This is a genomic window from Neorhizobium phenanthreniclasticum (assembly GCF_040066075.1).
GTDB lineage: Bacteria > Pseudomonadota > Alphaproteobacteria > Rhizobiales > Rhizobiaceae > Neorhizobium > Neorhizobium petrolearium.
In genome coordinates this window covers 1-55,363 of the sequence record NZ_JBEAAL010000033.1, presented here as the reverse complement: position 1 = coordinate 55,363, position 55,363 = coordinate 1, and the positions used below count along the sequence as shown (strand labels likewise).

Below are 55,363 nucleotides of genomic sequence, written 5' to 3'. Positions count from 1 at the left end.
CTCCGGTCCCAACTTGGCTTCGAGCGTACCGACGTCGCGGGCTCCGAGGCTGAGGCGGTAGCCATGTTCGGCAAGCTCGTTAGCGATCGCGAGGCCGATGCCGCGGCCCGCGCCGGAGATCAGCACCACGCGTGAGAGATTTTCGGACGTCATTGTCATCCCCTTGGCGCGGCCGGCAGGTCGCGCATTCGTTTGCATGAACGGTAAGGTGGCTTTTCATTTCTGGCAAGGCTGAATTTGGTAGAAACTCCAGAAAAGCTTCAAAAACTATCATATTTGAAGGCGATCTGGCAAAATACAAACGTATGCTTGACGTAGTTTGGCGCTTTATGCCTTAATGATGAAAATATGCGCCAGAAGCGCTCAAAAAAATACGGGAACGCGCTCTCCGGTGTGGGGAGCTCATCGCAAAATCGGATCGCGGTATGCCGGGTAGGGAAATACTGAAAATCGACAATCTTTCCGTCGCTTTCAGGACGGAGGCCGGGCTTCGTCCCGCAGTGAATGGCGTGTCCCTGTCACTTGTCTCCGGCGAGATATTGGGACTTGTCGGGGAAAGCGGCAGCGGCAAGACAATCCTGTCGCTGGCCGCCATGGGACTGTTGCCGCAAAACGCGGTCGTAACCAGTGGTCGTGTGGAATTTGCCGGCGCAGATCTGCTCACAGTGCGGCCGGACGTCTTGCGCAAGCTGCGCGGCAAGCGGATTTCCATGATTTTCCAGGATCCGATGGCGTCGCTTGACCCGGTCTTTAGGTGCGGCGATCAGATCGTCGAAGCGATCTTGCTGCATGAGCGGATGACGAGGCGCCAAGCCAGGGAACGGGCGCTGGAACTGTTGCAGAAAGTGGGGATCGCGGATCCGGCGCGCTGCCTGCGCTCCTATCCTCATGAGCTGTCCGGTGGCCAATGCCAACGTGTGATGATCGCCATGGCGGTGGCCTGCAAGCCGGATGTCATCATTGCCGACGAGCCGACGACGGCACTGGACGTCACGGTCCAGAAACAGGTTCTCAACCTGCTGCGCGGCCTCAATCGGGAAATCGGCGCGGCAATTCTCCTCATCACGCACGATCTCGGCGTCATTTACGAGGTCGCCGACCGTGTTGCTGTGATCTACCACGGCGATCTTATGGAGGAGGCTGCCACGGCTGACCTCTTCGCTGCGCCTTGCAGCGACTACACCAAGGCGCTGATCGCCTCCATGCCGTCCGCGTCCGCGCCGCAAAGCCGTCTTCCGGTTATAACAAGAGATGGAAGTGGCATGATTTCCAGCTTGGCAGAGGCTCGGCCGGCAGCGAAACCGAAGCCTGCCATAGATGGGGCGTCCGAACCGCTGCTGCATATCCGGGACCTGACCAAGAGTTACTGGGTCCGCGACAATGCTCTTGCGACACCGCGGGCGTTTCGCGCCGTGGACAATGTCAGCCTTGCCATCCCGTCCCGTTCGACGCTCGGTCTCGTTGGTGAGTCTGGTTGTGGAAAATCGACGCTGTCCCGGCTCGTCATGCGGTTGATAGAACCAGATGACGGCGCCATCGAATTCGACGGTCGCAACCTCGTTTCGCTCGGCCGCGAGGAGATGCGCGCTGCTCGCCGCGACATGGCACTGGTGTTCCAGAACCCCTACGGATCGCTCAATCCCCGCCAGACGGTGACCGATCTCGTCGCAGCGCCGATCGATATTCATCAGGGCGGACGCGGTCGGGAGGCGGCGGTTGCCAAGCTCATGGATGCCGTCGGCCTGCCGCGAAATGCCATGAAACGCTATCCTCACGAATTCTCCGGCGGTCAACGCCAACGCATCGTGATCGCCCGTGCGCTTGCACTCAAGCCGCGCCTTCTGATTTGCGACGAGGCCGTTTCGGCACTCGATGTGTCCGTTCAGGCGCAAGTCCTGAACCTGTTGCAGGATCTGCAGGACGAATTCGACCTGACCTACCTCTTCATTTCTCACGACATGTCAGTCGTTCGCCATGTCAGCGATATGATCGCGGTGATGCAGAAAGGGCGGATCGTCGAAGCAGGCCCCGCGGGCGAGGTCTTCGACAACCCGAAAGCGGAATACACACGGACGCTTCTCAGCGCGGTGCCGAAGATCGGCAACGCAGATCCGATAGCCCTGGAGGCGCGTTGATGCAGACCCTTTCGACATTCGTCATCGTCGTGGGAGCAAGGCTGGCGACCGCGCTGGTGCAGCTCTGGGTCATCGCGACACTTGTGTTCTCCATCATGTACATCATGCCGGGCGATCCGGTTCTCCTGCTGCTCGGTCCTGAGAGCCATCCGTCGCCAGAGGCGGTCGCGGCCCTGCGGCAGCAGCTCGGTCTCGATCAGCCGGTATTGTCGCAATATCTCAAATGGCTCGGCAATGCCGCCGTCGGTGATCTCGGTAAATCCCTCGACGGTTATCCGGTGATCGAATATGTGACGGCGAGCCTTCCGAAGACCATGGAACTCGCCAGTGCGGCGATCCTGGTCGCGGCCATCATGGGTGTGCCGGTCGGTATTGCCGCGGCCCTGAGGCGAGGGCGATTTCTCGATGGTCTGCTGACGTCGCTTTCGACGCTCGGTATCTCCGTGCCGGTCTATATTCTCGGATCGCTGCTGATCCTGCTGGTCAGCCTTAAGCTCGGGTGGCTTCCTTCCAGTGGCTACACCGATATTTCCCGAAACGCCTTTCTGCACTTCCAGAAGCTGACGCTGCCGGCGGTGACCCTCGGGCTGGGGCTGGCCGCCTCGATTGCCCGCATGACACGCTCGTCCATGCTGGAAATCCTGAGCCGCGACTTCGTGCGGTCCCTGCGGGCCAGGGGCATGCGCGAGCGTCGCGTCATCTGGTTACACGTCCTGCGCAATGCGGCAATTCCGATCGTGACGATCGTTGGCCTGCAGCTTGGCAACCTGATGGGTGGGACGGTGCTGGTCGAGGCCCTCTTCAACTGGCCGGGGCTGAGTACGCTGCTCGTCACCGCCGTCTCAAACCGCAACTACCCTCTGGTTCAGGGCAGTATTGTGACGATTGCGGCGCTGTTCATCCTCATCAATCTGTGCGTCGACATCCTCTACAGCCTGCTCGATCCACGCATCCGCCGGAAACGCGCATGAAGACGTTCCTTCCTTTCCGCCATCCGCTCGTTCTCGTCAGCCTGCTCGTGGTGACGACGGTTCTCGGCATCGCGCTGGTGGGGCCGGTCATTGCTCCGCATGATCCGCTTGCGATCAACCAGAACGCTGTCAATCAGGCGAGTTCGACGAAGTATCTGCTCGGCACCGACGAATTTGGCCGAGACATCCTTTCTCGCCTCCTGGTGGGAATCCGCCCGACCATCCTGGTGGCGGTCATTTCTACCCTCATCGCCGCAGTCGGCGGTACGGCTTTTGGTATCATCGGTGCCTACAGCCGGCCGGTCCTGGCGTTCTTCGTCATGCGCGCCGTCGATATCATGCTGAGCTTCCCGGCGATCCTGCTGGCACTTCTCGCCGTCGGCTTCTGGCGGAGCGGGATCGCGAGCCTCAGCGTCGTCATCGGCATCATCTTTATCCCGCAATTTGCGCGCGTCGCTCAGTCGGCCACCCTGCAGGTCATTCGGCAGGAATTCGTCGAGGCGGAGCATGCTATGGGCGCGCGCTATCTGCGGGTCGTTTTCAAGGCCATCTTGCCGAATATCCTTTCTCCACTGGTCGTCCAGGGAACCTTGACGATCGCCGCGGCGATCCTGCTCGAATCCGGCCTGAGCTTTCTCGGTCTCGGGATCGTGCCTCCGGAGCCCTCCTGGGGGCAAATGATCGGAACAGCGCGCGGTTATCTCAACCAGAACCCAATGTACGTGGTCTGGCCCTCCGTGTGCCTCGCATTCACGGTTCTCGCCATCAACATCCTCGGAGATGCGCTTCGCGATCATCTCGATCCGAGGCTGCGTGAAAACTGACAATCTTCAACAAGGAAAGGGAACAGCATGAAGAGAATTCTCCAAATGGCTCTTGCTGCAGGTCTTCTCGGCCTGATGACCACGACGGCCCTGGCGGGCGGCACCCTCTATTTTGGGCTTTCGGCAGAACCGTCGACGCTCGACACGATCATCCAGCCAGGCACGGCGGGCCGTACGGTCAAACTCGCCATGCATCGCGGTCTCGTCAACTATGGGATCGATGGCAAGATATCGCCCGAGCTTGCCGAGAACTACGAGATCAGCCCTGACGCCAAGGAATATACCTTCCACCTGCGTGACGCGAAGTTCCATGACGGTTCTCCGGTCACGGCTGCGGACGTCAAGGCCTCGTTGGAGCGGATTCTCGATCCCAAGGGCAAAGGAGCTTTCCGCAACGAGCTTTCGATCATCTCCGGCATCGATACGCCGGACGTCAAGACGGTGAAGCTGAAGCTGTCCCAGCCCTCCGTGTCACTGATGGGCTATCTGGCACTGCCGGAATCCGTGATCGTTCCGGCCGCGTGGCTTGCCAAGAACGCGGACAATGCCACGGCTTCGCCAATAGGCGCGGGGCCGTTCCAATTCGTCAACTGGACCCGAGGCCGCGAAATCGTGGTCAAGAAGTTTCCCGGCTACTACAAGCAGGGCAAGCCTGATCTCGACGAAGTCCACTACGTCTTTTACGGCGACGAGAACACGCGTGTAAACGCGCTGAAATCGGGGGACGTCGATATCATCGAATATGTGCCGGCCAAGGACGCCACAGCCTTGGAGAAAGGGCCTGACACCGAGCTCCTGACCATGAACGGCCCCTTCATGGGGCTCCAATTCAACACCAAGTTTGAGCCGTTCTCCAAGCCCGAGGTGCGTCAGGCTATCGCCTATGCCGTCGATCGCAGCGTCATCATCAACACGGCTTTCAACGGGCTGGGCACACCGATCTACGGTATCGCTATTCCGGAAGGCTATATGGGCTATTCCGCCGAGAAGGCCAACTACTTCTCCCATGATATCGACAAGGCCAAGGCACTGCTGAAGAAGGCGGGCTATCCGAACGGCTTCGAAGCACGGCTTCTCGCTTCGTCCCAATACAGCTTCCATCAGAACACTGCGATCGCGATCCAGTCGGAACTCGCCAAGGTCGGTATCAAGCTGACGCTCGACCTGCCCGACTGGGCAAGCCGCATGGCGAAGGCAAATGCCGGCGATTACGATTTTGCCGTGCTCGGCAGCCTGGGGGAAATCACCGACGCCGACTGGCTCAGCAACTACTATTATGGCGGGGACAAGCTGGTGCGCACCAATAACTCGCCGTATTTCGACGATCCGCAGATCAACGAAATTCTCGACAAGGGCAGGGCCACAGTCGACTCTGCGGAACGAGAGAAGATCTATGGTGCTTTTGTCGATCGCGCATTGGAACTTTCGCCGCTCGTGTTCTTCATGTGGCGGCACCAAGACTATGCTGTCCGCAAGGGTGTGACCGGCTTCACCAATATGCCTGGCTTCCTGACCTTCCAGTCCGGCTTCAGCATCGAGAATACCAAGATCGAGTGAGCATGCCGGTATGGCGCTTGCGTAAAGTGAGGCTGGGATGCCGGCCTCACTACGTAGGCGCTTGCCGGAACAACGATCCTCTACGATTTAGATGCCGTTGGGCCGGCGTCTCATGAGTAGCCAGTTTGATGGCTGTCCCTCAGAATGATGATGTTTGGGAACGAGGTCCGAGCGATCGGCGTCAAGCATCACGAGAGGAACAGCCATGGAGTATTATGCAGGAATCGATGTTTCGCTGAAAGCGAGCAGCGCGTGCGTGGTCGAGGCGACAGGCAAGTTGGTTTGCGAGGTCAAGGGTAGGCAGCGAGCCTGAATGCCTGGTCGGGTATTTTGATCAACTGGACTTTCCGGTAGAGCGCATCGGCCTTGAAGCGGGCCCGTTGTCCCAACGGCTACACGCGGCTCTGGTTGCTGCGGGTGATGAGGTGGTGTTGGAGACGGGTACGGTTCTGGCTGGTCGTCTCACTGGGTCGAGGCGGTCGAAGGCTATTGGAATTTTGGACGAGTTTCTCACCACGCTCGGCATCGACATCGCCCCGGTCGATGATCGTCTGGCCCGCGCGGCGATGAAGGCGAGGATCGAATACAGCCAGGGATTCGGCATGCGCGGCGGACTGAACTTTGCCTATTGCTTCGCCTACGCGCTGGCAAAACAGCATTCGGCCCCGTTGCTCTATATCGGCAACGATTTCGGCCTGACTGATATTCGCTCGGCGCTGGACGCTCCTAGCCCAAAGAACCGGAAGAAGTAGATGGCCGGGAAAGGGAGCGCAAAACCCGACATCCCGCGGCTCATGCGTGACGCTCAGCATGGTGAGTTCAGCGTCCTGCTGCCGAGGCGCTGGACCGGATCAGCCGCGATCAGGCCGATGTCGCCACGCTCTACAAGCAGTTGAAGTTCGCGGGCGTCACCATTCCGACTTTTCGATTGATTCAAGTGTTTGCGGCCGGACTCCAAAGAAGACAATAGGTTAATACGCCGCTGCCGATAAATCGCGATTTACCTGGATACCTTTCAGGGGTGTTGGGTTTCCTTCTCATCTGCGGCAAGAAGATGGGCTTGTCGCATTCCTATTTACGCGGAAGGAGGCTACCGGGTGAGCGGTCCATATCTTTTGAAGGCGCGATATCTGAACAAATAGGGTTTCGTCCTCGTTAATGAACCTCTTGAAAATTGCTGTCATTCTACATATTTTGATATCAAAGCCATCATTTCTATGGAGGTGATATCAATGCCGGCAGTCACCATTCGAAACCTTTCTGACGAAACACATCGTGCTCTGCGGCTGCGAGCGGCTCATCATGGCCGAAGCACCGAGGCCGAGATCCGTGACATTATTGAAGCCGCTGTTCGTCCCCCCGAACGTGTTAAGCTTGGCTCTTTACTGGCGGCTATTGGTCGTGATGCCGAGCTTTCCGACAGCGACGTTGAGGCCCTGCAGAAAAGTCGCGACAAAACGCCTGCTGAACCGATGACCTTCGAATGATCTTGCTGGACACCAACGTTATATCCGAGCCTTGGAAACCGGTTCCTGACGCGGCAGTGATCGACTGGTTGGACGCCCAAGCTATCGAAACGCTGTTCCTCTCCGCAATAACGATTGCTGAACTTCGCTTCGGGATTGCTGCTATGCCTTCAGGGAGACGGCAAACTATCCTCCGCGACCGCCTTGAGGGCGAAGTGCTGCCCCACTTTTCCGAGCGCATCCTGCCCTTCGATCTGGCGACTTCTCAGTTTTATTCGGAACTGATGGCATGCGCTCGAGTATCTGGGAAGGCGATCGGCACAGCTGATGGCTACATTGCAGCCTCAGCGGCAGCAAACGGCCTCGCGGTCGCAACTCGCGACACAAGCCCGTTCGCGGCTGCTGGGTTGAAGGTGATCAATCCCTGGTCCAGATAACGACAGTGCCCATGTAGATATCGTAGATCCGTATCCCAAGGCGAAGGCGCCAGTCACAACAGATCGGAAGTTCGTAACCTGGTTCATCTGGTGGTATATCCCATTGGGATATCCCATTCGATGCACTACGTGAGGTCGTGGTTGTTACATCCCGGAGGAACGCAGATGGAGCAGGGTGCAGTATTCCAGAGCAATCGAAGCCAAGCTGTGCGTCTGCCGAAGGCCGTCGCTTTGCCTGCTGATGTGAAGCGCGTCGATATTGTCGCCGTCGGACGCACTCGCATTATCGCACCTGCTGGCGAGGTCTGGGACAGCTGGTTTGAAGGAGCGACGGTGACATCGGACTTTATGAATGAGCGTGATCAGCCCGCTTCGCAGGAGCGCGAGGCATTTTAATGCTGAAGTACATGTTGGACACCAACATCTGCCTTTTTACGATCAAGAATCGGCCGCAGCACGTGCGCGAGGCGTTCAACCGTCATCATGGTCAGTTGTGCATCAGCTCGGTTAGCTTGATGGAGTTGATTTACAGGGCGGAAAAGTCAGCCAGTCCGGAAAAAAATCTGCCCGTTGTAGAGGGCTTCGCCGCGCGCCTCGAGGTGCTACCCTACGACGCAATGGCAGCCAGCCATACAGGTCAATTACGCGCCGAGCTGGCGCGCAGTGGAACTCCGATCGGACCCTATGATCAGCTGATCGCGGGACACGCTCGCTCGCGAGGGCTGATTATGGTCACGAATAATCGTCGTGAATTTGATCGGGTGCCCGGTTTACGGGTCGCAGACTGTACCGCTTAGTCTCGAACGATTGATCGCGATATCCATGTGTAAACCTCAATTGATTGATTGCAGTATATCAGTCAGACGGAAATCTACGTTCAATTGATCGTAGCCATGCTTCCAGCCAGCCCTGTGGAGATTTCGCCGTTTCATGCCTCGTTCCCCCCGCTATACAGTCCGTTGGGTCAAAGCCATCTTTGCGGGCGCGTGCGTCTCCGTGGTGAGGCATATATGAAACCGGAAGAACATATGCGTGCTGAGCATTTGCAGGCTGTTGCACGCGAGGCGCTTGAGATGTTCCTTCTCGAACGCGCCGAAACGGACGAGGAATTCGCCTTCTGGCTCGATGCCAGGCTTGCGGCCACTCTTCCGAACAAGGCCAGCGCGCCGCTCGATCCGGAATCGTTTCGCCGTCGCGCTGAAGCCCTCTTGTCCGCGGCGGGTTCCGGTCGCCGCCGGAGGCGCTGGGATGATTGGGATGCGGATATCGATGAAGCAACGCTCGAAGAGCTGATTGGCGCGGCGGAGCCTTTTCTTGCCGTGGGGCGGGGTGCTGATGCGTTGGCGATCTTGAAGCCGGTGGCCGGGGCGCTGGCCGACTATTGGCCTGAAAGCGCCCATTGGGACGAAACCCTGCATGAGTTCTTTCCCAGACTTGACCAGATGATTGCCCAGGCCGTGCTCATGGATGGAGTTTCCCAAGAGACGCGCGACGAGCTTACCGACGAGCTGCGCGGCTGGCAGGACGAGGTCGCCGCGTATGGCGCCGATGACGCGTTCTCTACAACCATCGCTGCTTGCATGAGGGGCTGGGACGATCTGGGCCTCGAGGACGCGCTCGCCGGGCGGGGGCAGGGCTGGCCGCCCGGGGGGAGAAGCGATTCGCTCGAAGGCGATCTGACGCGGGCCAGGCTTGCGGCGCTCGCAGGAATGGGGCGGATCGAGGCGTATCTGAACCTTTCCCGTGCCGCTGGACTTCATTGTGAGCATTCTGTGAAGCTGGCGCAGTTGGGCCGCGTGGATGAGGCTATTGCGACCGCCCATCAGCGCCTCGCCACGCCCGACGACATGTTGCGCGTCGTCCAGGCTGTCGCCGCCGCGGGCCAGATGGACGCGGCGCTCGATCTTGCCGCCTGGGGACTGGCGTTGCAGGCGCGCGATGAAAACTGCGACGATTGGCGCCGTGGAGCGGGCAAGGTATCGCTGGCCCGCTGGCTGCGCGAGAAGGCGCAGGAGGCGAGCAGGCGGGACATCATGCTCATGGCGGCGCGGGCCGCCTTTGAGGAAAGCCTCGCGAGGGAAGATTTCCGCGCAGCATCGAGGCTGGCCAGCGCAAAGGACTGGCCCGGCTTGCGTGAGGAGCTGCTCGCGGTGCTCGTGGCGGCGCCGCATGCGTTCGAGCGGATCGAAATCCTGCTTGACGAGGATCTGATCGATGAGGCCGTCGCCTGCGTCGATCCGCATGAAGCGCGCTTCAATCCTTATGACGATGCGCTGGAGCGCCTTGCCGAACAGGCTTACGCCGACCATCCCGACTGGACGATTGCGCTCGCCTGCCGCATGGCCGATCCCATCATGAGCGAGGGGCGATCCGGCCACTACGAGACCGCCGCCGGGTGGCTCGCCATCGCCGCGCGCGCCCATGCGGCCAGCGGACGATCCGCAGAGTGGCACGAGCACCTCGAAAAGCTCATCGAAACGCATCGCCGCAAGCACAAATTGCGCCCGCTGCTCGAAGCACTGCGATATGTGGCTGATTGAAAGGTATGTTCTGCCGGAGTGATGTCGCCAAGATCGCGACCCTAAAGCGACCTCGCCTGGTGCGGCAGCTTCGCTTTGAAATAGCCCTCCGGCAGCCGGTAACGTCGCTCTATACGTCGCATGACGCCGAAGCTCGCAACTGAGCGCAGTACGCCTCACCCTGAATCCAGGATAGCAGCGTTTTACTGTCGAAGGTTTCGTTTAAGCGGATGGCTGCGCGGTAAAGCTGCCAATAGCTGTCGCCGAAGATAGACGAGCGCATCTTGAAAATTCGCCGGATCCTCTGTCGCGTCGAACAATGGCTCCAGAAACGGACTGATCGGTTTCGGCTGCGGTCCGCGCGACGCAAGCAGACTGAGCAAAGGCGCCGTCTGCGGCAAGGCGCTGCGGCTTTCTGGTGGAGGAGGCAGTGGCTTGCGGCTTGACCTGCGCTGTCGTGCTCGTTCTGGCAGCCGGCCTTGTTGGCCGAGCGTCTTCAAAGGCCGGTGGCGCGCCGAGCCATCGGATGATCGCGTCTAGGCCGGGACGTAGCTGCCTCTTCAGTTCTGCCGTCAACTCGTCTTCGATCCCGCAGGCCTGTCCGATCGTTGTCCAGTCGATGCGGCCATTCAGGATCGGTGGCGGTTTCCGGTAGATAATCAGGCGGATGAGGTAAGGCCGGACATTCTCCAGCACCCGCTTCGATGCGATCGGCGCAATATGCAGCTCGCAGAATTCTGAGATTTTTCGTTGAAAATGACGTGATGAAAGATCTTGTTTAGGCATACTCATTCCATTTCTCTCGGCGCCGGTGCCAAGGGCAAGCGGGAATAGGAGGCGGCCTTTGACAAAACATGCATCGGAGGAAAGATATTTTAGCCGCAGCGCTCGTTCCTGCCATCACCTAAACACACAGAGGGATGATCCGCAGACGGATCATTTTCTCCATGATGATCCTCTTTCGTGTCATTTTCCTTGACTGACTCGGATCTAGAAAGATATTTAGACGTGTCATCTTGAGGGTAATGATATGTTTAAGGATCAAAATGAGGCCTGAATCAGAGTCTCTGCAGGAAATCGGTCAGCTGTTGAAGACCGCGCGCAAAGGCTTGGGGCTCACTCAAGAACAGGTTGCCGACATGGCGGGCATATCGCGTCCTCGGTATCGAGAGATCGAAACCGGAAGTGCTGCGGCCCGCGCGACGACCCTGATCAACATTGCTCGCGCGCTTGGTCTCGAACTGATGCTTATCCCGCAGGCGATGGTTCCGGCTGTCAATGCCCTATTTCAGCCGCATGATGACGAGGATGACTTGCCCGCCTTTGCCACCAGCCCCGATGATGATGCTGATGCCTGAGACGTATCTTGATCCGAAATCTATCTCATCACTTGACGTGCTGCTGAACGATCTGAAGGTGGGCACGATCGTCAGGACGCCGGGCGACTTCATTGCGTTCAGCTTTGAGGATAGCTACCGCGCGACGGGCGGCTTTCCTGTACTCAGCCTGTCTTTCCGAGCGGCAACCGGAGGTCTGCGCAAAGATCCGAAGCCTGTGGCCAGGGCTCTACCGGCCTTTTTTGCCAATCTTCTTCCCGAGGAAAAGCTGCGTGAAGCGATGGAGAAGCACCACGCAGGCAGTGTTCGCGCTGGAAACGACTTCGATCTGCTGATCGCGCTCGGGTCGGATCTGCCGGGTGCAGTCCGCGTCGTACCGGGCGAAGGGGCGATTGCTCGTATCGACGATTTGTCACTTCCCAAACCGAAAGCCCGATTTTCGCTCGCGGGTGTGCAGATGAAGCTATCTGTCATCAAGAACACGGGCAAGGGTGGCGGCCTGACCATACCACTGGGGGATGAGCAAGGGTCTTACATCGCCAAGTTTCCGTCGACATCGTTTCCGGGCGTCTCGGAAAACGAATATGCCAATCTCGCCTTGGCCGAGGCGATCGGCATGGGCGTGCCGGAACGTGAGCTCGTCGAGCAATCGGAATTCGAGGATATTCCGGAGGAATTCAAGACGCTGTCGGACGGAAAAGTCCTGCTCGTCAAACGTTTCGATCGCGGCGCCGGCGGCGCGCGGATCCATATCGAGGATTTCGCCCAGGTATTTGGCATCTATCCTTCGCGCAAATATGAAGGTGCGGCCTATCACGATATCGCCGCTGCCATCGGGATTGCCGTTTCTTCTGCGGCTGCTCTTGAATTCGTCCGCCGGCTGGCTTTTGCCGTCATCACCGGCAATGGCGACATGCATCTCAAAAACTGGTCGCTGATCTATCGCGGCGCGGATGACAAGCCGGCATTTGCCCCCGTTTATGACGTGCTCTCGACTGTGCCCTATATCCCGGCGGATGCCATGGCGTTGTCGCTTGCAGGTGAGCGCTCGTTCAGGACGATGAACGCGCAGCGGTGGAAGGTCTTCGCCAATCGTGCACGCCTGCCGGAAGCTGCCGTGCTTAAAGCAGTGACCGAGACTGTTGAACGCGTAAACCAACTTTGGTGGTCGCTGCCAGAGCGTGAGGTCGTTCCGGCAAAGGTGCTTGAGCGGATCGACGCGCACGTGAAGCTGATGACACCGATCCTCGGTACCCGTGCCGGCTGACGTGGTCATCGTGCCAAACGTTCAGACCGTCAGTGAAACACCGCCAATCCCCATCAACCCGAACGACAATTCTCCTGGCCGTCTTCACCTGTTCCCACAGGACATCGTCAACGGTCCTGAGCGATGGGACTTCCTGGATGACGTGCAATTCCGAAGCGAGATCCGGGGCGCCCTTCCGGTTCGATAAGGGTACTTGTGAACGTCCAAATAATGGGCACGCTCTTAAGCGTGGACGCAGCAACGTCCTGTCGACTCGACGAAGGCAGGATTGACTGGAATTTTGGCAGGACGCGCAGGCGGGAGATCGGGATGTGAGGCGGAGGCCAATAAGGATCGCACCACTCATGAATATGGTAGTCCTTTTGCAAGGTGCACGCCGGGGCCGCCGCCGTTCTTTGAGATGAATTCGACGCCTACTTGAACCAAACGCGGACGATTTTTGCATCGGTATCGGGACGACCGCCCTCGTTCTGTCTGGTTCAGCGGCAACCAGAAACAGCCAGCAGGAGGCAGCGCGACCATGCCCGCACCAGACCGTATTATTCGCATGAACACCGTTCTTTCCCGCACCGGCCTGTCCAAGACCACCAGCTATCGCAAAATCGCGGATGGGACGTTTCCGGCCCAACTCAAGATCAGCGTCAACGGCGCGGGATGGCATGAATCCGATATCAACCGATGGGTTGAAAACCCCGTCGCGTGGCGTGCCGCCAATAACAACGAGAGAAGCCGCTGAACGTGAGCCATAACGGTCGTGCCCTGCCGAAGCGAGGGAAAGCCTTGTCTGCTTCGGGAAAGCATGCCGGAACGAAACCGGCCCCTCAAGGACGAGCCGCTTCGCGGTGGCTGCGCCATCCTTGACCGCCCGCCTCCGCCCCGACAATTCGCAGGGAAGCCGAATAAGGCGGGAGTGGGAGCGCAGGCGCTCCACGTCCGACGAAGGGAACAGGCGGCGGTGTTGGTGCCTGTGGCGGATTTATCGGCGCTTTCGGCAGAAAATCATTGGCATGGCCCCATATCATAGGTTACATGTAACCAAGATTGAAGGAGAAGAACATGGTTTCCGCATCAAAGCCGAAGCCTACGCGCGTAAAGGTGGGCGAACATCGCGCCCGGCTGCGTGCTCAAGGTCTGCGTCCGATCCAAATTTGGGTGCCGGACGTGCGTGCGCCCTCATTCAAGGTCGAGGCTCACCGCCAGTCGCTTGCGGTCGCGGCAAGCGCACAGGCGGCGGACGATCAGGCGTTTATCGATGCCGTCTCCGATTGGGGCGATGAATGAGGCGGGGGGATATCTGGACGGTCGCGGGCGGCAAGGATTACGCGGGCAAACCGCGTCCGGTCGTGATCATGCAGGACGACAGTTTCGACGGGACGGATTCGATCACCGTCTGCGCCTTCACATCGGATGATACGGAAGCGCCGTTGTTTCGGCTTCCCGTTGCCCCGGACGAGCGCAATGGCCTGCGGCTGTCTTCCCGCCTGATGGTGGACAAGATCACCACCGTCCCGAAATCGAAGATCGGCGAGAAAGTCGGACGGCTGGACGACGAAGATATAGTGCGACTCAATCAGGCGATGCTGGTTTTTCTCGGGCTTGCCGTGTCGCCAAGGGTAAGGGGAGAGGCTTGAGTCTGCCGTTTGCGACCTACGTCAAAACCGCAACGCGCAAGTATTTACCGCCAGCGCCAGGATCTCGACCATGGTCTTGCAGGCCTGCTTGTCGGTCAATCGTTCCAGCAGAGCCTCGAAGGTCTGGCGATACTCCAGCCTCGGGAAGAGCTGGTCTCGATAGACGAGCCGCAACAATGCCATCGGCTTTTGCCGTAGGGAATGAATGACGTGCCGGTAGTTGACGACCTGGCTGTGGCGGCCGTCAGGATGGCTCCGCCCTCGAGAGAGCGTCATGAGATAGGTGCCGCCGACGAACACATCGAGCCGGTCATCGAAGAGACGCACCCGTAGCTGATGCCCGATCAGGCGTGAAGGCACGCTGTAGAAGACCTTGCGCAGCGTGAAGCCACCGGTGCGCATGACCCTGACGACCACCTCCTCGGAGTCTGTCGTCCTGCGCTGCGGCAATTCCTGAAGATGAGGTCTTTCGGCTTCGATACGTTTGAGATTGTGGGCGTTGCGGCGGCTGACAATCTCATCGATGAAGGCACGGTAGGCGGCAAGATCGTCGAAGTCGTTGCTGCCGCGCATGAGCAGCGCGTCGCGGACCGCTGCCTTGATATGCCCGTGCACGCTCTCGATCGAACCGTTCTCGTGTGCGACGCCTTTGTTATTACGCGTCGGCTTCATGTGGTAATGGGCGCAAAGTTCCTCATATCGATGCGTCAGGTCCTCCCGCTCATTGGTGGTCAGGTTACGGAATGCAGCCGACAGGCTGTCGCTACGATGGTCGTGCGGCGCGCCGCCAAGGGACCACAGGGCATTCTGCAGCCCTTCCGCAAGAGCGACGAAGCTCTCTCCGCCGAGGATGACATGGCCATGTTCGAAGCCGGAGTAGGCAAGCCGGAAGTGATACAGGAGATGATCGAGGGGCTGCCCGGCGATCGTGACCTCCAGACTATCCATGTTGGTGAAATCCGAAAGGCCCAACCGGCCGGGCTCGTGAACCTGCCGGAAGATGACCTCCTGCTCTGCGCCATGCACAGCGCGCCAGGAGCGAATGCGCCGCTCCATGGTCCGACGAATGCCGTCTCCAAGCTCCGGGTGGCGGCGCAGCATCTCCTCGAATATCGCTACCGCCCGTATTCCGGGCGCAGCCTGAAGCAGGGGAACGATCTCGGCATCAAAGATATGGGCCAGTGGATCTGGTCGCCGGCGTTCCCGCGGTTTTGTCTTTTGAGATGGGAGACGTGGATCCTTCTCGATCCGGAAAGCTGTCGTGCGGCCGATCGAAGCCTTTGCGGCAGCAACGGTGACGGAATGATTTTGACGTAACTTCATGAAAAGCCTCATCTGATGATCGTTTACATGGCGACCTGGCACAAAGTGATTCTCCGGTTTTGGAAAATCGCCAGATTGACCGCGATCACAAGCGCAAGGCAGGCCTGATTTTGGCGCCGCGGGCCGTGGGCATAACTTCGATCGGGCTACGCCCTCACTCCGTTACGCCCACCACCCGCAAAGTCCCATCTTGATTGACGCTGGAATTCCACGTTGATCGTTGCGCGGCAACCTTGCACTCCACCGCCCAGTCGCCAAAGCCCGCTTTGAGGGCATCGGCGCCATCAGGCAGCAATGGTCGGCCGTCCTCAGGACTCGGAGGGCTCTCATTCATCTGGTCGTTGATCGGGGGGGACCGTCGAGCGTGGATTGCGTAAGGTTGTGGCGCTGCGAGAGTTCATCTGCAGCGTGCTTGCTGACCGAACCTTGAGCGACGCCATACAGTAGAGAAAGTATGGCGAGCGTGCAGCACGAGGTGTTCAGGAAGACGGTCTTGTCCACCATTTATACTATGCCCTCTGCGCTCCGTCTTAGGCAGCGCAAGTTTTGGCGAACGCGAACTGGCCACATCGCATCGATGAGGCCAGCCGGCATTTGCCACCGTTGTTACCGAGATTTCCAGTTTGACGCGAAAGGCTGAAGTTTATTGGGATCATTTCGACTGGCGGGTGGCTTTAATCTCCATCAACTTTGCGGTGCAGGTCGCCGAAACGCTGGACGCATTCTGCTGGAGGCATTGCAGCAATTTTCCGCCACCCGGCTGAATTCCGCTGCACAGCCGCCGCACGTCTGCCTCGCAGGCTGAGCGCACCTCACGCATTTGCTGGCGGCTCATCTCCTGAGCATTGACCGTACCGGCGACTGCCACAAAGGCAAGGATCAAATAAGCTTTCATTCGTAGACTCCCGAATGTGGTTGTATGAAAGAGAAGGCGGACGGGCCTGCAGTGTGATCGATGGTGCGACGGCCCGTCCGTTCCGGCACGGGGGTAAGTGCCGAAAGTCATGACCAAGGTGCGGAAAGAGAAGAAAGTCCAGCCGGTCTCAAATCTTCGCAGGATCGTTTCATCCTCGGATGAGCCGCGGCATGCGCGCCGCTTCAAGCTGCTCGGGCGTCAGCTTCGAGCGAAGGTCCGCGATTGCCTGCTTCAGAGCTTGGGCTTTGCCGGCATATACTGCCAAGGCATCTGAGATGGCTTCGACCCGGCCGAACGCTTCCGGTCCCTCGGGGTGCTCATCAGGCCCACCAATCACGGAAATCAGGGCCTCGCGATCCGGGATCAGCGCGAGGACGGCCTGGGCGTAAGCTCGCCAAGCGTCCTGTTGATCAGCGCGGATGCCGATAGCAGTTTCCTGGGCGGAAAGCATACCCGCCAGCCGAAAACGGATGACCTTCCCGGTGTAGTAATAGCGCAGGTCATCAAGACGAGCGCTCAGAGCATAGAAGCTCGGAAAGCCGCCTTCCGAAGCTCCGAAATGACGATAATCATAGGGCTCCTCAGGACGAGGGGCGTTCGCGTCCTGCCCCTGAGCCAATCCCGCAAGCGGAATCACGGCGAACAGCAACGTGCCGGTGAGAATTGAGAACAGCGCCGGTTTCTTCATGGCGACCTCCGTTTGTTTATCGATGGCATGACCATGAGGGCTGCAGTTTGCTCCCGAATTTCTCTCCTGTAGGAAAATGTAGCTATTTGTTGCTTCGGCAAGGCATGCTGGCCGGCTCAGCCGGCGATGTACAAAGGGAGCTTGATGCTCACCAGCCCACCGCGTGTGCCGTTTTCCACTGAGATTGTTCCGCCCTGTGCTTCCAGAAGCGTTCGAGCTACGGCAAGGCCAAGCCCTGCGCCGCCTGTTTTGCGGGCGCGGGAAGGTTCGGCACGGACAAACGGCTCCAGCAATAACTCCCTTTCCTCCTTCGAAAACCCAGGCCCTTCGTCCGCGATAGAAATTCGGGCGTACCGACTTTCCACAGCCAGCGTCACATGCGCACGGTTCCCGTATTTCACGGCATTATCGACGATATTGCCGATGACGCGCCTGAGGGCGATCCGGTCGGCGAGAATCCAGATCTCCCTCGGGGAAGGGGGCATTTCGAGTGTCACGGGCAGGCCAGAACTCCTGAAATCCGCCATTTCGGCGCTCAGCAGTGCCGCAAGGTCGAGCAGTTCCTCGTTTAGCGCTCCGACACCCGCCCGGGAGGTCAGTAATGCGTTGTCCAGGAGGTCGATCATGTCGTCGATGTCAGCCGTGGCCCGTTCTTTTTCTCTATCGTCAGGAAGCTGTTCAAGGCGCAGCCGCAGGCGCGTAGCAAAGCTACGAATATCATGCTGGATTCCGCCGATCAGGGCCATGCGGGATCGCGTCATGGTATGCAGCCTCGTCTGCAGCCTGTCGAAAGCCCTGACCAGTGCGCTTATCTCCGGCGTCGTAGTGCGAACGTGGGGAAGCGAAACAGGTTCGCCTGATGGATCGATGCTATCCAGGGCGGTGGCGAGTCTGGTGAGCGGCTTGATCTCCCGGTGCAGCAGATAGAAGGCGATACAGGCAAACAGGGTTCCGACCAGCCCGGCTCCCATGCCTGCGGGCAAGCCAAAAAGTGTCACGATGAAAGGTGTACGTGCTTGTGCCACAAGAAATTGACTATCGTTGAGTCTGATCCAGAATTCGAGAGGTCTGGCTGTTCGGACCAGATGCCGGGGGCGCCGGATACCGTTTTCCGCGTCCTTCAGCTGGATATGCTGCAGCTTGTCGCCGAGAAGCAGCCTATAGGGTGAGAAGTCGGCATTGTCGGCCAGGTTTTCGCCATCCTTTGGAACCGCGCCGGTCGAAACCAAGCGCACATCCAGCATAGAGGATTGAAGGGCCTGGAGGGCGAGTCGTCGTTCACTCGGCGCAATGGATGATACAAGATCGCTGATTGCCTTCAGCTGTTCAGGTGCAAGCTGCGTGGTTGTGCGAGACAGATCATTGGACCAGTAGAAGGAGGCGATCAGAGTAATCCATAAGGCCAGCAGAGCACTTGCCCCGATGGCGACGACCCGGGCGGTAAGGCCGAAGCGCATGTCTATGTTACCTGCCTGACCGGCACGGTCAGCAGGTAGCCACCATTGCGAATGGTATTGATGAGGTTGCAGCCGGAGCTCAGTCGGTCCAGCTTTTTTCGGACGCGCGAAATCAGGATATCGACCGTTCGGTCAAAGGGATCGGCGCTACGGCCGTGTGTCCAGTCGAGGATCTGTTCTCTTGATAACACGCGACGTGGGCGCAGGATGAAGCACGAAAGCAGATCGAATTCCGCGCCCGTTAGTGCTACCAGTTCGCCCTCTTCAGTATAAAGTTGCCTGGCATCCAGATCGGCCACGAAACGGTCGAAGGCGTAACGGCGCGAAACGAGCTGTACCTGCTGCGCCGATGTGCGGCGCAGCAGCGCCCTCACACGCGCGAAAAGTTCCCTTGGCCCGAAGGGTTTCACGACATAGTCGTCCGCGCCGATCTCAAGGCCGACCACACGGTCCGTCTCATCGCCCTTCGCTGTCAGCATGAGGATGGGCGTGCTTTGCTCCGACCGCAGCCGGCGACAGATAGAAAGCCCATCCTCTCCAGGCAACATCAGATCGAGGATGACGAGATCGGGCCTGCTGCGCTCAAGAATCCTGTCCATCTCCCGGCCATCCTGGGCCATTTCCACGCCAAAGCCCTCGCGACGAAGGAAATCGCCGACCAGCCGGCGGATTTCGGAGTCGTCGTCAACGATGAGGATGGTCTTTGTCTTTTGCTCCATGGCTCGCAGCAGGACATTTCACGGCGGGAAAATCAACTGCGAAATCGGGGAATATACAAAACGATACATGCCGGAAAACTCTCTCAACATCTTGAAAAGACCGGTTCATCGGCCGGAAAAGAACGGAACCGAAGATGCGTAAGTCGATACTGCAGACTTGAAGCGTCGACAGGAAACCGGAGCAAGGAACAGAGAGATGAACAGAAGACTGCGAGCGGGCGTTATTATCGGCGTTCTCGCTCTCGCCGGCATCGGTGAGGCCGGCGCTGTCGAGCGCAATGCAACTGTTACCGGCCCACGGGGAATATCCTCCGTGCATGCCCAGGGAGGATGCAGCGGAGGTTCGTGCTCTCGCAGCATTGCACGTACAGGCCCTTATGGCGGAACCTTGATCCGATCCGCAGCCGCGAGCTGCAATTCCGCAACCGGTTCCTGCAGCGGCTCACGCACGACCACAGGCCCATATGGAGGAACGATAACCCGTCAGGGCAGCATCGCACGATGACGCCCGCAGCGCCCGATGGAGCACCTTCCCGCCCTATCCAGGCTCTGTCGGGCGCATCCTCGCCTGGAGATCTCGACCTGCGCCCGAATCCGATCGTTCCGGCAACAGAAAAGCTGTCGCCTGGACCCAATACTGGCGGCAGACCGGTGAGCGAAGTGAAACCGGAAGAAAAAGCCGAACCGTCGCAAACACATCCGGTCTTGCCAGCCAGCCTGCGATCCGGCGGAAGGCAGCATCAAAGTGCCCTTGCTCGGCCGCCTTCTACACCTTCGCGATCGGGAAACAGGATAGCTGTACTGATCACGGTTATTTTGATGGTGGTTACAGTTCTGCTGGCAACGCGCTACATGGTCGCCAAACCAGTAGAATTGATGTCTGCGAGCCGTGGCTTTTTCCAGGCGGAGATCACAGGACCCGGCACGCTTGATGCGATCGACAAAGCTGGTGTCAGCTCCAGTCTGCAGGGCGTCATCACTGCGCTTTACGTCGATCGCAACGACGTGGTCGCCAAAGGCGAAATCATCGCCGAAGTAAACGCCCAGGATCTGAAGGCGCAGCTTAACGCTTCCATCGCATCGCAAGAAGCTGCCCGTAAGGCCGTGGAAGCGGCTTATGCCGACAGCCGGCGAGCTGAAGCTACACTCGCAAATGCCCGTTCAACGCTTGTCCGGCAACGGGAACTGGCGCGCACCGGCACGTCATCACGATCTGCCCTTGAATCGGCTGAAACCTCTGTTCAGCAGGGGGAAGCCGACGTCGCCAAGGCCTACTCCTCCGTTCATCAGGCCGAGGCGCAGGAAGCGGCGGCCGTCGCGACTGTCGAGATGAACCGGGCGCTGCTGGACAAGTCGGTGATCCGCGCGCCGATCGACGGCGTGGTGATCGCCCGCAACCTCAATATCGGGGACATCGTTTCACCCGGCACAGCGATCGTGGAAATCGCCGACCCCTTGAGTATTGTGCTCACGGCCCGTTTCGATGAAAGCGGGATTGCTTCGATCTCGGCAGGTCAAACCGCGACGATCCGGTTCGTCTCACAGCAGCAGACTTCCATCAGCGGGAAGGTGCGCCGTATCAGTCGTCAGGTTGACACAGAAACACGGGAGTTCACCGCTGATATCACGCCTGACGGCTTGCCGGCAAACTGGGCGATAGGCCAGCGCGGTATCGCCGTCATCGGCATCGCCGGCAAGAGTGGAGTCATTGCCGTCCCTTCCGCGGCCATCGGAAGAAAGGATGGCAGCCCTGGCGTCTGGGTGGTCCAAAACGGCAGGGCGGCATGGCGTTTCTGCGAACTCGGTGCGATCGGAGGGAAATTCGTCGAGATTGTGGACGGGCTCAACGGGGGCGACGTCCTGATCACCAATCCCGAGAGCGCCTATTCCTTCATGCGGGTCAAGGAAGTGGCGAGGCAATTATGAATCTCGGATTCAAGGACATCCGACACAATCTCGGCCGCTTCCTGATGACTGCGGCCGGCGTCGCCTTCCTAGTGACCGCCTCAGTTGGCATGATTGGCCTTTACCGCGGCATCGTCGAGGATGCGCTGCTGATCATTGATCGCATCGGCGCCGACCTGTGGGTTGTGCAAGGCGGACGCTCCGGTCCGTTCTCGGAAAGCTCGGCGATATCGTCCGACATGGACCGCCGCGTGGAGGGCATTGCTGGCGTTGCCAACGTGCGGCGGTTCGTGCAGGTCAGCCAGCAATTCGCCTTTGGCGATCGGCAGTTGCGTGCCTCTATCACTGGACTCGACTATCCGAAGGACCGTGGCGAATGGGTACCGCTGACCGCCGGCCGACATCTGGCGAACGGCCATTTCGAGGCGATCGCCGACCCCAGCATCGGTCTCGGTCTCGGTGATCGCGTACGGCTCGGCCAGGATGACTATACGATCGTCGGTATGACGCGGGGAATGGTCGACATGGGCGGCGACGGCCTACTTTTCGTCACGGTGAATGATGCCATGGCAATCGCCCAGCGCAGGACGAGCGAAGAAGTGCTGCTTGCCCGAAACGCAAGGGGGCAAAGTGTGGAGGCGGCAAGCGGCAGTTCCGTTCAGCAGGACAGCAAGATCGCAGCAACGCTGGTGACGCTTAACCCAGCGGCGAACGAGAAAGCGGTACGCGCCGCGATCATGGTTTGGGGCGATGCGAATGTTCTCAGCAAGGCCGACCAGGAGAACCTCCTGCTCAACCAGCGCCTCTGGCGGCTGAGGGTGCAGATCCTAGCCTTCACAGCGGTGCTGCTTATCGTGATGGCAATCGTCATCTCGCTTATCATCTACATGCTGACCATGGAAAAGCGTCATCAGATCGCGATGCTGAAGCTGATCGGTGCACGCAACTCGGTCATTATCGGAATGATTGCCGAACAATCCTATTTGATCGGTGCCGGAGGCCTTTTGCTCGGGTTTGCGCTTTCCAAGCTCCTTTTTCCTTTTTTTCCGCGCAGGGTCGTCATGGACACCCTTGATCTCGGAATGCTTGCGCTCGCTATGGCCATCATCTGCGGCTTTGCCAGCTTGCTCGGCATTTCCCGCGCCCTCAAGGTCCGGGCGCAGGAGGTGCTGTCATGAGCAGTCCAGCAATCCTGAGCGTGCGGAACGCGTGCCGCTACTATTCGAGCGGCGAAACCGTGGTCCGTGCACTCGACGATGTTTCGTTGGACATTCGTCCGGGCGAAGTCGTCGGCATTCTCGGTCCGAGCGGTTCGGGCAAGAGCACACTGCTGTTGATCGCCGGGCTGCTGGAGCCTCCGACGGCCGGCGAGGTTTATTTCCGGGATCGGCTGGTCTCGCATCCGGACGCCGATCTGGACAGCCTCAGGGACTTCCGACGCAACAATATCGGCTTCGTCTTCCAGAAGGCCAATCTCATTCCCTTTCTGACCGCCGTCGAAAACGTGGCACTCGCGCTCGAGATTGACGATGTACCGTCGCGACCGGCGCGCCAATATGCCTCAAACCTGCTCGATAGTGTGGATCTTGCCCACCGCATCGACAATCTCCCGACACGGCTTTCCGGTGGCGAGCAGCAGCGCGTTGCGGTTGCCCGAGCACTTGCAAACGATCCATCGCTGATCCTTGCCGATGAACCCACCGCTGCGCTCGACAGCGTCCGGGGGCGCCAGGTGATTGCCCTGTTCCGGCAGATCGCTGACACGAGACAAGCCGGTGTTGCCGTCGTCACACACGATCCTCGGGTCCAGGATCTCTTCGACCGCACGATCGAACTCAGGGACGGCAAGATCGCCTCCGAGTACATAGCCAATGACGGCACGGCAACTGCCGGCTGATACAAATCTCTACAAAACTCAACAGCTGGGAAAGACGCCAGCCAAGTTCGAATTCAATCATACCTCATCCCTGTCGCGCACGCGACATCGCAAAGAAAAGAATGGAGATCATGATGTTGAGAAAGCTCTTGCTGGCAGTGGCGATATTGGCCGGTGCTTCGTCGGTCGCCACTGCGGCCACCGTTGCAGTGGCAACGGGAAATGTCAATTTGCGGGCAGGGCCTTCCACTGCTTATCCCGTTGTCGTCGTGGTTCCGGTCGGAGCCCGCATCACGACGCACGGCTGCCTTTCAGGCTACACTTGGTGCGACATTGCCTTCGGGACCTACCGCGGCTGGGTTTCGGCCAATTACATTCAGGTCGTCTATAAAGGAGGCCCGGTCGTGCTCACGCCCGCCATAGCGCCAGTTGTCGGCGTTACAGTCGTGGCCTTCAGCAAGGCCTACTGGGATGCCTATTACCCAGCGTATCCATGGTACGGCCGTTGGACGTCCTATTATCGTCCCTATCCCGCCTATCCTGTCGCGCCCCCGCCGCGCGTCACCTCCTATGATCGGTCGGTCAATTGTGCCGACGGAAGTTGCACGGCGACCCGTTCAGCGACAGGTGTTTATGGAGGCTCCACAAACCATACGCGCACATGCAGCGGCGGAGAATGCTCAGCTACGAGGGAGACAGTTGGTCCCTATGGAAACAGTGCATCACGGGTCCGAAACTGCAGCGCCAACACACAGTCCTGTAGCGTGACCAGAACAGGTCCTCGCGGCGGGACAGCAACAGGCACGCGTCAGTTTCAACGATAACAATAGGACTACGGCGCCGGACATGACCAGAATTTCCGCTGTTCAGGGCATCCTGTGGGGCTCGCCCGTCCTGTTTTCCCTCTTATTTACAGTGGAGGCCGCCTTCGGCGAGGAACCCGATGCTGTCCCGCTTCCTCTTGTCGAAGTCTGCCTTCTCCCTGATGAAATGAAGGGTAATACCTGTGCCGCCTTCTTCGTAGACAAGGATGGCTACGAGATCTGCCTCAAGGACGAGATGAGCGGAAAGATGCACTGCTCGAGCAGCTATCGATTGGACGATGGCAGCATGAGACTTGCTCCTGAACACAGGTCGGGGCCTTCCGTCAACGGCCTGCGCTCTACGCAATTCTGACCTAACCGGATGTCCGTGTGAGGTTTTGCCTGTTCTGTTGCGGGGCAGTTCTTCGTCATATTTCACAACAGCGCAATCAGGGTTCTCTCATGCTCCGATTTTCGTCTTCTATGATCCTGGCAATCGCTGTCACCGTCTTGGTCGGCTGCGGCGCCCGCGTCACCATGACAAGTGCCACGGGAGCCGAAAAAGGGAAAACTGAATTGATAGTTGTGGAGGCAAGGTCTTCAGTCGCAACGAATGACTTGTCGTATAGCGATGCAGCGAACGCCGCAGCTCAACTTCAGGACCTTGTTGTCGCTGAATTGAAAAAGCGCAGCATTCCGACCGTCAGCGTGTCGTCGATGGAGGGACAAAGGGGTTTTGGACGGGAAAGAACGGCTTTGCTCGCGCTCTCGATAACAAGAGCGGAGAGGGGCAATGCGACGAAGCGCCTTATCATCGGCTTTGGGTATGGGAAATCACAGCTTGAAGTCGACGCCAAGCTCCTGGCCTCTACGTTGGCTGAGCAGAAGGTCATTGCAGGTTTCAGGACGAATGCGGGGAGTGGCTATAAGCCAGGCATTGTCATGCCGCTCGGTATTGGAGCTGCGACGGGTGGTTATGTTCTCGCATCGGCCGGCGTCAATCTGGCAACCGGTCTCACAAAGACCCCCGATCGGGATCTGCAATCGACGGCAAAGGCCATCGCTAAAACAGTTGCTCAACAATTGCGATAACCAGCAATGCTTCCAAAGGAACTGGTCGCAGACGTGATATAAAGCGGTGCTTGATGCTGGCAATACCTGAATCTCCAGTCCAGGCCACCGTCTCAACTGCCACGATTTCGAGCCCCTCTGCACAGCGCCCACGCGATCTCGCGGTCTATGACCGGCCGTCGGGAACTAAGGTGAACTCGCCGATTTCTCGACCAGGACGTATTTGCCGCTCGATAGTTGCATTGTTCCGGTGAACTTACCGCCCTGCTAATCCGCGGCGCGATACGGCTGAACTTGCTTTCGATCGTTCTACTTACGGATAGCGCGTCTCTGTTCGATATGATGCTCGTGGTGCTGGTCCATCGCCTCCCGCACCTGCTACCCAAAACAGTTCTCCTTCCCAGTGCAAGCGCCAAGCCATGCCCAGACTGCGCGCTCAATCCTTGAACGCCTGTTTTCCTCTCTCGGTCCACAGATTACGCGCCTGTTCGCCCTGTTCGCCCTGTTCGCTTTGGAGCTTTTCGGCCATCCAAATCATCGCGCCGAAGATAATGGAGCGGTCATCGTTCGTCAGGTCCACGATGCCCGCCTTGACGACGAGGCCGCTAAGCTCGATCAGGTGCCGCGTTCTCTTTCGTCGCTCGACTTGCCATGTCCCCATGTCATTCCGCGCCCGTTGCACCTGATGGCGATTGCGCGCTGCCCGATTGCGTCGGATAGCTACCAGCGTCATGATCATTTGCCGCAGCAGATCGCCGCGATTTGTTCCGAAACCACGCCGCCCCGCGTCTGGCCCACGCCTCCCGCTTGGTTGCGTCCTTCGTCTCTGCGATGGCGACCAACGCGCCGGCCAGTTCGTCGGGCGTGAGGCTATCAGCCCCGGTGGCGATCAGCAGTTCGCCAAGTTGTTGCACCTTGCGCTGTTTCAGTTCCTTGGCCTTGTCTTCCAGCGCCCTCAGTTCCGCGTCGAAATCTCTCGGCTTGCGCATGTCCGTCTCCATCGGTTCCGTTTGTTGTCGATGCAGGCATGATAGTTGAGCCTCTTGCGAAACGCTTCTATGTTGGTGGGACGGTATGGCACGCGCCGGTCCCGCCCGAGATTTTTTCGAGGGAGGGCGCGCTTATACGTCGTGCCGATGTGCGCTTTTCCGTGCTGATGTTCAGATCGCTATGGCGATCTATCATCTTCACGTCAAGGTCATTGGCCGCAAGGCAGGCTCCAGCGCGGTGGCGTCCGCCGCCTACCGCTCGGCGTCACGGCTGCGCGACGATCGCATTGACCGCGTTCAGGACTTTTCCGCCAAACGCGGCGTCGTCCATTCCGAGGTCATGCTGCCGGAACACGCGCCGGAACAATGGGGCGACCGCGAACGGCTCTGGAACGATGTCGAAGCCTTCGAGGTTCGCAAGGATGCCCAGCTTGCCCGCGAGGTGGAGTTCGCCATTCCGCGTGAACTGTCACAGGCGCAGGGCATCGAGCACGGACTGGAACGCATAAAGCCCCACAGCAAGCACGGCGAGGCCCGCCAGCGTCGGGACGCTGCCGCTTGCCAGGACCCTGTCGTAGACCGGCAGCATGAACAGCGGCGAGGTCAGCGCGAGCGCGTTGACAACGCCGCTGATCAATGAAATTCCCAAAATCGTGGAAGTCAGAGGAAAGGACTTCAAAAGAGGACAGCCTCTCCACATGCGGAAGTTACCGGTTTTCTATGCCGCTTTCGGTCTTATTTTGGCTTGAACCATTGATCACGCGACAGTTCTACCCCGCCATCACAATCAAGCAAGGCGAAGAAACGCTTCACCCGCTTTCCGTCATTCACCAGATAAAACGGTACTGACCAAAGCGCGGCGGCATCGCTGTAACTTGCGCGCTGTAGTAAGATTTCCAGACTATCCGCTGCCAGAATACGTGACAGCGAGGGCCTCGCCGTATAGCTCTTTATCCGCTGTTCTAACTCCCCTTGCGATAGACTGCTGCATTGAGGTTCGGCAGCCGCAAGTTCAGCCGAAAGTGCTCCTTGTGCCGGAGCTGCGAATAACATTACGACGACAATTGCCCTCATTGCTTCACGCCCCGATATCGCTGTGCCACTCGACGGGGATGGAACCTTGAATGTCGATATAATAAGCGGAGCCGGGAAGCATCTCCATCACATTAGTAAATGTTTCCTCCCACCAGTCTCGATGTGTGCTCGGGTTGAAGTCGTAGATATCGTTATAGGCAGTTACATTGCCCTCAAAGTCCCAACTGCCGTCAGCATAGCGTGTGAGTCGCCTTCGAGTTTCAACGAAATGTTTCCGAGATACGCGCCGGAGATGAAGGACGAGTCGGCCGTGTCGTAGCCGAATTGCTCAACTGTAACGCTCTTGGTGCCGATAAAACTGGTGTCCGCAGCCAGCATTTCCAGAGGACGATAACCTTCGACAACAACATCGTTCGGAGTAAGGCTGAGGCCGACACCATGTATCGATACATTCATCTCCTCGCCATCACCAAAGAGATAATGAGACAGCGCGGCCATCGGTGTCGCATAGTTGCCATCGAAGGTATTGTCATATGAATCATAGGTTGTCGGCATGGTCTCAAGGGGCATGTCATTATCTGCCATTGCCTGGGGCAGATCTGCAATTGTCTCTCCAGCCTCCAATATGTGCTCATAGTAAGCGTAACCATACATGGTTTCCTTAAACGCAGAGAGATCATCAACAGCCAATTGATCCAGCAGGATGCCAAACATAACATAACCTTCAATGGACTGAAAAAGCTCAACTGCTCTATTCATCCAGTATATTTTGTAGGACTCGATCGCGAGATCAATCATATATTGCGTATGAGCCCAGTCATCGCCATAATCCTGCAAGGAAAATGAAGGAAATTGGGTATAATAACTGTTAGTTATGTCTGGATTTCGAATAATTATCGGCTCAAGAACTGTTTACATTGTGTCCTCACAAGGGTTGCTTATTCATGTAAGTCCAAGAAATACGCTTATAATTCCGTTGAAGTTCTGTTTTTTTCGCAAAACACCTAAGTATTTTTGAAAAATATTAATGTTAATCGAGATTAATTCAATTATACGCAATGAAATACGGGTATAAATAAAAAAACGCCGTGATGCTCGATCCGTGGGCCTAACAATGGGAAATTTAAGTTTCGCGATATTTTCGAACACATCATCCCCATTAAGATGAGTGGTAATCTCATAATTTCAGAAGCGCAAGGCTGGGTTGAATCCCGTCGTCTGTAATTTCTTTTTATCTAATGGCTGGTCGAAGCGCTGCAATTCAAAGGCTTACGGTCACTCTCCCCGAGAGGGTCGTCTTGCGGAGGCAAAGCGGCGCTACCTTCACTTTTGCGTTATAGACGGCCCGCGCGAGTGACCTCAGTCCTGATTCTCCTCCAAATTTGGTGAGATCCGCCGCAAGCTTGCCCGCGATCCATAGCCGGAATCCATCCTTGCCAACCGCAACCGCGAGCTTTGCATCGCATCCGAAGCAGGCCGTAGACTCGGCCTTGAATCTGCCTTCCATCACGGTATCGATCTTGGGTGCGGGGCTGGAATATCGAACCCCAGGTTTTTCCTTTTTACCGCCCTTTGCGCGCCACAGTACGACGACGGCTAAATACCTCTTGCAAAACAATAAATTCTTGTTCTGTCTGGATTAGGGGCGGCCACGAAGAACCAGCAGGAGGCAGCGCCGCCATGCTCATGCCAGACCGTATCATCCGCCTGAACACCGTGCTTTCCCGCACAGGCCTTTCCCGCTCCACGATCTACCGCAAGATCGCCGAGGGCACGTTTCCCGCGCAGATCAGGATCCGCGTCAACGGTGCGGGATGGCGGGAATCCGACATCAATCGCTGGGTCGCATACCCCGTCGCATGGCGGCCGGAGGGAGAGCGCAGCGATGGTCGATGACGGAAAGCTCAATAACGGAGAAGGTCCGGCGAATGACAACCGCCCGCCCGATGGACAGGAGAGCGGAGGCAAAGCCGATGCTTCCGAGCGGCTGGATGCGGTTGTGCTGTCTATCGCCCGACTGGTCGGCAGGCAGATGGCACGGGAGGATTTTGCAGCCCGTACTGCCGCCAACGATAACCGGGCCGCAAACGCTGACCGCCCGGAAAGCGCCGAGGATGACGAGGGATGACGGCAAGTGCCAATCAAGATTTGACATCTTATGGGATGTCTATAAATTATCTCCCATGAGGCTGGTTCTTGACACCAATGTAATCGTGTCCGCGTTCCGCAGCCGCAACGGCGCGAGCAACCTGCTTCTGCGTTTCGCAGACAAGGGCTTGGTGACGCCGCTTTGCTCGACGGCGCTGTTTCTGGAATATGAGGCGGTGCTGAGCCGGGAGGAAACCCGGCAGGCAACCGGCCATAGTCTTGAGGACGTCGCTTCGGTGATGAGCGCGCTTGCCGCCATTGCCGAAGGCGTCGATATTTCGTTTCGGACGCGGCCGATGCTCTCCGATGTCGCGGACGAAATGGTGCTGGAAGCCGCGTTGAACGGACAGGCCGAGGCCATCGTGACGCATAACGTCAGGGATTTCCGTCCGGCGCTCGGGCTGGGCGTGACTGTGATTACACCGGGAGAGATCGTCAGGAGATTGAACACATGACGCAGACCCAACGCTACAAATATCCGCTGCAACTGCCGCAGTCGCTCAAGGAAACGGCGGCACGTCTGGCGCAGGAGGACGGCGTATCGCTCAATCAGTGGATCATCTCTGCCGTTGCGCAGAAGATCGGGGCTGTGGAGACGGCCAGCGAATTCCTGAAAGCGCGTGCAGGTACGACGAAGCGCGGTGCGCTGACAGGCTTGCTGGACAAAGCACCGGATGTGCCGCCGCTGAAGGAAGACACCATTTGATGCAATGCATCGGACCTGAACGGGTGCGATGAAAACCTTTTTTGGCTTGCAGCGATTGGGCCGGAACGAAACCGCCCCCTCAAGGCCACGCCGCGTTCCGCGGTGGTGCTGCGCACCAGCCTTGACCGGGCAGTTTCCTCCCGGCGTGGGCTTCTGAAGCAGGAAAGGCGGGGCGTGCGCTGGCAGGCAGCGCCAGCCATGACGCTCCGGCGCAAATGTCGGCAGCCGCAGCCCATTGCTGAATGAAGGAGAAGCTTGAACATGACCCGCGCAGCCCTTTATGCCCGCTATTCGTCCGACAGCCAGAGCGAGGCGTCGATTGAGGACCAGTTCCGGCTTTGCCGGGAACATGCGGGCCGGGAACGGTGGGAGATCGTCGGTTCCTATGAGGACGCGGCGATATCCGGTTCCAGCACAATCCTCCGTTCCGGCATCCAGCGGCTTGTGCGGGACGCGCAGCGCGGCGAGTTTAAGATATTGCTGGCCGAGGCTCTGGACCGCATCAGCCGCGATCAGGCGGATGTGGCGACTCTCTACAAGCATCTGAAGTTCGCAGGCGTCACCATCGTCACCTTGGCCGAGGGAGAAATCTCCGAACTGCATGTCGGCCTGAAAGGCACGATGAATGCCTTGTTCCTGAAAGACCTTGCCATGAAGACCCATCGCGGTCTTCGGGGCAGGGTGGAGAAGGGCAAGGCAGGCGGTGGGCTTTGCTACGGCTATCGTGTCGTGAAGAAATTCGATGCCAACGGCGAACCTCTCCGGGGTGATCGCGAGATCATTCCCGAAGAAGCCACCATCATCCGCCGCATCTTCCGGGAATTTGCATCGGGCAAAAGCCCCAAGGCGATTGCCGTCGATCTGAACCGGGAAGGCGTTCCCGGCCCGCTTGGCCGCGCATGGGGCGATACCAGCATCCGCGGCCATGTCTCGCGTGGCACCGGCATCGTCAACAACGAGCTATATGCCGGCGTCCTTGTCTGGAACCGCTTGCGCTTCGTGAAAGACCCGTCCACCGGCAAGCGCGTGTCGCGCATCAATCCGGAAAGCCAGTGGATCAGGACGGAGGTTCCGCACCTACGCATCGTGGACGATGAACTGTGGAACGCCGCTCGCGCACGGCAGAAACAGATATCGGAAATCTTCGGCCCCAATCCCGCCAACACGCTAGAGGGGCGCATGAAGCGTGTGCATCTGGCGAACAGACCCGTTCATCTGCTTTCCGGTCTTCTCACCTGCGGGCGCTGCGGCGGCAAGGTCGGCATCATCACACCGAACCGTTATGCCTGCCTCAACCATCACCGGCGCGGCACCTGCGACAATGGCAGGTCGATCACCCGTGACAAGATCGAGGCCCGCGTGCTGACCGGCCTGAAAGAGCGGCTGGTGTCGTCGGAAGCGGTTGCAGAAGCCGTCCGCGCCTATGCGGAGGAAATGAACCGGCTGAACCGTGACCGGCGTGCACAGGCCGCCACGGACCAGAAGGTGCTTGCGAAGATCGAGAAGGCGATTGCGGGCATTATCGCGGCTATCGAGGACGGTATGTACCAGCCGAGCATGAAAGCGCGCATGGATGACCTTGAACGGCAGAAGGCGGAAATCGTCGCCCGCCTTGCGCAAGCGCCCGCGGACATGCCCGACATTCACCCGAACCTCGCCGACCTCTATCGCCGCCGCGTCGAGCGCCTGTCCGAAGTCCTCAGCGACCCGGACGGCGGCAGGCAGGCGGCGGAGGCGCTGCGTAGCCTCATCGGGGAAATTGTCCTTACCCCCGGAGCCAAGCGTGGCGAGGTTCATGCCACCCTATGCGGCGAGTTGTTCGGCATTCTCGACTTCGCCAAGGCCGAAGAAACCAGCAGGCCAGCAGGATTTATGCCAGCAGTTGAAGCCAGCCCCGCAACCACTGATACCGACACTCCCGTAGCCATTGCTGCGGGAGTTGTTGTTGTGCAATAGTTCCAACAGCTTGGCGCTCGATCCAATTCAGGATCGTGCTTAGTTCGCCGTACAACATCGCGTCAATATCGCCTCGCTGTGGGCCGGGACGAAGGACGATCTTTTCAATCAAGGTACGCAAAACCTACGCCGCTTCGGTCCGTTTCTCGGGGCGATTTGGCGCTTCCGTCAGGCGGGCGACCTTGCCGGCATAGATCGCAGATGCGCTGGGCGGCCAGTCAGGGACATCCCGCGGCACATCGTCAAGGAGACTAAATCGTCGGGCGGATTTTGTGAATCCGCCCGACGATTTAGAGCCGGAGATGGCTGCATCCTTGGAGGTCGCGACGATCTGCCACTGTTCTCGCTTTGCCTCTTCGCGCGGACGTAGCGCGCGACGCGGGTCATCGGACAGTTCCTTCCGGTCAGGCCGCCTTGTCGTGGAGGGAGGGGCGGATCAGCACCTCGGCCGAAATACCGAGCGTTGCGTGCAATTGCCGGATCATTTCAATCGACAGGCCGCGTCGCCGATTAAGGATTTCCGAGGTGCGGTTGCGGGTGCCGAAGATCGGCTCGAGATCCTTGCGGGTCAGTCCTTGCTGTTCCATCCGAAATTTGATCGCCTCGATCGGGTCAGGCGGGTCCATCGGATGATGCTTAGCTTCATAGACTTCGATGAGGGTTGCCAGAACATCAAGTCGGTCGCCTTCTCGCGTACCGCTTTTTGCACCCCAAAGCCGTTCCACTTCCGCGAGCGCCGCGTCGTAGTCCGCTTCCGTGCGAATGGGCTTCAGGTCAGTCGCCATGCGTCACCTCTGTCACGTCAATCTTGTCATATGCTCTGTGCGTACCGATCCATTTGATCCAGACGATGCTCTTCTCGAAATCGACCGCCACCACGAGCCGGTAGTCATTTCCCTTTATGTTGAACACAATCCGCTCGGCGCTGACGATGCTCGCCGTGGCATACAGCCTCCTCACGTCGGCGGAACTCGCCCAGCTCGCCTTGCTGACTTCATCGAACCAGGCATCGAGCGCAGACTTGACGGCGGGCTGATCTTTCTGCCCTGCAAGGCTGTCAACGAATACCCGCAGGGTGCGCCGAGCGATAATCCTCATGAACTGACCTTTTATCATGATCCCGATACGGGATCAATGATGATGTGAAAAAATCCCAATCTCAATCGGACAAGAAATACCTGCGGTGGGAAATGCAGGCTATCGTGAACCAGGAAGATGCTGCGCCCGCATTGCAATATTTTGCGGCAGTTGTTCATCAGAGAATGTATTGTCGCATGTGTGGTGCAGCCCCGGATACATTCGAAGGGGGAAACCCTGAAATTGCCTATCACGTCATCCGCAACTCCCAGAATATCGCCAAGCACTATTGGTCCGCGGACCTCAGTCTGACCCAGTCTGGGCCTACAATTTTCAGACCCGCAAAGCCGAACGGGTCGAAGTGTTTGACGGCGAGATCGGCTTTGTCCAAAAGCACAACTTCGACAAGAAGTTTACGCCCCGGCTGAAACGCTTCCAAGTCAAGTTTGAAAGGAAGGATCACCTTGCCGTCGGCTATGGCAGCGAACTCTCCGCAAACGGCAGGTTCGAGAGTGTCGAAGACAATCTGGAGCTGGCGTACGCGATTTCCGTCCACAAAGCGCAGGGCTGCGAGTTTAACCATTCCTATGTGGTGGTGCCTCGTTCGAAGGGCCGATCGCCGTCCTCCGAGCTCCTCTATATGGCGCTCACGCGCGCTCGGCAGCCCTGCACCTTGCTTGTGCAGGGCGATGTCTCGACGCTTTTGTCGGCGCGGCGGCCGGAGAATGCTCAGACCGGGCTGATTTGCGTCAGTGCACTAGTATTGGGAGCACTGGGGGATGACGTCTTCAGATTCTTACCAAGAGCACCGGGCGAGAAAGATCGCATGGTATGACAAGCACTTTCCGGGCCGCATGATCGAGACCTTCGAAGGGCCGCAGCTTAGCCAGGACGCCGCAGGCAACATCGCCAAGCACTTCGCCGCATGAACACCGCACGGTTCCCCTACTGAACTTTGCAAGAAAATCTTTGCGCGCGCGGTCCCTGGGGAGCACAACTGCCGCCTGGTTAGGCGTCTGAGTGATCGCGTTCCGACAGCAGTGCCAGCAGAGCGGGATTGATGTAGAGGTTCTCGCGCCCGACCTTTACTTCTTCCAGCAACCCTTCGGAAACCATCGCCTTGAGGTAGACTGCCGCTGTCTGTCGTTTGGCGACACCAGAGCCCACGAGATCGCCGATCCGGCAATAGGGGTTGACGAAGATCAGTTCGGCCAGTTCACGGGAATAGACCTTGGGCAGGTTCTGACGCATCCGCGCGGCGGTCTGTTCCAGCAGGTCGCGGATCGCGTGGATCCGCGCTGTCGTCCATCGGGCCGTCGCCCTGACGGCCTCCAGCATGAACAGCAGCCATTGCTCCCAGGCCCCCTGCGTGGTGACCTCCAGCAGATACCTGTAGTAGACCGCCTTGTTCTGGATGATGTGCCGGCTGAGATACAGCACCGGGATGTCCAGCACCCCCTTGTCCACCAGATAGAGCAGGTTCAGCACTCTTCCCGTGCGGCCATTGCCGTCGATGAAGGGATGGATAGCCTCGAACTGATAATGCATTATCGCGAGTCGGATCAGCGGGTCGGTATCCTCTGCCTCGTGGATATAACGTTCCCAGTTCGCAAGCTTGGCGCGCAGCAGGTCTTCACCTTCAGGCGGGGTGTAGATCACGGCCCCGGTGGCATCGTTCATCAACGCGGTGCCGGGCGTGTTGCGGATGTCGAGTTCGACACCCTTGATGGTTCTGCAGACCTCGACGGCGATGGTCGTCGAAAGTGGGCGCTGCTGCAGCATTCCGAAACCACGGTTCAAGGCGGTGCGATAGCGCAGCGCCTCCCTGGTCGCCGGGTCCGCCTGACCGCCCGTATCATTGGCGAAGCGGAATAATCGGTCGGTGGTGGTGACGATGTTCTCGATCTCGGAACTCGCTTGGGCTTCGAGCAGCGGGATGGAGTTGATCAGCACCGCCTGGTTGGGGATGATCCGCCCGGAGACCCGCAGCTCCCCGCCAGAGCGGCCCGTGCCTCGATGCAGGCCTTCAGCACGGGTTTGGTCTCTATGTCCTGTGCCGGCGGCAGGGCAGGGAGGTCGTTGAACGGGCGGTCCGGACGAAAGGTCATGTCGATCACCTACTTTCTGATCGACATGCGGGAATGACCTGTCGACGTCATCGACAGGTCGGGATTACGTGTCGATTTTTGTAAAATTTATCGACATGTTATCTGCTGCGCAAGTGGCACGGCATCGAGCCGCAGGGGAATCGCATTTAGAAAAAAATATGGCGGCTTGAATTGAGATGGATTCTTTAGGGAGCTCTGCTTTGGAGCTTTTTATGGTTTCGCTCATTACGATACTTCACGGGATCACTGATCCTCGGACGGGCAATGCACGGCGTCACGATCTTCTGGAGATATTGACGATAGCGCTTGTAGCGTCGATTTGCGGCTGTGACAGCTGCGTTGATTTCGCCGATTTTGCCGAGGATCGGGAGGCTTTGTTTCGGGAATTTCTGATCCTGGAGAATGGTCTTCCGAGCCATGACACGTTTTCGCGGCTGTTCCGGTTGCTTGACCCATCATCCCTATCGTCGGCGTTCGGGCGCTTTCTGGAGGCGTTGGGAGCGGATGGTGCGGGTATCATCGCCATTGACGGCAAGACGTTGCGCCGCTCTTTCGATCGGGCGGCGGCCAAGAGCCCGCTTCATGTCGTGACAGCCTTCGCTGCCGAGGCGCAACTGGTCCTGGGGCAGGCGGCGTTCGGGGTGGGCGAAAACGCGATCATCGCCGCACGGGCGTTGCTGGAGATGATCGACGTCCGGGGAGCGTTGATCACGGCCGATGCCGTCCATTGCAATCGCGACACCGGCCAGACGGTGCTCGATCGCGGTGCCGACTATCTGTTTTCGCTGAAGAACAACAGGCCGACGACCTTGCGAGACGTCGGGGACTACTTTGCCGACCCCGACGCGGATATCGCCGAAACCCTGACCACGACGTATGCCGATCACGGGCGCATCGAAGTTCGCCGGCACTTGTGTCGTGCATGCGGTGGACTGGCTGTTGGCAGGCAAGGCCGATTGCGATCGTCCCGCCATGCCCGGGCTGTCGACCATCGCAAGAGTCGAGGCCGAGGCCATCGGTCTGGAGGGGCGGGTCGAGTGGTTTTATACTGACGGCTACGGCAGCGCCGCTTGCCTCGAATACAGACCGATCAACGCTCCTTTCAGTCCACGCGTGATGGGCAGGATGCCTTCGAATTAGAAGTTCGCTCTAGCCTCGCCACGGCCTTCGTACCGGTTCGTCCGAAAGTCGGTCGATAGCCTAGGCCCGCGGCCGACGTCAGCACGAGGGGACGACGACCAATCTTGTCACTAAGATGCCCAACGACCGGATTTGCAACTGCGCTATGAGCAGCAGTCGATTTTTGCCTCCGGTCTTCACGCGGGTCAGAGGTGTGCGGATCGAGGGCCAAGGACCGAATTGAACCATCCATTCACGCGCAAAGTGGGTGCCATCGGCTCGACCGCGATCAAAAATGCGCAGATCGGGTTGGAACGGGTCTTGTAGTCGACGTGACGTGATATACGTGATATGGATACGTAACTAAACTATCTCATGTGCAGATCATGACCGAAGCGCTCATTTCCCAATTCCTGATGATCGACGGGGTTGTCCCATCACCAGGTGATCGAAAAGTGCCTCGCACCAGGCGGGCGCTCAGGACTGCGCCTATACGCGGGCCGGACGATCAGACGCTCCACGATGCCTTGGTCAGGGCGTTCCGGCAAAGCGTAGAGCAAGCTGTGCCTTCGGGCCTTCCGAGGGAGGGAGCGGCTGGGATCGAGTTCGACAAGCTGGCTGACGCCTTTGCGGATTTCGTGAGCGGCAGGTCCGTGCTCTTGCAGCTCAAGCCGGATCTGGCCGAAGGCGAGCGGAGCGCCGTCAGAAACTTCCTCGAGACGCTGGTGCGCGTGTCGGAGAACCTGGACGAAAGCCGGTTCGAGGCGACGATCAGCAAGCTTGCCGATCTCATGCTGCCCGATGATTTGTCCGTAGCGAGGGGAGCGCTCGCGGCGGACAATCTGGAACTGCGTGACAGGTTCATTTCGGAAGTCCCGCAACTGACAAGCGCGGAGATCGGCGCCAAGGCAGGCTTGCAGACGAAGAACCCCTATGCGACTGCCGCCCGGTGGAAAAAGAATGGCGAGATCTTCTCCGTCCTTCATCGCGGCACCGAATATTATCCAGCCTTCCAGTTCCGCGACGGCCGACCGCATCCGGCGATCAAGAAGGTGCTGAAGGCGCTGCCCGCGCACCTGTCTGGATGGCAGAAGGCGTTCTGGTTCGTGTCGACCAATGGCTGGCTGGGCGACAAGGCGCCGGTCGACGTGCTCGATAACGCCAAGGCCGTAACCGAAGCGGCCGAGCATGAAAGGCAAGAGGTGGTCGGGTGACATCCCCGCTGCCTCTACCGCCCGATCCGTTTCCAACCGTCAACGCCCAAACGCTCTCAGCCGGAACCGTCCTCCATCGCAATCATTTGTCCGCCTTCCGCTCCGCGCAGTTCAATCCCTGCAAGGGACAGCCGACCCGCTTCGCTCCCTTCCTGGACGCGGCTGGCGGCTGTGTCGCAACGCTTTACGCCGCCACCAGCCGACAAGCGGCCGCTTTCGAAACGATCTTCCACGACATCGATCCTGCCGCGAGGTTCAAGACCGTCCGCTTGAATAATGTGGAAGCCAGGACCGCCAGCACGATATCGCCGAAGCGTGATTTACCCCTTGCTGCGCTTTTTGCCCCCGACCTGAAACTCTGGGGGATCGACCGGGGCCAGATCATCGACACGCCCAAATCGAGCTACGCCCGAACCGTCCTTTGGGCAAAGGCGATCCATAAGGCGCGTCCGGATCTCGACGGGATGATCTGGACCTCCAGGCAGTGCGATCCGGAACGATGTCTCGTTCTGTTCGAAGATCGCATTGGCGAGGATGATTTCGAGGTGATCGAGGAGATCGACGTCGGAAAGGACGATGACTTTCTGCTCGAAATGCGCCGCTTCGGGCAGCGCGCCGGCATCACCATCATCGCATAGCTCCAGATCGGACTGATCGCAGTGCCGCGCTCGGCGAACAGGTCCTCGACGTCGCGCAGGTTCAGCGGAGACCGACAAGAGAGCCTACGGCCTGGGCGATAATTTCGTCTGGAAAACGATGGCGTCGGTAACGAGTGGGTGCTCTTCGATCATGTCATCGAATAGCACTTGGCACAGCAAAATCCGTCAAGGCGACGCCGCCCTTGCGCGGCACTGTCTAGGGCATGGCCTGGGCGCTGAAACCAACGTCCTCGCAAGCTTGCAGTTGTCGATTGACAGGAAGCCTGAGATTCGTTCCATTTGTTGTGGGAGAGTGGAGAAGGCAATAGGGAGGAGATAGGCATGAGAACGCTGCTATCTGCAACGGCTTCAGCGCTTTTATTGATGGTGCAACTCGCATACGGGGCGTCCGACCAATCGGCCGGTGCGACGTGCAAAGCCGCAAGAGCCCTCGAGTTGCCGGGGTTTGACGTGAAAGTTGCCGGCACAGACTACGTCAGCGGCAAGGGACCGTCCTATTGTTTGGTGAACGGCTCCTTTGAGCATCGAACGGGAGCCGACGGAAAACCGTACGCTATCGGTTTTTCGATCGCCTTGCCGGATGATTGGTCAGGGCGGTTCCTCGTTCAAGGAGGAGGGGGACTAAACGGTGTGGTGAAGCCGCCCATCGGGGATGTCGCGGCCGGGGCGAACACCGCACTTGCTCGGGGCTTTGCCGTTATTTCGCATGACAGCGGCCATCGAGGAGAGGTGTGGGATGGCTCGTTCAAGGCTGACCAGATTGCGACGCTGAACTTTGCCGGATGGTCGGTCGAAAAGGTTACCGTTCTGGGAAAGGCGATTGTTTCAAACTACTACGGGACAAGCGCGCACCATTCTTATTTTGCCGGCTGCTCAACGGGCGGGAGAGAGGCGATGACCTCCGCGCAGCGCTTCCCCTTGCTGTTTGACGGTATCATTGCCGGGGCCCCCGCCATACGCACCGGACGTTCGAATATGTCCTTGGCCCAAAAGAATGTGGCGATGAACCGGATTTCGCCAGTAGGAACGGATGGGGTGCCTGATCGTTCTGCCGCCTTCAGCGATGCTGATCGGAAGCTCGTTCTAAGCGGAATTTTAAATGCCTGCGATAAGCTGGATGGGATCGAAGACGGCATGATCGCAAATGCCTCTGCCTGCAAATTCGATCCTTCGAGCCTGATATGCGCAAGCGGTACATCAAAGGATTGCCTGAGACCCGAACAGGCCAAGGTCGTTGCCGAGATTTTTTCTCCGACCCTCGACGCGTCAGGGCGAACGGCCTATCCCGCATTTCCCTACGATAGCGGGATTATGAGCACGACTGACGCCATTCCCGGCCTCATGCGCTTCGACGACAAGCGCAACCGCCAATTCGCCAATCATGCCCTCACATTTGATGTCGACGACGCTATTGAGAAGGTGGATGTCGACGATCCGCAGCAACGGCTGATCAATGTAGACCAATGGACCGATCTCAGTTCCTTTGCCTCAAAGGGGAGTAAAATCATCTTCTTCCATGGGATGAGCGATCCATGGTTTTCCGCCAATGACACCATCGACTTCTTCAATCGAATGAAAAAGGCAACGAAGACCAACATACCTGCCGATGATTGGGCAAGGCTCTATCTGGTTCCAGGCATGTCGCATTGCCGGGGAGGTCCAGGCGGGCTCGAAAAGTTCGACATGCTGACGAAACTCGTTGATTGGGTGGAAAATGGAAAGGCTCCACAAAGCGTGGACGCAGGAGGAGCCGCACCTGCCGATCGAACAAGGCCGCTTTGCCCATATCCTTCATATGCGCATTACAAAGGCGAGGGCGACGCGAACAATGCAGCGAGCTTCGAATGCCGCCGATGAGCTGAGGCGCCGCATATGAGTTTGCCACCTTCCGACTAATGCCGTTTATCGCCCCGCGCACGATAACTGCAGCTTCCTGCACCCCCAGCATAGGGGGGGCCTCCCGCCATGCCGCCTGAATGGATATTTACAGTTGCCAAATTGAGTGAAAAGGAGTTGGCTGGAGCCCAGCTCTGTATCGATGATCGTTTTCGCTTCGATGACAGGGCGCTTAAACTCTGCCTGGTCACGCGTCTCAGGGTGCCGACCGAGTGACCGAGACTCGACGAATTTTGAAAGCAACCCTCAATCGGTTCCACTACATGGAGGAGGTCATCTTCGCCGGCGGTGGTCACTGTCGCCTTTCCAGTCATATTTGCCCCTGCGCCCCAGAAAATTGTTAATCGCCTTACCTCTCATAATCCTGTGAAGGAAGGCATTATACGATCATGAACGAGACGATAAACCTGACGGCGGGTGATGCCGAGATATGCAGCGATCGCATCGGCACCCATCAATAAGTCGTCTTGTAGACCTTCGGTTCCGTCAAGGTTATCGAGCATTATAGGGAGGCGCGTTCGGTATAGGGATGGCAGAGGCCATATGGCTGTCATGATTGGCCGGGGGCCGAGTGATGTGGGTTAGCTCTTAGATGGTTGTTGTTGTCTGCCCTCTAGTGCCTCCGGATAGTTGAGCCTGAGACTGAGGGTTGGAGCAAAGCTCTGAGGGGGCGCAGGGGTCGCGGCAGATGACGGCAAGGCGCACTGCCTGTTCGCAGTGAGCGGCGTCGCTAGACATGAACTTTCCTTTCTTGAGAGTTCAGCAGCTCCCCGCCGGAACCGGTGAAGAAAATGCGTTATTACCATTCTTGCGAATATGGTGATGGAAATCCTGATCTGGATGCGAATATCGGCCTGGGCGACCGGGAACTTCCGTTCCGGACGGTGGAACGAGACAGGGACGATCAAACTCCGGTTCGGATCGACTTTCGAAAGAGAGGCAGCCTGGAGGCTCGCGATCCGTCCCCATTGCTGAGGCGAGGGCGATCACCCTCATCCCTGCACCTCGTCTGTCATCGAAGAATGGAAGTCATCGAGACATGCTCATTGGGTCACCTGGACTGCGGCACTTCTGCGTGACACCGCTTGAGGATAAGCGAAAGGATGCCGCCGGCGCGCAAGATCTCAATTTCGGCATTTGTTTCAATCGCCGCGGATGTGTTGAACGTCATCGATGGCTCGTTGGCTCTTTTGACCGTGACCGGTATCTCGCAGCGTGGGGAGACCATGTCGATATCGGCGTGGATTGCCAGGAGATCGTTCGCACGAAGTTCGAGCGTCTGCGGCTTCACATTGGGTGGAAAACGCAGCGGCAGGATGCCCATGCCGATCAGGTTCGAGCGGTGTATGCGCTCGAAGCTTGATGCAAGGACGGCCCGCACGCCAAGAAGTGCCACGCCCTTGGCCGCCCAGTCGCGGGACGAGCCCATCCCGTATCGCTCTCCCGCCACAAGCACGACGGACTTTCCCTCAGCCTTGTAGCGCTGCGCCGCATCCCATAGCGGGAGGACCTTCTCCGACCCGGCATAAACAGTGGAGCCTGGCGCAATGCCTGTTGCCAGAAGGTTACCCACTGTCTTGTTGGTGAAGAGGCCGCGAACCATGACTTCCCAGTTTCCGCGGCGAGATGAAAAGACGTTGAGGTTCTTCGGGTCTTCGCCGCGTTCGATGAGATGCCGCCCTGCCGCGCCGTTTGCCGGGATGGCACCGGCTGGAGAAATATGATCAGTGGTGATGTCGTCGCCGAGAACGAGGATCGGATGCGCTTCATAGGTGCCGAGCCGTATTCCTTCGCCGAAGCTTGCGAATGGAGGGCGCCGGATATAGGTGGAGCCTTCATCCCAAGGAAACAGTGTCGTTCCAGGTGCGGGAAGCTCTTTCCAGGTCCTGCTCGCCTCAGCGGCATCATAGGCGAGCGAAAAATCATTCGCGTCAGACGCGGCCAAAAGAGTTGCGTCGATTTCGCAAGCATCTGGCCAGAGCATCGACAGCGTGACCGCCGTTCCATCGGCGGAAGTGCCGATCGGATCCCGCAGAATGTCGAGCGCGACGGTTCCGGCGAGCGCGAAGGCGACGACCATAGGCGGCGGGGCGAGGAAGGCGGCCTCCAACTGCGGATGCACCCGGCCTGGAAAGTTCCGGTTCCCGGACAGAACCGCCACCGGCAGTATGCCGCGTTCGGTCATGGCCTCGGCAATAGGCTCGGTCAGAGATCCAGAGTTGCCGATACAGGATGTGCAGCCATATCCAACGATGCCGAAGCCAAGGGCTTCTAAGTCTTCCAACAGGCCGGCGCGGGCGAGATACCGCTCGGCGGTCGGGGATCCGGGCGCAAGGGACGTCTTCACCCAAGGCGCTGGCCGGAGCCCCCAGGCGCGTGCCTTGCGGGCGAGGAGACCTGCCGCCACGAGAAGCCGCGGATCGGAGGTGTTCGTGCAGCTGGTGATCGCAGCGATTGCAACGGCGCCGTCATTGGGTGCGCCCTGTTTGGTTGATTTGTCGCAACGCTTCTTCATTCCGCGAATGGCCAAACGCGTCTCGCTGACCGCGATCCTGTCCTGGGGGCGGCGTGGGCCTGCAAGGCTCGGCTCGACACTGCCGAGGTCCAGAGCGAGCGTCGAGGTGTAGCAAGGATCGGTGGAGGGATCGAACCAAAGACCAGCCCGTTTCGCATAACGTTCGACAAACCGTGCGTGACCCTCACCGCGGCCAGTTCTCAGCAGGTAGTCGATCGATTGGCGATCGATCGGAAAATAGCCGCTGTTGGCCCCGAATTCAGGCGCCATGTTGGCGACGACGGCTCGATCGCCGGCTGTCAGGTTGGAGACGCCGGGGCCATGGAACTCCACGAACTTGTCCTGAAGGTCGATCTGGCGCAAGAGATGCGTGACGAGGAGCGCCAGATCGGTGGCAAGAACACCTTTCTTCAACGCACCCGTCAGGCGGACGCCGACAACATCAGGCACCCGCAACGTGACCGGCATCCCAAAAAAGACGCTTTCGGCCTCAAGCCCACCCACACCCCAGGCTAACACTCCGATCCCGTTGATCATCGGCGTATGGCTGTCGGTGCCAATGAGCGTGTCGGGAATGGCCCAGAGCCGACCGCCTTGCCGTTGTGATGTCGCGATCGTGGCAAGGCGTTCGAGATTGAGCGTATGCATGATCCCGGTCCCAGGGGGATGGACCCGGAAGCCGGTGAGCGTATTCGTTCCCCATTTCATGAAGCTGTAGCGCTCGGCATTGCGCTCGTATTCGCGCTTCATGTTGTGTTCGAGGGCGGAAGGTTCGCCAAAAGCGTCGACCGCGACCGAATGATCGGTAGACACGTCGACCGGCACGACCGGATTGAGCCGTGCCGGATCACCGCCTGCTTCCGCCAGGCAGGAGCGCATGCCGGCAATGTCGACCAGGGCCGGGCCACAGGTCGTGTCGTGCATCAGGACGCGGTTTGGCAGAAACGGGATCTCGGCATCGCTGGTGCCCGTCTTTAGCCAACCAATCATGGCTGCCTTGGCCCGTGCAGCGTCGCCTCCGGCCGTCCTCAGCACGTTCTCCAGCAAGATTCTATGGATATAGGGCATGCGCACAAGCGCCTCGCCGACGACCGCCGGCACGTCGATGGAGTCAAAATTTACGCCGTCAATTTCGATGTTCGCGTGCATGCCTTCGGTGAGCCTCTCGCCGTTTTCCGCGCTACAGCGTCTTCAACCCGGCGGCAATCGCCGAGAACACGGTGGCGATTTCCGCTTCTGAAATAACCAAAGGGGGAGACAGCACGATCGTGTTCGCAACGGGGCGTACCAGGACGCCGCGCTCAAAGCAGAAGTCATATACCTTCTTGGCCATCGCCTTGCCGCTTGCGACCTCCTCACCGAGCTCGATGCCTGCAAGCAGGCCAATATTGCGGATGTCGACCACTGCGGGCACGGCTTTAAGCGCATGCGCGTGCTCCTCCCAGACCGGTTCAATCAACGTTGCGTGCTCGAACAGGCCTTCATTGACGTAGACATCGAGCGCTGCAATTGCCGCCGCCGAAGCCAGCGGATGACCGGAATAGGTATAACCGTGGGAAAATTCCACGGTCCCTTGCGGCGCGGTTTCCATGAGCTTTTGGCAGATCTCGTTTGAACTGATGACCCCGCCCATGGGAACCGCTCCGTTCGTCATGCCCTTGGCGATGGCGATAAGGTCGGGTGTGATGGCGAAACGATCAGCCGCGAATGGCCGCCCCAGCCGGCCGAAACCAGTGACGACCTCATCGAAAATCAGCAAAATACCGTAACGCGTGCAGATTTCCCTCAGCCGTTCGAGATAGCCGAGCGGCGGGACCAGAACCCCGGTCGAGCCGGCGACCGGTTCGACAATGACCGCCGCGACCGTCGACGGATCGTAGGTCTGCAACATCTGTTCGAGCGTGTCGGCGATCTCCGCGCCGTGGCTCGGCTGACCGCGGCTGAAGGCATTGCGGGCAAGGTCGTGTGTATGTGGCATGTGGGCGGCTCCCGGCAGGAGCATGCCGAACTGTTTCTTGTGCGCTCCCATGCCGGCCGCGGAAAGCCCCCCGAAACCGACACCGTGATAGCCACGCTGACGGCCGATGATCCGCTGCCTTTGTCCCTCGCCGCGCGCATAGTGGTAGGCAAGTGCAAGCTTGAGCGCGGTATCGGTCGCTTCCGACCCGGAATTGGTGAAGAAGACGTGGTCGAGCCCCTCGGGCGCCACGGATGTCAGCCGACTGGCATATTCGAAAGCGAGCGGATGGCCGAGGCCGAAGGAGGACGCGAAATCAAGCTGTGCTGCCTGTTTTTGAATAGCCTCGACGATCTTCGGGTGTCCATGCCCGGCATTAACGCACCAAAGGCCGGCGATCGCATCCAGCACCCGGTGGCCGTTGTTCATCTGGTAATACATGCCAGACGCGCCGGTGACGATCTGAGGCTTCTGCTTGAAATCCCGGTTCGCCGTGAACGGCATCCAAAAGGCTTCGAGCGAATTGGCATTCAGCTGCTGCATGGGCATGGCTTTCATTCTCGGATCAGGTGACGTCGGTCTTCTGGCGAGCTTTTGCGATCGCGGCCCCGAAAACGTGGGGCCAGCGATCCTTGACAAAATACCGCCCGAGGCGCGCATCGGCGTCGCAGGCGAGCTTGTCGCCGCTCGCAGGGATCTGTTTCGTCATTGCCCAGCATCCGGTGTGTCAGGCACAGGCCGGATAGGCGGCATGACCTCATCGGGAATGGGATTAACGAAGGGATTGCCGTCGAGGCGGTCTTTGTGGTCGGCCTTGGCCGCTTCGATGAGCGCGGGATTGCACACGAGCTCGATCGCCGTGGCAGCCATGATTTTTGCCGCATGCGCCATGCCCTTGTGGGCTGCGGGCAGCTTGCCCTGCGCGACGAGTTGCCAGGAATGGCCGGGGGTGCCGATCGCGTAGGTCGCGCCGCGCATCTGCACGGTTGGGACCACCCAACTGACGCTGCCGACATCGGTCGACCCGACCATCGATCCGTCGCCCGCATAAAGCGGCACGATCAGATCGCAAAGCGGTTCGTCCTTGCCGGGTTTGAGGTCGAAGCGAGCATAAGACGAGGCGATATCGTCCGGCGTGAATGTCGCCTGGAACGTACGCGCGGTTGCCTTGTCGGTTTCGTCGAAAACGACAGGTCCCAGGCGCTCCAGCTGAGTATGCATGCATTTTTCCAGAGGCTCGTTGCCAATCAGGTTGGCGTCCCCCGATATGATCTCCTGTCGCATGGTCGTTTCGGTCATCCATGCCGCCCCCTCGGCCACGCGCTTGACGCGCGCTACAAGCGAAAGAAGTTCTGGCAACGTCCTTGCTCTGACGAGATACCGCACCGTCGCGTTGGCCTGCACAACGTTCGGCGCAGATCCGCCGGTATCGATGATCGCGTAATGGATACGAGCGCTTGTGGGCATGTGCTCACGCAGAAAATTAACCCCGACATTCATCAGTTCGACCGCGTCGAGCGCGCTGCGCCCGAGATGCGGCGTCGCGGCGGCGTGCGAAGCCCGGCCGGAGAAGTGGAAGTTCATTTCGCTGCAGGCAAGCGAGATCGGATTGTTGACGCCGCTGAAGGCGGCCGGGTGCCAGGAAATGGCGATATCGACATCGTCGAATACACCGGCGCGCACCATGAAGCCCTTTGACGACCCGCCTTCCTCCGCCGGGCAGCCGTAATAGCGGACACGTCCCTTCAGACCGTTGGCGGCGAGATAGTCCTTCACGGCGGCGGCCGCGAGCATCGAACCGGCGCCGAGAAGATTGTGGCCGCAGCCGTGCCCGTGCCCGCCGCTCACGAGTGGCCGCTTTTCGGCAATGCCCGCCTCTTGGCTGAGACCGGGCAGCGCGTCGTATTCGCCGAGAATGGCGATGACTGGGCCGCCTTCGCCAGCCTCTCCCATGACGGCAGTCGGAATGCCCGCGACATTGAGCTCGATCCTGAACCCTTCCGCCTCCAGAAGTCGCCGATGTTCGCGACAGGAGCGGAACTCCTCGTAGTTGATCTCCGGCGTTTCCCAGACGCGGTCGCTGAGTTCAAAAAAGGCGGGGCTCTTTTCGTCGACAATCGTCCAGATGGATTGGGAATTTCGCATTTCGTCCTCGTTGCCTGATCAGTTCATGCCGCTTAGAACCGGCGTCAGCCTCTCCAGCGCCCAGTCGACCTGCTCGCGCTCGATGACCAGCGGCGGCGCAAGACGGATGGTGTGGTCGTGGGTCTCCTTGGCAAGGATGCCCGACCGGCGGAGCGCCTCGCAGTAACGGCGGGCGCCGCCAGCTTGCGGATGAAGCTCGACGGCGAGCATCAGGCCGCGCCCGCGCACGTCCCGGATGACGTTGCTGCGGATGTCCTTCAGCCCTTGGAGGAAATAGTCGCCCTGAACGGCGGCGTTCTCGATCATGCCTTCCTCGGTGAGCACCTTCAATGCCGCCCGAGCGACCGCACAGGCCAGCGGGTTGCCGCCGAAGGTCGAGCCGTGCTGGCCCGGTTTCAAGGTGCCCAGTACCTCATTGTTGGAAAGCACGGCGGAGACCGGGTAAAAGCCACCTGACAAGGCCTTGCCGACGAGTGTCACGTCCGCCTCGATTGCTTCGTGCTCCTCGGCAAGCAGCTTGCCGGTGCGCCCGAGGCCGGTCTGGATCTCGTCGAGGATCAGCATGACGTTGTTGGCCGTGCAGACCTCGCGGACCTTCGTGAAGTAACCGGCGGGCGGGATCAGCACACCGGCCTCGCCCTGGATCGGTTCGACCAGGAAGGCGATCGTATTTGCGTTGATCACCTGTTCGAACGCCTCGATATCTCCGAACGGCACGACCCGGAAACCGGGCAGGAACGGGCCGAAGCTCTTGCGCGCCGTCTCGTCCGTGCTGAAGCTGATGATGCCGAGCGTCCGGCCGTGGAAATTGTTGGCGCAGACGACGATCTCCGCCTGGTCCTCCGCGATGCCCTTGACCTCGTATCCCCACTTGCGCACCGATTTGATGGCGGTCTCGACCGCCTCCGCGCCGCTGTTCATCGGCAGCACCCGATGCGACTTCGTCAGCGCGGCGAGTTCCTCGTAAAACAGCGCAAGCTGATCGTTGCGAAAGGCGCGGGAGGTCAGCGTCAGCTTGCCAGCCTGCTCGATCATGGCGGCCAGTATCTTCGGATGGCAATGGCCCTGGTTGACGGCGGAATAGGCCGACAGGCAGTCGAGATAGCGGTTTCCGTCGGTATCCCAGACATGGACGCCGGCGCCGCGCGACAGGACCACGTCGAGCGGCTTGTAGTTGTTGGCACCAAACCGGGCTTCGATAGCGATCAAGTCTTCCGTTAACATGATGGATTTCTCCTGCCTCGGGGAGGCCACTGCTCACCGATTTCTCGTCTCGTCAGGCCGCGATCTTAAGGGTCGGCGTCGCCTCGAGCAGGGCTTGCGTATAGGGATGTTGCGGGTGATCCAGGATCCGGTCGACACTGCCTTCCTCGACGATCAGGCCCTGCTGCATGACGACGATCCGATCGGCCACGCGGGAGACGGCGCCAAGATCGTGCGAAATGAACAGGCAGGCGAAGCCATGGTTCTCCTGCAGCCTGCGGAAGAGATCGAGGACCTGCTTCTGGATCGTCATGTCCAGCGCCGAAACCGGCTCGTCGGCAACGACGAAGGCCGGATTGCGGATCACCGCCCGAGCGATTGCGACGCGTTGTCTTTGCCCGCCGGAAAGGGCATGCGGGAAACGCTCGCCAAGCCCGGCAAGTCCCACCTCGTCGAGCATGGCGCCAACCCTTTCCGCCTTCTCCGCCCGGCTGAGTTTCGGGCCATGTGCCAGCGGCTCGCCGATGATGTCGGAGATCTTCTGGCGCGGGTCGAGGGAGGAGTAGGGGTCTTGGAAAACGAGCTGGCATTGCAGGCGATAATCACGCCGTGTCGCGCGATCGGTGGATGCCATCGGGCGCCCGCGGAAAAACACGTCCCCGTCGGAAAGCGGCAGCAGGCCGAGCATTGCCCGGCCGAGCGTCGTCTTGCCGGAACCCGAGCCGCCGACGACCGCCACGACTTCGCCTGGGCGAACGCTAAGCGAGACGCCGCGCACGGCAAGCTTCTTTTGCGCCGTGCTGAACATGTTGCCGGCACCCGAGAAGGTGACCTCGACATTGCGCGCCTCAATCAGCGTTGCCCCGTCGGCAGGCGGCTTTCGTCCGTGGTCGCGCTTTGGAAGCGCGTCGATCAGCGTGCGCGTATATTGTTCCTTAGGGTGATGAAGCACCTCTGCCACCGGCCCCGTCTCGATCAGTTTGCCGCGCTCCAGAACGATGACCTTTTTGGCATATTGCGCGACGAGGCCGAGATTGTGGGTGATGAGCAGCACCGCCGTGCCGAAGGTGCGGGTGAGATCCACCATCACTTCCAGAACCTCGCGCTGCGTCAGCGTGTCGAGCGCCGTGGTCGGTTCGTCGGCGATCAGCAGTTTCGGCCTGAGCAACATGACGGATGCGAGCATGATGCGCTGGCGCATGCCGCCGGAAAACTGGTGCGGGAAAGCCGAGAGGCAGGCCGCCGGGTCGGCGATTTTTACCCGTTCGAGCATTTCCGTCGCGCGGGCGAGAGCTTCGTCCAGGGTGAGATGTTCATGCAGCCGCAGGCCCTCGACGAGCTGGGCACCGATCGTCATCGCGGGATTGAGCGAGACCATCGGCTCCTGGAAAACCATGCCGATCCTTGCGCCGCGAACCTGGCGTATCTCGGCATCCGACATGTTCAGGACATTGCGGCCGTCGAACAGGATTTCGCCCGCAACCGGCCTGATTGCCCTGGGAAGCAGCCGCATGGCAGTGCGGGCCGCGACCGTCTTGCCGCTGCCGCTTTCGCCGACCAGCGCCACGATGCTGCCAGCCTCGACATCGAAGGACACGTCGTGCAGAACCGGATGGCCGTTGGATGTCTCGACGCGAAGGTTGCGGACGCTCAGCAGAGGGCGGGACGTTTCGATATTCATCACCGTTGCTCCATTCTCGGATCGAAGCGGTCGCGCAACGCGTCACCCAGAAGGTTGATGCCGAGCAAAGTCAGCGAGATGCAGATGCCGGGGGCAAGCCCGAGCCATGGGGCCTTTTCGATATAGGTGCGCGCCGCCGACAGCATGTTGCCCCAGGTCGGCGCCGGTGGCGGAACGCCGAGCCCCAGAAAGCTCAGCCCGCTTTCCGCCAGCACCACCCACCCGAACATGGAGGTCGCGAGCACCACGATCGGCGCCGTGCAGTTCGGTAGGATATGCTTGAACATGGTGGTGAGTTCGCAATTGCCGATGACACGGGAGGCTTCGACATATTCGCGCTCACGGGCTGAAAGAACGCTGGCGCGAACGATACGCAGCACCGACGGGGAATATGCGATGCCGAGAGCGAGGATGATGCCATATTTGTTCGGACCGGAAATCACCATCAGACCAAGCGCCAGCAGGGTGCCGGGAAAGGCGAGCAGTGCGTCGCTGAAGACCATCAGGATGCGATCTGCCAGTCCGCGCGTATATCCGGCGATGAGGCCGGTGAGGGTGCCGACGGTGACCGCGAAAGCGACTGTCAAGATGGCGACCGTCATGCTTTGCACCGCGCCGGTCATCAGGCGGGAGACGACGTCGCGGCCGAATTCGTCGGTGCCGAGCCAGAATTGCGCCGATGGCGGTTTCAGCCTGGAGATGAGCTTGATCGCCGCCGGATCGTAGGGCGTCCAGAACAGCGCAAGCAGCGCCATGCCGCCAATGAAGATCAGCAGGATGGAGCCGATGATCAGGTTTGCGGGTTGTCTGATCATGACGCGGTGACCCGCGGATCGAACAACGGATAGCAAAGATCCACGATGAGATTGACGATCACGTAGATCAAGGCCGTGAACAGAAGACATCCCTGTACCACCGGATAGTCGCGAGCGAAGATCGCATCGACGAGAAGACGCCCGAGGCCGGGCAGTGTGAAGACGGTTTCCAGAACCGCGATGCCGCCCAGCAGGCCGCCGAGCACCAAGCCGATCATCGTCCAGGTCGGCGCAAAGGCATTGGGCAGCACGTGGCGCAGCAGGATCTTGCGTTCCGAAAGGCCCTTGGCGCGGGCGTGCATGACATATTCCAGCCGCAGGACTTCGATGGCGCTTGCGCGCATCATGCGGGTCAGCACGCCGACCTCGATCAGCATCAGTGTTACCACCGGGAGGATCACATAGGTGATCGCGGTCCAGGGCTTTTCGGTGAACGGTACGTAGCCGACGACCGGCAGCCATCCGAGCTTCAGCCCGAAGACCAGCAGCAGGACGAGGCCGAGCCAGAAGCTCGGAACCGACATCAGCAATGTCGATAGGGCGACGATCGCGACGTCCACATGCTCGTTTTGCCGCCAGGCTGCAATAAGTCCGGCCGGAACTGCGATCAGGGTTGCGAGTGCAACGGCGACAAGCACAATTGTGGCGCTGACCTGGAAACGGTCGAGCATCAGCGGCAGGACGGCCGCCCCGTTGGAGATCGAGTGCCCGAGATCGCCCCTGAGCATATTGCCGAGCCAATAGACGAACTGCAGCGGCACAGGCTGGTCGAGGCCGAGATTGGCGCGCAGGTTGGCCAGTTCTTCCGGGCTGGCGTTATCGCCGAGGATCAACTGGGCGGGGTCTCCGGGGATCATCCTCACCAGGAAGAACACCATGGCGGCCACGAGCAGGAGTGTCGGAAGCGTCCATAACAGACGCTTCGCGACATATTTCGAAAGGGCGTGCATGGCTTACTTTCCGGCCGCGAAGGAGACGCCCCACATGCGCGGATAACCGACCGGCCAGGTCTGGTAGCCGTCCACATTGGCGCGCACTGCGCCGATGCGGGTGCCGGAATAAAGCGGAATCAACGGCACGTCGGCGCGGATCATGCCTTCCAGCTTGTCGAACAGGACCTGGCGTTTTTCGCTGTCGCTGACGGTCGTGCTTTCTGCGATCAGCTTCAGGCCTTCCGGATTGTCCCAGACCTTGTTGGGGCTCTTGTCCTTGTTGCCGCTGACCATGTCGAAGGAGAGCGAAGGATCGAGCCGGGCGGAATAGGTAAACGACATGGCCGAATAGTTGCCGGCTGTATAACGGTCGAGCAGCGTTGCCCAATCGAGCGTTTCGATTTCGATATTGATGCCGGCTTCCTGAGCCATTGCCTGCACGAGTACGGCAGCATCGAAGAGTGAGGGATAGAACTTTGTCGCCAGCCACTTGATCGGCTGGCCCTTGTATCCTGCTTGTGCGAGCAGCGTCTTGGCCGCTTCGAGATCGCGGGCCGGTACGTCCTTCTGCAGCTTGCCTGAATACGGGCTTGGAACCGGAATGACCGAGAGGTTGGCCGGCGCCTGACCGTTGGTCAGCGCTTCGGCGATCTGCGGGAGATCGAGCGTGAGCAGCAGCGCCTTGCGGATCCGGACATCCTTCAGGAGCGGATCTCGCGTCTGGAAAAGAAGCCCGGTAAGGCCCATGCTGGCGACCTTGTCGACCTTCAACTCGTCGCTTGCCGAAAACTCTTCGACATCGGCATTGTTGACGTCGCTGATGACGTCGATATCGCCGGAATATAACGCCGCCTTGGCCGCGGCATCATCGGGAATGACCATGAAACGCACGGCGGGGACCTTCGGCGCCTTGTCGCCCACGTAACCGCTTCGCTCGCCGCCGGGGGAGACGTAATTCGGATTGGCGGCAAGCTCGACAAATTGGCCGCTGCGCCATTCATTCAGCATGAACGGGCCGGTGCCGATCGGCTTTACCCATTTGCCGTCCGTATCGAGCGAGCTCTTGTGGTAGATGCCGGTGCCGCCACAATCGGTGCGGGCAAGCGTTGTGAGGAAGAGGGCGGTCGGTTTTTCCAGCGTGAAGACGACGGTCGAGGCGTCCGGGGCGGTGACGTTTGTAACGTTGGCGACGCCCGAGCCCGTCACATCCTTCAGGCAGCGCCATGCGGTCTTCGGATCGACGTAGCGCTGCCAGGAGGCCAGCACGTCGGCCGAGGTCAGCGGTTCGCCGTTGCTGAATTTCAGGCCGTCGCGCAGCTTGAACGTATAGGTCTTGCCGTCGGCGGAAATATCGACCGATTTCGCCAGCAGCGGCGCAATCGAGGCGTCGTCCTTATAGCCGACAAGGCCCTCGACCATGTGCAGCACGACCGCATCGCTGTTGGCATCGCGATTGACACCCGGATCGGTCGAGCGGATGTCGGCATTGATGCGCACCCGCATCATCTTGTCCTGCGCAATCGCCGTGCCGGTGGCTGCAGCCAGCAGCGCCATGACTGCCGTGGTCTTCAAGAGGGTTTGAAATTTCATTGGAGGCTCCCGTATTCGTTCCCTTGTTGGTTTTGGTTAGGCCGCGTTCGTCTGTGCCCTGCCGGGCTCGTCGACGGGCCTGATCTGCATATCGAGGCTGTAGTCCCAGAAATGTGCTCCAAGCGCTGGCAGGAGTGCCACTTCCATGTGGCCTTCAGCCGGCACCATGACGATCATCGCCACCGTTGCGGACTGGTTGTTGGACAGCGATTTGCGCGGTGGGCGGCACACCGACCACGGGCTTTCGAACCTGTCTGAAAGTGCAGCCTTCACCGTGTCGACCGTAACCTTGCCGATATGCGGCTCGATCAGCTGGCGGACGCGCAGATCGCGATAAAGCGAATCCGGCATGTTGACGACGCCCTTGTCGAGCAGCTTCGACAGGGCGACCTGGCTTTGGAAGTGATTTGCGTGCACGAGCACGCCGTTTTGCGGATGAATGAGAAAGGTCTCGTCCGGCGCGCATTCGAAATCGATCGCAACGCCATGCGCGTGGCCGATCATCATGTTGTTGGAGGCCGATTTTCGGGTGCCGTAGACGGCCTGCATCGACATCGCCAGATGATCCTGTTCGAGCACCTTGCGCCGAATGATGGCGAGCGGTACGCCGAGTTCACGGTAATCCCGATCGGTCTCCAGATAGTTGCCGCTGATGGAAATGCCGGCGGCGTTGAAGCCGGTGCGCGCAAGGCCGCCGGCTTCGGTAAACGTGATGATATCCGGACCGTCGTCGCGCTTGATCTTCAGAACGATCGCGGTTTCGGCACATTCCGCCTTCCAGTCCCAGTTCTGGGCGTGAATGAAGGTCTTGTCGCGGCTGGCTTGCGGCATGATGAAGACACCCGTGCAGCCATCCGACTGAATGAAGTCCGCCTCACCCTTTTGCCTTCTTCGGGCAAGCTTGAGGATTTCCGTCCGTGCGTTGAGAAGAAGGATCGCCGCAAGGTCGGTATTGACGGCTCTGGCGATGCCGCGCATCTCTTCGATATACTGGCTGCCGTAATTGTCGACCGCGCCGGCGAAGCGGTCGATCATTGCGGCAAGATCGCCATCCTTCAGGCCTGAGGAATGCAGCTGGACCTTGTAATGTTCGATGCCTGTGAGAATCCGTTCCGCAGCCTGCTCTCCGTATTGTTGGCCGCGTTCGAACGGCGTACCGGAAACTTCGATGAGCGGGCAGGGAAGGGGTGAGGTCATGGCGGCTTTTCCAGATGCTGAATGATGGCGAGGGCGGACCCGATTGCCTTCATCAAAAAAGTATTTCATAAAACAAAAACCAAAAATGACGGGAAGGCAAGCGGAAAATGTCGGACGCGAGCACGCCTCTTCAACAGGACCTGATGCGCCGCATCATCGACGTCATCCATGACGACGATCTAAAACCAGGTGCGCGGCTGCGTCAGAACCAGCTTGCCGCCCGGCTCAGCGTCTCCCGCACGCCGGTGCGCATCGCGCTGGAAATGCTGGCGGAGGAGGGCTTCGTGCAGCATGAGCCCAACCGCGGCATGAGGCTTGCGACAATTCCGCCACGCGTCGAAAAACCGGAAACGCCGCCGGAAGACGAAGAACTGCTCGTCGCCATCGCAAGGCTGCGCCGCGAGGGGGGGCTTGCCGAACAATTTGCCGAGCTGGAGCTAATGCGGCTGACGGGTTGCGAGCGAACGCCGGTGCGCCATGCGCTGATCAAACTTGAGGGACTGGGCGTCATCGAGCGCAGGCAGGGTTATGGCTGGCAGTTCCTCGATCCGGTCCGCGATGCCCGCGCACGCGCGGAAAGCTATGATTTCCGCCTGCTCATCGAATGCGCAGCCATCATGTCGCCTGAATTTTCTCTTTCCGCGGATTGGATAAAATCCATGCAATCACGGCATGAAGCGATGTTGAGCGCGCCCTGGACGGATTCGTCGAGCGTCACGCTGTTTGAGATGAATGCGGAGTTTCACCTGGGCATCAGTGCAGCTTCCGGAAATCGCTATATCAAGGAGGCAATGCACCGCCAGAACCAGCTTCGGCGGCTATCAAACTATAACTGGCAGCACGGATCCGATCGCGTCGCAGTGACGTGCCGTGAACACCTGGAAATCCTTGAGCGGCTGGAAAGAGGCGATCAAGACGTGGCTGCGGCCTTGATGCGCAAGCACCTGATGGGCGCGCGGGGTGCCGCAAAAGCAAAATGATGCATTTTGGTTTCTAAAATGCCGTATTGGCCAGATCGTCGTCGCGACGCCAGACTTGCGCGCAGGGATGTGGTGACAAGCATCGCGTCTTTCGGGAGTATGCCAACCAAGTGCCCTCTACGGTTCCTCCGATGGCGTGCGCCAGGCACATGGTGGAGGCGGAACCCAGAAACAGCGTGTCGCCTGCGTGGCTTGCCGCTGCCGCCAGGGCGACGCCCATGGCTCCCATCATGCCGCTCACAAAAAGAATCAACGGCCGCAGATTGTCGAGTCTTTCCATCGGCCTATTCCCGGTTCTGCATGTGGAGGGCCAGGCGCTCGACCGGTGGCCAGATAATCTCGCGCAGCTTTTCGTTGTCGATCGTCTCGTCCAGCGCACGGCGGAAGCAGAGCATCCATTCGTCGCGCTCCTGAGGGCCGATTGCCGCGGCGAAATGGCGGGCGCGCAGCCTCGGGTGGCCATGTTTTTCCACATAGACCGGAGGGCCTCCGAGATAACCGGTGAGATAATCGTAAAGCTTCGCCTCGCTGCCTCTAAG

Annotated in this window: 55 protein-coding genes and 9 pseudogenes (1 of these 64 cut by a window edge); 35 read left to right on the top strand and 29 right to left on the bottom strand. The window is 59.3% G+C overall.

Annotation, left to right across the window (positions count from 1 at the left end; all coding sequences use genetic code 11):
- Window positions 1-153: the start of an SDR family NAD(P)-dependent oxidoreductase gene (locus tag ABK249_RS29270; protein WP_227703561.1), read on the bottom strand. Its footprint begins 561 nt before the window's first position; only the first 153 of its 714 coding nucleotides appear in the window; its start codon is at window positions 151-153; its stop codon lies off the left edge, out of view.
- Between the two features lie 272 nt (window positions 154-425).
- On the opposite strand from ABK249_RS29270, the gene ABK249_RS29265 reads away from it, so the two are divergent.
- From ABK249_RS29265 to ABK249_RS29215, 11 genes and pseudogenes are all read left to right on the top strand, one after another.
- The gene (locus ABK249_RS29265) at window positions 426-2,135 is read left to right on the top strand and encodes an ABC transporter ATP-binding protein (protein WP_037149581.1); all 1,710 of its coding nucleotides are present in this window, start codon (window positions 426-428) and stop codon (window positions 2,133-2,135) included.
- Window positions 2,135-3,106 carry an ABC transporter permease gene (locus tag ABK249_RS29260; protein WP_227703560.1) on the top strand — a complete coding sequence of 324 codons (972 nt, stop codon included), beginning with the start codon at window positions 2,135-2,137 and terminating at the stop codon, window positions 3,104-3,106. Before ABK249_RS29265 ends, ABK249_RS29260 begins: the two co-directional genes overlap by 1 nt.
- On the top strand, window positions 3,103-3,930 hold the full coding sequence (locus ABK249_RS29255) for an ABC transporter permease (RefSeq protein ID WP_227703559.1): 828 nt from the start codon (window positions 3,103-3,105) through the stop codon (window positions 3,928-3,930). Before ABK249_RS29260 ends, ABK249_RS29255 begins: the two co-directional genes overlap by 4 nt.
- Before the next feature lie 27 nt (window positions 3,931-3,957).
- On the top strand, window positions 3,958-5,487 hold the full coding sequence (locus ABK249_RS29250) for an ABC transporter substrate-binding protein (RefSeq protein WP_348864675.1): 1,530 nt from the start codon (window positions 3,958-3,960) through the stop codon (window positions 5,485-5,487).
- A gap of 205 nt (window positions 5,488-5,692) precedes the next feature.
- Window positions 5,693-5,945: pseudogene (locus ABK249_RS29245) on the top strand (IS110 family transposase); the annotation flags it as partial.
- 39 nt (window positions 5,946-5,984) lie between these two features.
- Window positions 5,985-6,239, top strand: coding sequence for a type II toxin-antitoxin system VapC family toxin (locus ABK249_RS29240; RefSeq protein WP_227705173.1), 255 nt, complete (start codon window positions 5,985-5,987; stop codon window positions 6,237-6,239).
- Window positions 6,240-6,719: 480 nt separating this feature from the next.
- A complete protein-coding gene (locus ABK249_RS29235; protein WP_037149590.1) occupies window positions 6,720-6,974 on the top strand; it encodes a FitA-like ribbon-helix-helix domain-containing protein in 255 nt (84 codons plus the stop codon).
- Window positions 6,971-7,390, top strand: coding sequence for a type II toxin-antitoxin system VapC family toxin (locus ABK249_RS29230; RefSeq protein WP_037149593.1), 420 nt, complete (start codon window positions 6,971-6,973; stop codon window positions 7,388-7,390). The genes ABK249_RS29235 and ABK249_RS29230 overlap by 4 nt, the downstream gene beginning before the upstream one ends.
- Window positions 7,391-7,555: 165 nt before the next feature.
- Window positions 7,556-7,786 carry a type II toxin-antitoxin system VapB family antitoxin gene (gene vapB / locus ABK249_RS29225; RefSeq protein WP_037149595.1) on the top strand — a complete coding sequence of 77 codons (231 nt, stop codon included), beginning with the start codon at window positions 7,556-7,558 and terminating at the stop codon, window positions 7,784-7,786.
- Window positions 7,786-8,187 carry a type II toxin-antitoxin system tRNA(fMet)-specific endonuclease VapC gene (gene vapC / locus ABK249_RS29220; protein ID WP_227703557.1) on the top strand — a complete coding sequence of 134 codons (402 nt, stop codon included), beginning with the start codon at window positions 7,786-7,788 and terminating at the stop codon, window positions 8,185-8,187. The genes vapB and vapC overlap by 1 nt, the downstream gene beginning before the upstream one ends.
- Window positions 8,188-8,418: 231 nt before the next feature.
- Window positions 8,419-9,930: a hypothetical protein gene (locus tag ABK249_RS29215; RefSeq protein ID WP_227703556.1), complete on the top strand. Its 1,512-nt coding sequence runs from the start codon at window positions 8,419-8,421 to the stop codon at window positions 9,928-9,930.
- A gap of 44 nt (window positions 9,931-9,974) precedes the next feature.
- On the opposite strand, the pseudogene ABK249_RS29210 reads toward ABK249_RS29215, so the two are convergent.
- Window positions 9,975-10,701 (bottom strand): annotated as a pseudogene (locus ABK249_RS29210) (hypothetical protein); the annotation flags it as partial.
- Between the two features lie 254 nt (window positions 10,702-10,955).
- Between ABK249_RS29210 and ABK249_RS29205 the strand changes: the two are divergent.
- The 5 genes from ABK249_RS29205 to ABK249_RS29185 all read left to right on the top strand — a co-directional run bounded on the left by ABK249_RS29205 (window position 10,956) and on the right by ABK249_RS29185 (window position 14,144).
- Window positions 10,956-11,267: a helix-turn-helix domain-containing protein gene (locus ABK249_RS29205; protein ID WP_037149783.1), complete on the top strand. Its 312-nt coding sequence runs from the start codon at window positions 10,956-10,958 to the stop codon at window positions 11,265-11,267.
- Window positions 11,260-12,513, top strand: a complete 1,254-nt coding sequence (locus ABK249_RS29200) for a type II toxin-antitoxin system HipA family toxin (protein ID WP_037149788.1) — start codon at window positions 11,260-11,262, stop codon at window positions 12,511-12,513. The genes ABK249_RS29205 and ABK249_RS29200 overlap by 8 nt, the downstream gene beginning before the upstream one ends.
- A 520-nt stretch (window positions 12,514-13,033) precedes the next feature.
- Window positions 13,034-13,249: a helix-turn-helix transcriptional regulator gene (locus tag ABK249_RS29195; RefSeq protein ID WP_037149602.1), complete on the top strand. Its 216-nt coding sequence runs from the start codon at window positions 13,034-13,036 to the stop codon at window positions 13,247-13,249.
- Window positions 13,250-13,569: 320 nt separating this feature from the next.
- Complete coding sequence (locus ABK249_RS29190) at window positions 13,570-13,794, top strand: antitoxin MazE family protein (RefSeq protein WP_037149604.1); 225 nt, start codon at window positions 13,570-13,572, stop codon at window positions 13,792-13,794.
- On the top strand, window positions 13,791-14,144 hold the full coding sequence (locus ABK249_RS29185; RefSeq protein WP_037149607.1) for a type II toxin-antitoxin system PemK/MazF family toxin: 354 nt from the start codon (window positions 13,791-13,793) through the stop codon (window positions 14,142-14,144). The genes ABK249_RS29190 and ABK249_RS29185 overlap by 4 nt, the downstream gene beginning before the upstream one ends.
- A gap of 48 nt (window positions 14,145-14,192) precedes the next feature.
- On the opposite strand, the pseudogene istA reads toward ABK249_RS29185, so the two are convergent.
- The 5 genes and pseudogenes from istA to ABK249_RS29160 form a co-directional block, all read right to left on the bottom strand.
- Window positions 14,193-15,509 (bottom strand): annotated as a pseudogene (gene istA / locus ABK249_RS29180) (IS21 family transposase); the annotation flags it as partial.
- A 610-nt stretch (window positions 15,510-16,119) separates the two neighbouring features.
- Window positions 16,120-16,362 carry a cysteine rich repeat-containing protein gene (locus ABK249_RS29175; RefSeq protein WP_037155660.1) on the bottom strand — a complete coding sequence of 81 codons (243 nt, stop codon included), beginning with the start codon at window positions 16,360-16,362 and terminating at the stop codon, window positions 16,120-16,122.
- A 169-nt stretch (window positions 16,363-16,531) separates the two neighbouring features.
- Window positions 16,532-17,071 carry a hypothetical protein gene (locus ABK249_RS29170; protein WP_227703554.1) on the bottom strand — a complete coding sequence of 180 codons (540 nt, stop codon included), beginning with the start codon at window positions 17,069-17,071 and terminating at the stop codon, window positions 16,532-16,534.
- Between the two features lie 116 nt (window positions 17,072-17,187).
- Complete coding sequence (locus ABK249_RS29165; RefSeq protein ID WP_227703553.1) at window positions 17,188-18,528, bottom strand: sensor histidine kinase; 1,341 nt, start codon at window positions 18,526-18,528, stop codon at window positions 17,188-17,190.
- Window positions 18,529-18,530: 2 nt separating this feature from the next.
- Window positions 18,531-19,247, bottom strand: coding sequence for a response regulator (locus ABK249_RS29160; protein WP_227703552.1), 717 nt, complete (start codon window positions 19,245-19,247; stop codon window positions 18,531-18,533).
- A gap of 501 nt (window positions 19,248-19,748) precedes the next feature.
- Between ABK249_RS29160 and ABK249_RS29155 the strand changes: the two genes are divergently transcribed.
- Genes ABK249_RS29155 through ABK249_RS29145 form a run of 3 tightly spaced genes read left to right on the top strand, consistent with a single transcriptional unit; the run spans window position 19,749 to window position 23,049 of the window.
- The gene (locus tag ABK249_RS29155; protein ID WP_227703551.1) at window positions 19,749-21,173 is read left to right on the top strand and encodes an efflux RND transporter periplasmic adaptor subunit; all 1,425 of its coding nucleotides are present in this window, start codon (window positions 19,749-19,751) and stop codon (window positions 21,171-21,173) included.
- Complete coding sequence (locus tag ABK249_RS29150; RefSeq protein WP_227703550.1) at window positions 21,170-22,330, top strand: ABC transporter permease; 1,161 nt, start codon at window positions 21,170-21,172, stop codon at window positions 22,328-22,330. The genes ABK249_RS29155 and ABK249_RS29150 overlap by 4 nt, the downstream gene beginning before the upstream one ends.
- Complete coding sequence (locus tag ABK249_RS29145) at window positions 22,327-23,049, top strand: ABC transporter ATP-binding protein (RefSeq protein WP_227703549.1); 723 nt, start codon at window positions 22,327-22,329, stop codon at window positions 23,047-23,049. The genes ABK249_RS29150 and ABK249_RS29145 overlap by 4 nt, the downstream gene beginning before the upstream one ends.
- A 64-nt stretch (window positions 23,050-23,113) precedes the next feature.
- Here ABK249_RS29145 and ABK249_RS29140 read toward each other — a convergent pair whose 3' ends face one another.
- Window positions 23,114-23,257, bottom strand: a complete 144-nt coding sequence (locus ABK249_RS29140) for a hypothetical protein (RefSeq protein WP_280107530.1) — start codon at window positions 23,255-23,257, stop codon at window positions 23,114-23,116.
- On the opposite strand from ABK249_RS29140, the gene ABK249_RS29135 reads away from it, so the two are divergent.
- From ABK249_RS29135 to ABK249_RS29125, 3 genes are all read left to right on the top strand, one after another.
- Window positions 23,238-23,852 carry an SH3 domain-containing protein gene (locus tag ABK249_RS29135; protein ID WP_227705172.1) on the top strand — a complete coding sequence of 205 codons (615 nt, stop codon included), beginning with the start codon at window positions 23,238-23,240 and terminating at the stop codon, window positions 23,850-23,852. The two genes, ABK249_RS29140 and ABK249_RS29135, sit on opposite strands and share 20 nt — an antisense overlap.
- Before the next feature lie 22 nt (window positions 23,853-23,874).
- A complete protein-coding gene (locus tag ABK249_RS29130) occupies window positions 23,875-24,204 on the top strand; it encodes a hypothetical protein (protein ID WP_227703548.1) in 330 nt (109 codons plus the stop codon).
- 89 nt (window positions 24,205-24,293) lie between these two features.
- Window positions 24,294-24,923: a DUF4410 domain-containing protein gene (locus tag ABK249_RS29125; protein ID WP_227703547.1), complete on the top strand. Its 630-nt coding sequence runs from the start codon at window positions 24,294-24,296 to the stop codon at window positions 24,921-24,923.
- 72 nt (window positions 24,924-24,995) lie between these two features.
- On the opposite strand, the pseudogene ABK249_RS33970 reads toward ABK249_RS29125, so the two are convergent.
- The 3 genes and pseudogenes from ABK249_RS33970 to ABK249_RS29115 form a co-directional block, all read right to left on the bottom strand.
- Window positions 24,996-25,280, bottom strand: a pseudogene (locus tag ABK249_RS33970) (DUF3363 domain-containing protein); the annotation flags it as partial.
- Between the two features lie 58 nt (window positions 25,281-25,338).
- Window positions 25,339-25,563 carry a conjugal transfer protein TraD gene (locus ABK249_RS29120; protein ID WP_227703546.1) on the bottom strand — a complete coding sequence of 75 codons (225 nt, stop codon included), beginning with the start codon at window positions 25,561-25,563 and terminating at the stop codon, window positions 25,339-25,341.
- Window position 25,564: 1 nt separating this feature from the next.
- Window positions 25,565-25,891, bottom strand: a complete 327-nt coding sequence (locus ABK249_RS29115) for a conjugal transfer protein TraD (protein ID WP_227703545.1) — start codon at window positions 25,889-25,891, stop codon at window positions 25,565-25,567.
- A 181-nt stretch (window positions 25,892-26,072) separates the two neighbouring features.
- Here ABK249_RS29115 and ABK249_RS29110 point away from each other — a divergent pair.
- Window positions 26,073-26,381: pseudogene (locus tag ABK249_RS29110) on the top strand (MobA/MobL family protein); the annotation flags it as partial.
- Here ABK249_RS29110 and ABK249_RS29105 read toward each other — a convergent pair.
- The 3 genes and pseudogenes from ABK249_RS29105 to ABK249_RS33965 form a co-directional block, all read right to left on the bottom strand.
- Window positions 26,367-26,591, bottom strand: a pseudogene (locus tag ABK249_RS29105) (type I secretion system permease/ATPase); the annotation flags it as partial. The pseudogenes ABK249_RS29110 and ABK249_RS29105 sit on opposite strands and share 15 nt — an antisense overlap.
- Window positions 26,592-26,626: 35 nt before the next feature.
- Window positions 26,627-26,965, bottom strand: a complete 339-nt coding sequence (locus ABK249_RS29100; RefSeq protein ID WP_227703544.1) for a hypothetical protein — start codon at window positions 26,963-26,965, stop codon at window positions 26,627-26,629.
- 4 nt (window positions 26,966-26,969) lie between these two features.
- Window positions 26,970-27,424, bottom strand: a pseudogene (locus tag ABK249_RS33965) (lipid II-degrading bacteriocin).
- Window positions 27,425-28,606: 1,182 nt separating this feature from the next.
- On the opposite strand from ABK249_RS33965, the gene ABK249_RS29090 reads away from it, so the two are divergent.
- The 5 genes from ABK249_RS29090 (at window position 28,607) to ABK249_RS29070 (ending at window position 31,736) form a co-directional block, all read left to right on the top strand.
- Window positions 28,607-28,822 (top strand): helix-turn-helix transcriptional regulator, encoded by a 216-nt coding sequence (locus tag ABK249_RS29090; RefSeq protein WP_227703543.1) that lies wholly within the window; start codon window positions 28,607-28,609, stop codon window positions 28,820-28,822.
- Entirely contained in the window at window positions 28,812-29,054 is a 243-nt protein-coding gene (locus ABK249_RS29085; protein ID WP_244446937.1) for a hypothetical protein, read from the top strand. Before ABK249_RS29090 ends, ABK249_RS29085 begins: the two co-directional genes overlap by 11 nt.
- Window positions 29,055-29,109: 55 nt before the next feature.
- Entirely contained in the window at window positions 29,110-29,529 is a 420-nt protein-coding gene (locus ABK249_RS29080) for a putative toxin-antitoxin system toxin component, PIN family (protein WP_037155631.1), read from the top strand.
- On the top strand, window positions 29,526-29,780 hold the full coding sequence (locus tag ABK249_RS29075) for a toxin-antitoxin system HicB family antitoxin (RefSeq protein WP_037155628.1): 255 nt from the start codon (window positions 29,526-29,528) through the stop codon (window positions 29,778-29,780). The genes ABK249_RS29080 and ABK249_RS29075 overlap by 4 nt, the downstream gene beginning before the upstream one ends.
- 261 nt (window positions 29,781-30,041) lie before the next feature.
- Window positions 30,042-31,736, top strand: coding sequence for a recombinase family protein (locus ABK249_RS29070; protein WP_227703542.1), 1,695 nt, complete (start codon window positions 30,042-30,044; stop codon window positions 31,734-31,736).
- Between the two features lie 404 nt (window positions 31,737-32,140).
- Here the strand turns inward: ABK249_RS29070 and ABK249_RS29065 are convergent, their stop codons facing one another.
- Both ABK249_RS29065 and ABK249_RS29060 read right to left on the bottom strand, forming a co-directional pair.
- Window positions 32,141-32,521 (bottom strand): helix-turn-helix domain-containing protein, encoded by a 381-nt coding sequence (locus tag ABK249_RS29065; protein ID WP_037155623.1) that lies wholly within the window; start codon window positions 32,519-32,521, stop codon window positions 32,141-32,143.
- Window positions 32,511-32,834 carry a type II toxin-antitoxin system HigB family toxin gene (locus tag ABK249_RS29060; protein ID WP_037155621.1) on the bottom strand — a complete coding sequence of 108 codons (324 nt, stop codon included), beginning with the start codon at window positions 32,832-32,834 and terminating at the stop codon, window positions 32,511-32,513. The genes ABK249_RS29065 and ABK249_RS29060 overlap by 11 nt, the downstream gene beginning before the upstream one ends.
- 89 nt (window positions 32,835-32,923) lie before the next feature.
- On the opposite strand from ABK249_RS29060, the pseudogene ABK249_RS29055 reads away from it, so the two are divergent.
- A pseudogene (locus ABK249_RS29055) lies at window positions 32,924-33,118 on the top strand (hypothetical protein); the annotation flags it as partial.
- A 56-nt stretch (window positions 33,119-33,174) separates the two neighbouring features.
- Window positions 33,175-33,648 carry an ATP-binding domain-containing protein gene (locus tag ABK249_RS29050; RefSeq protein WP_161784787.1) on the top strand — a complete coding sequence of 158 codons (474 nt, stop codon included), beginning with the start codon at window positions 33,175-33,177 and terminating at the stop codon, window positions 33,646-33,648.
- 173 nt (window positions 33,649-33,821) lie between these two features.
- Here ABK249_RS29050 and ABK249_RS29045 read toward each other — a convergent pair whose 3' ends face one another.
- Window positions 33,822-34,766: a Fic family protein gene (locus ABK249_RS29045; protein ID WP_280107442.1), complete on the bottom strand. Its 945-nt coding sequence runs from the start codon at window positions 34,764-34,766 to the stop codon at window positions 33,822-33,824.
- Window positions 34,767-35,133: 367 nt separating this feature from the next.
- On the opposite strand from ABK249_RS29045, the pseudogene ABK249_RS29040 reads away from it, so the two are divergent.
- The 4 genes and pseudogenes from ABK249_RS29040 to ABK249_RS29025 form a co-directional block, all read left to right on the top strand.
- A pseudogene (locus tag ABK249_RS29040) lies at window positions 35,134-35,929 on the top strand (ISAs1 family transposase); the annotation flags it as partial.
- Window positions 35,930-36,426: 497 nt separating this feature from the next.
- Complete coding sequence (locus ABK249_RS29035) at window positions 36,427-37,254, top strand: hypothetical protein (RefSeq protein WP_037155677.1); 828 nt, start codon at window positions 36,427-36,429, stop codon at window positions 37,252-37,254.
- Window positions 37,251-37,892: an RES family NAD+ phosphorylase gene (locus ABK249_RS29030; RefSeq protein ID WP_037155616.1), complete on the top strand. Its 642-nt coding sequence runs from the start codon at window positions 37,251-37,253 to the stop codon at window positions 37,890-37,892. Before ABK249_RS29035 ends, ABK249_RS29030 begins: the two co-directional genes overlap by 4 nt.
- A 342-nt stretch (window positions 37,893-38,234) precedes the next feature.
- Complete coding sequence (locus ABK249_RS29025) at window positions 38,235-39,770, top strand: tannase/feruloyl esterase family alpha/beta hydrolase (RefSeq protein WP_081952929.1); 1,536 nt, start codon at window positions 38,235-38,237, stop codon at window positions 39,768-39,770.
- Window positions 39,771-40,860: 1,090 nt separating this feature from the next.
- Here the strand turns inward: ABK249_RS29025 and acnA are convergent.
- The 10 genes from acnA to ABK249_RS28975 are packed head-to-tail and all read right to left on the bottom strand — an operon-like array spanning window position 40,861 to window position 53,844.
- Window positions 40,861-43,473 (bottom strand): aconitate hydratase AcnA, encoded by a 2,613-nt coding sequence (gene acnA / locus ABK249_RS29020; RefSeq protein WP_348864673.1) that lies wholly within the window; start codon window positions 43,471-43,473, stop codon window positions 40,861-40,863.
- Between the two features lie 31 nt (window positions 43,474-43,504).
- Window positions 43,505-44,824, bottom strand: coding sequence for an omega-aminotransferase AptA (gene aptA / locus ABK249_RS29015; RefSeq protein WP_348864684.1), 1,320 nt, complete (start codon window positions 44,822-44,824; stop codon window positions 43,505-43,507).
- Window positions 44,825-44,846: 22 nt separating this feature from the next.
- Entirely contained in the window at window positions 44,847-44,990 is a 144-nt protein-coding gene (locus ABK249_RS29010) for a hypothetical protein (RefSeq protein ID WP_348864672.1), read from the bottom strand.
- A complete protein-coding gene (locus tag ABK249_RS29005) occupies window positions 44,987-46,426 on the bottom strand; it encodes a M20 family metallopeptidase (protein WP_348864671.1) in 1,440 nt (479 codons plus the stop codon). Before ABK249_RS29005 ends, ABK249_RS29010 begins: the two co-directional genes overlap by 4 nt.
- A gap of 18 nt (window positions 46,427-46,444) precedes the next feature.
- Window positions 46,445-47,650: an ornithine--oxo-acid transaminase gene (gene rocD, locus ABK249_RS29000; protein WP_415926494.1), complete on the bottom strand. Its 1,206-nt coding sequence runs from the start codon at window positions 47,648-47,650 to the stop codon at window positions 46,445-46,447.
- A gap of 52 nt (window positions 47,651-47,702) precedes the next feature.
- A complete protein-coding gene (locus ABK249_RS28995) occupies window positions 47,703-49,310 on the bottom strand; it encodes an ABC transporter ATP-binding protein (protein WP_348864670.1) in 1,608 nt (535 codons plus the stop codon).
- Window positions 49,310-50,125, bottom strand: coding sequence for an ABC transporter permease (locus tag ABK249_RS28990; protein WP_348864669.1), 816 nt, complete (start codon window positions 50,123-50,125; stop codon window positions 49,310-49,312). Before ABK249_RS28990 ends, ABK249_RS28995 begins: the two co-directional genes overlap by 1 nt.
- Complete coding sequence (locus ABK249_RS28985; RefSeq protein ID WP_037155597.1) at window positions 50,122-51,075, bottom strand: ABC transporter permease; 954 nt, start codon at window positions 51,073-51,075, stop codon at window positions 50,122-50,124. Before ABK249_RS28985 ends, ABK249_RS28990 begins: the two co-directional genes overlap by 4 nt.
- Before the next feature lie 3 nt (window positions 51,076-51,078).
- On the bottom strand, window positions 51,079-52,647 hold the full coding sequence (locus ABK249_RS28980) for an ABC transporter substrate-binding protein (RefSeq protein WP_348864668.1): 1,569 nt from the start codon (window positions 52,645-52,647) through the stop codon (window positions 51,079-51,081).
- A 36-nt stretch (window positions 52,648-52,683) separates the two neighbouring features.
- Entirely contained in the window at window positions 52,684-53,844 is a 1,161-nt protein-coding gene (locus ABK249_RS28975; protein WP_348864667.1) for a C45 family peptidase, read from the bottom strand.
- A gap of 107 nt (window positions 53,845-53,951) precedes the next feature.
- Between ABK249_RS28975 and ABK249_RS28970 the strand changes: the two genes are divergently transcribed.
- Entirely contained in the window at window positions 53,952-54,824 is an 873-nt protein-coding gene (locus tag ABK249_RS28970) for a GntR family transcriptional regulator (protein ID WP_348864666.1), read from the top strand.
- Between the two features lie 13 nt (window positions 54,825-54,837).
- On the opposite strand, the gene ABK249_RS33960 is transcribed toward ABK249_RS28970, so the two are convergent.
- Together ABK249_RS33960 and ABK249_RS28960 are read right to left on the bottom strand one after the other, a co-directional pair.
- Entirely contained in the window at window positions 54,838-55,104 is a 267-nt protein-coding gene (locus tag ABK249_RS33960; RefSeq protein ID WP_415926493.1) for a hypothetical protein, read from the bottom strand.
- Between the two features lie 4 nt (window positions 55,105-55,108).
- The coding region (locus ABK249_RS28960; RefSeq protein ID WP_348864665.1) for a globin domain-containing protein at window positions 55,109-55,363 on the bottom strand (255 nt) is incomplete at its 5' end.

Coding starts and splice junctions, on each gene's coding strand:
- ABK249_RS29265 (WP_037149581.1), top strand. CDS start 426: ATGCCGGGTAGGGAAATACTGAAAATCGACAATCTTTCCGTCGCTTTC.
- ABK249_RS29260 (WP_227703560.1), top strand. CDS start 2,135: ATGCAGACCCTTTCGACATTCGTCATCGTCGTGGGAGCAAGGCTGGCG.
- ABK249_RS29255 (WP_227703559.1), top strand. CDS start 3,103: ATGAAGACGTTCCTTCCTTTCCGCCATCCGCTCGTTCTCGTCAGCCTG.
- ABK249_RS29250 (WP_348864675.1), top strand. CDS start 3,958: ATGAAGAGAATTCTCCAAATGGCTCTTGCTGCAGGTCTTCTCGGCCTG.
- ABK249_RS29235 (WP_037149590.1), top strand. CDS start 6,720: ATGCCGGCAGTCACCATTCGAAACCTTTCTGACGAAACACATCGTGCT.
- ABK249_RS29230 (WP_037149593.1), top strand. CDS start 6,971: ATGATCTTGCTGGACACCAACGTTATATCCGAGCCTTGGAAACCGGTT.
- vapB (WP_037149595.1), top strand. CDS start 7,556: ATGGAGCAGGGTGCAGTATTCCAGAGCAATCGAAGCCAAGCTGTGCGT.
- vapC (WP_227703557.1), top strand. CDS start 7,786: ATGCTGAAGTACATGTTGGACACCAACATCTGCCTTTTTACGATCAAG.
- ABK249_RS29215 (WP_227703556.1), top strand. CDS start 8,419: ATGCGTGCTGAGCATTTGCAGGCTGTTGCACGCGAGGCGCTTGAGATG.
- ABK249_RS29205 (WP_037149783.1), top strand. CDS start 10,956: ATGAGGCCTGAATCAGAGTCTCTGCAGGAAATCGGTCAGCTGTTGAAG.
- ABK249_RS29200 (WP_037149788.1), top strand. CDS start 11,260: ATGCCTGAGACGTATCTTGATCCGAAATCTATCTCATCACTTGACGTG.
- ABK249_RS29195 (WP_037149602.1), top strand. CDS start 13,034: ATGCCCGCACCAGACCGTATTATTCGCATGAACACCGTTCTTTCCCGC.
- ABK249_RS29190 (WP_037149604.1), top strand. CDS start 13,570: ATGGTTTCCGCATCAAAGCCGAAGCCTACGCGCGTAAAGGTGGGCGAA.
- ABK249_RS29185 (WP_037149607.1), top strand. CDS start 13,791: ATGAGGCGGGGGGATATCTGGACGGTCGCGGGCGGCAAGGATTACGCG.
- ABK249_RS29175 (WP_037155660.1), bottom strand. CDS start 16,362: ATGAAAGCTTATTTGATCCTTGCCTTTGTGGCAGTCGCCGGTACGGTC.
- ABK249_RS29170 (WP_227703554.1), bottom strand. CDS start 17,071: ATGAAGAAACCGGCGCTGTTCTCAATTCTCACCGGCACGTTGCTGTTC.
- ABK249_RS29165 (WP_227703553.1), bottom strand. CDS start 18,528: ATGCGCTTCGGCCTTACCGCCCGGGTCGTCGCCATCGGGGCAAGTGCT.
- ABK249_RS29160 (WP_227703552.1), bottom strand. CDS start 19,247: ATGGAGCAAAAGACAAAGACCATCCTCATCGTTGACGACGACTCCGAA.
- ABK249_RS29155 (WP_227703551.1), top strand. CDS start 19,749: ATGACGCCCGCAGCGCCCGATGGAGCACCTTCCCGCCCTATCCAGGCT.
- ABK249_RS29150 (WP_227703550.1), top strand. CDS start 21,170: ATGAATCTCGGATTCAAGGACATCCGACACAATCTCGGCCGCTTCCTG.
- ABK249_RS29145 (WP_227703549.1), top strand. CDS start 22,327: ATGAGCAGTCCAGCAATCCTGAGCGTGCGGAACGCGTGCCGCTACTAT.
- ABK249_RS29130 (WP_227703548.1), top strand. CDS start 23,875: ATGACCAGAATTTCCGCTGTTCAGGGCATCCTGTGGGGCTCGCCCGTC.
- ABK249_RS29125 (WP_227703547.1), top strand. CDS start 24,294: ATGCTCCGATTTTCGTCTTCTATGATCCTGGCAATCGCTGTCACCGTC.
- ABK249_RS29120 (WP_227703546.1), bottom strand. CDS start 25,563: ATGGGGACATGGCAAGTCGAGCGACGAAAGAGAACGCGGCACCTGATC.
- ABK249_RS29115 (WP_227703545.1), bottom strand. CDS start 25,891: ATGCGCAAGCCGAGAGATTTCGACGCGGAACTGAGGGCGCTGGAAGAC.
- ABK249_RS29100 (WP_227703544.1), bottom strand. CDS start 26,965: ATGAGGGCAATTGTCGTCGTAATGTTATTCGCAGCTCCGGCACAAGGA.
- ABK249_RS29090 (WP_227703543.1), top strand. CDS start 28,607: ATGCTCATGCCAGACCGTATCATCCGCCTGAACACCGTGCTTTCCCGC.
- ABK249_RS29085 (WP_244446937.1), top strand. CDS start 28,812: ATGGTCGATGACGGAAAGCTCAATAACGGAGAAGGTCCGGCGAATGAC.
- ABK249_RS29080 (WP_037155631.1), top strand. CDS start 29,110: ATGAGGCTGGTTCTTGACACCAATGTAATCGTGTCCGCGTTCCGCAGC.
- ABK249_RS29075 (WP_037155628.1), top strand. CDS start 29,526: ATGACGCAGACCCAACGCTACAAATATCCGCTGCAACTGCCGCAGTCG.
- ABK249_RS29070 (WP_227703542.1), top strand. CDS start 30,042: ATGACCCGCGCAGCCCTTTATGCCCGCTATTCGTCCGACAGCCAGAGC.
- ABK249_RS29065 (WP_037155623.1), bottom strand. CDS start 32,521: ATGGCGACTGACCTGAAGCCCATTCGCACGGAAGCGGACTACGACGCG.
- ABK249_RS29060 (WP_037155621.1), bottom strand. CDS start 32,834: ATGAGGATTATCGCTCGGCGCACCCTGCGGGTATTCGTTGACAGCCTT.
- ABK249_RS29035 (WP_037155677.1), top strand. CDS start 36,427: ATGACCGAAGCGCTCATTTCCCAATTCCTGATGATCGACGGGGTTGTC.
- ABK249_RS29025 (WP_081952929.1), top strand. CDS start 38,235: ATGAGAACGCTGCTATCTGCAACGGCTTCAGCGCTTTTATTGATGGTG.
- acnA (WP_348864673.1), bottom strand. CDS start 43,473: ATGCACGCGAACATCGAAATTGACGGCGTAAATTTTGACTCCATCGAC.
- aptA (WP_348864684.1), bottom strand. CDS start 44,824: ATGCAGCAGCTGAATGCCAATTCGCTCGAAGCCTTTTGGATGCCGTTC.
- ABK249_RS29010 (WP_348864672.1), bottom strand. CDS start 44,990: ATGACGAAACAGATCCCTGCGAGCGGCGACAAGCTCGCCTGCGACGCC.
- ABK249_RS29005 (WP_348864671.1), bottom strand. CDS start 46,426: ATGCGAAATTCCCAATCCATCTGGACGATTGTCGACGAAAAGAGCCCC.
- rocD (WP_415926494.1), bottom strand. CDS start 47,650: ATGTTAACGGAAGACTTGATCGCTATCGAAGCCCGGTTTGGTGCCAAC.
- ABK249_RS28995 (WP_348864670.1), bottom strand. CDS start 49,310: ATGAATATCGAAACGTCCCGCCCTCTGCTGAGCGTCCGCAACCTTCGC.
- ABK249_RS28990 (WP_348864669.1), bottom strand. CDS start 50,125: ATGATCAGACAACCCGCAAACCTGATCATCGGCTCCATCCTGCTGATC.
- ABK249_RS28985 (WP_037155597.1), bottom strand. CDS start 51,075: ATGCACGCCCTTTCGAAATATGTCGCGAAGCGTCTGTTATGGACGCTT.
- ABK249_RS28980 (WP_348864668.1), bottom strand. CDS start 52,647: ATGAAATTTCAAACCCTCTTGAAGACCACGGCAGTCATGGCGCTGCTG.
- ABK249_RS28975 (WP_348864667.1), bottom strand. CDS start 53,844: ATGACCTCACCCCTTCCCTGCCCGCTCATCGAAGTTTCCGGTACGCCG.
- ABK249_RS28970 (WP_348864666.1), top strand. CDS start 53,952: ATGTCGGACGCGAGCACGCCTCTTCAACAGGACCTGATGCGCCGCATC.
- ABK249_RS33960 (WP_415926493.1), bottom strand. CDS start 55,104: ATGGAAAGACTCGACAATCTGCGGCCGTTGATTCTTTTTGTGAGCGGC.